The sequence below is a fragment of the Rummeliibacillus pycnus genome (assembly GCF_050459865.1).
In the GTDB taxonomy this organism is placed as follows: domain Bacteria; phylum Bacillota; class Bacilli; order Bacillales_A; family Planococcaceae; genus Rummeliibacillus; species Rummeliibacillus pycnus_B.
The window spans coordinates 1-54,828 of the sequence record NZ_JBCMNM010000059.1 but is presented as its reverse complement, the minus strand read 5'-3'; the positions used below and the strand labels follow the sequence as shown (position 1 = coordinate 54,828).

The 54,828-nt window shown below is 34.6% G+C and carries 56 protein-coding genes, 1 tRNA gene, 1 pseudogene and 2 riboswitches; of the genes and pseudogenes, 50 read left to right on the top strand and 8 right to left on the bottom strand.

Annotated elements, in window-relative coordinates; translation table 11 throughout:
* Positions 1-174 precede the first annotated feature (174 nt).
* The 5 genes from ABE048_RS13205 (at position 175) to ABE048_RS13185 (ending at position 4,593) form a co-directional block, all read left to right on the top strand.
* A complete protein-coding gene (locus tag ABE048_RS13205; RefSeq protein ID WP_430311719.1) occupies positions 175-399 on the top strand; it encodes a hypothetical protein in 225 nt (74 codons plus the stop codon).
* A gap of 535 nt (positions 400-934) precedes the next feature.
* Positions 935-2,038, top strand: a complete 1,104-nt coding sequence (locus ABE048_RS13200; protein WP_430311722.1) for a PRK06851 family protein — start codon at positions 935-937, stop codon at positions 2,036-2,038.
* A gap of 675 nt (positions 2,039-2,713) precedes the next feature.
* A complete protein-coding gene (locus ABE048_RS13195; RefSeq protein WP_430311718.1) occupies positions 2,714-3,304 on the top strand; it encodes an N-acetylmuramoyl-L-alanine amidase family protein in 591 nt (196 codons plus the stop codon).
* 101 nt (positions 3,305-3,405) lie between these two features.
* Positions 3,406-4,128 (top strand): GDSL-type esterase/lipase family protein, encoded by a 723-nt coding sequence (locus tag ABE048_RS13190; protein ID WP_430311717.1) that lies wholly within the window; start codon positions 3,406-3,408, stop codon positions 4,126-4,128.
* A gap of 222 nt (positions 4,129-4,350) precedes the next feature.
* Positions 4,351-4,593: a hypothetical protein gene (locus ABE048_RS13185; RefSeq protein ID WP_430311716.1), complete on the top strand. Its 243-nt coding sequence runs from the start codon at positions 4,351-4,353 to the stop codon at positions 4,591-4,593.
* A gap of 9 nt (positions 4,594-4,602) precedes the next feature.
* Here the strand turns inward: ABE048_RS13185 and ABE048_RS13180 are convergent, their stop codons facing one another.
* Both ABE048_RS13180 and ABE048_RS13175 read right to left on the bottom strand, forming a co-directional pair.
* Complete coding sequence (locus tag ABE048_RS13180) at positions 4,603-5,007, bottom strand: hypothetical protein (RefSeq protein WP_430311715.1); 405 nt, start codon at positions 5,005-5,007, stop codon at positions 4,603-4,605.
* Between the two features lie 186 nt (positions 5,008-5,193).
* Positions 5,194-5,481 (bottom strand): hypothetical protein, encoded by a 288-nt coding sequence (locus ABE048_RS13175; RefSeq protein ID WP_430311714.1) that lies wholly within the window; start codon positions 5,479-5,481, stop codon positions 5,194-5,196.
* Between the two features lie 330 nt (positions 5,482-5,811).
* Between ABE048_RS13175 and ABE048_RS13170 the strand changes: the two genes are divergently transcribed.
* The gene (locus ABE048_RS13170) at positions 5,812-6,063 is read left to right on the top strand and encodes a phage holin (RefSeq protein WP_430311713.1); all 252 of its coding nucleotides are present in this window, start codon (positions 5,812-5,814) and stop codon (positions 6,061-6,063) included.
* 319 nt (positions 6,064-6,382) lie between these two features.
* Entirely contained in the window at positions 6,383-6,580 is a 198-nt protein-coding gene (locus tag ABE048_RS13165) for a transcriptional regulator (RefSeq protein WP_430311712.1), read from the top strand.
* 106 nt (positions 6,581-6,686) lie between these two features.
* On the opposite strand, the gene ABE048_RS13160 is transcribed toward ABE048_RS13165, so the two are convergent.
* On the bottom strand, positions 6,687-6,959 hold the full coding sequence (locus ABE048_RS13160; RefSeq protein ID WP_430311711.1) for a translation initiation factor 2: 273 nt from the start codon (positions 6,957-6,959) through the stop codon (positions 6,687-6,689).
* A gap of 182 nt (positions 6,960-7,141) precedes the next feature.
* Positions 7,142-7,226: riboswitch (cyclic di-GMP riboswitch) on the top strand.
* A gap of 22 nt (positions 7,227-7,248) precedes the next feature.
* Between ABE048_RS13160 and ABE048_RS13155 the strand changes: the two genes are divergently transcribed.
* The 8 genes and pseudogenes from ABE048_RS13155 (at position 7,249) to ABE048_RS13120 (ending at position 14,931) form a co-directional block, all read left to right on the top strand.
* Complete coding sequence (locus tag ABE048_RS13155) at positions 7,249-8,028, top strand: hypothetical protein (RefSeq protein WP_430311710.1); 780 nt, start codon at positions 7,249-7,251, stop codon at positions 8,026-8,028.
* 584 nt (positions 8,029-8,612) lie between these two features.
* Positions 8,613-9,521, top strand: a complete 909-nt coding sequence (locus tag ABE048_RS13150) for a M15 family metallopeptidase (protein WP_430311709.1) — start codon at positions 8,613-8,615, stop codon at positions 9,519-9,521.
* Positions 9,522-9,719: 198 nt separating this feature from the next.
* Positions 9,720-10,160, top strand: a complete 441-nt coding sequence (locus ABE048_RS13145; protein ID WP_430311708.1) for a BrxA/BrxB family bacilliredoxin — start codon at positions 9,720-9,722, stop codon at positions 10,158-10,160.
* Positions 10,148-10,942 carry a class I SAM-dependent methyltransferase gene (locus tag ABE048_RS13140; protein ID WP_430311707.1) on the top strand — a complete coding sequence of 265 codons (795 nt, stop codon included), beginning with the start codon at positions 10,148-10,150 and terminating at the stop codon, positions 10,940-10,942. Before ABE048_RS13145 ends, ABE048_RS13140 begins: the two co-directional genes overlap by 13 nt.
* Positions 10,943-11,333: 391 nt before the next feature.
* A pseudogene (locus ABE048_RS13135) lies at positions 11,334-11,525 on the top strand (hypothetical protein); the annotation flags it as partial.
* A gap of 203 nt (positions 11,526-11,728) precedes the next feature.
* Positions 11,729-12,346 carry an NAD(P)-dependent oxidoreductase gene (locus tag ABE048_RS13130; protein ID WP_430311706.1) on the top strand — a complete coding sequence of 206 codons (618 nt, stop codon included), beginning with the start codon at positions 11,729-11,731 and terminating at the stop codon, positions 12,344-12,346.
* 281 nt (positions 12,347-12,627) lie between these two features.
* Positions 12,628-13,224 carry a YpjP family protein gene (locus tag ABE048_RS13125; protein ID WP_430311705.1) on the top strand — a complete coding sequence of 199 codons (597 nt, stop codon included), beginning with the start codon at positions 12,628-12,630 and terminating at the stop codon, positions 13,222-13,224.
* A gap of 261 nt (positions 13,225-13,485) precedes the next feature.
* A complete protein-coding gene (locus ABE048_RS13120) occupies positions 13,486-14,931 on the top strand; it encodes a GMC oxidoreductase (protein WP_430311721.1) in 1,446 nt (481 codons plus the stop codon).
* Between the two features lie 255 nt (positions 14,932-15,186).
* On the opposite strand, the gene ABE048_RS13115 is transcribed toward ABE048_RS13120, so the two are convergent.
* A complete protein-coding gene (locus tag ABE048_RS13115; RefSeq protein WP_430311704.1) occupies positions 15,187-15,747 on the bottom strand; it encodes a hypothetical protein in 561 nt (186 codons plus the stop codon).
* Positions 15,748-16,146: 399 nt separating this feature from the next.
* On the opposite strand from ABE048_RS13115, the gene ABE048_RS13110 reads away from it, so the two are divergent.
* The 8 genes from ABE048_RS13110 to msrB all read left to right on the top strand — a co-directional run bounded on the left by ABE048_RS13110 (position 16,147) and on the right by msrB (position 22,355).
* Positions 16,147-16,755, top strand: coding sequence for a hypothetical protein (locus tag ABE048_RS13110; protein WP_430311703.1), 609 nt, complete (start codon positions 16,147-16,149; stop codon positions 16,753-16,755).
* Between the two features lie 479 nt (positions 16,756-17,234).
* Complete coding sequence (locus ABE048_RS13105) at positions 17,235-18,179, top strand: thymidylate synthase (RefSeq protein ID WP_430311702.1); 945 nt, start codon at positions 17,235-17,237, stop codon at positions 18,177-18,179.
* A gap of 15 nt (positions 18,180-18,194) precedes the next feature.
* Positions 18,195-18,671, top strand: coding sequence for a dihydrofolate reductase (locus ABE048_RS13100; protein WP_430311701.1), 477 nt, complete (start codon positions 18,195-18,197; stop codon positions 18,669-18,671).
* 406 nt (positions 18,672-19,077) lie between these two features.
* On the top strand, positions 19,078-19,917 hold the full coding sequence (locus tag ABE048_RS13095) for a DegV family protein (RefSeq protein ID WP_430311700.1): 840 nt from the start codon (positions 19,078-19,080) through the stop codon (positions 19,915-19,917).
* 82 nt (positions 19,918-19,999) lie between these two features.
* Complete coding sequence (locus ABE048_RS13090; protein WP_430311699.1) at positions 20,000-20,812, top strand: GDSL-type esterase/lipase family protein; 813 nt, start codon at positions 20,000-20,002, stop codon at positions 20,810-20,812.
* Positions 20,805-21,386 carry a YpmS family protein gene (locus tag ABE048_RS13085; protein WP_430311698.1) on the top strand — a complete coding sequence of 194 codons (582 nt, stop codon included), beginning with the start codon at positions 20,805-20,807 and terminating at the stop codon, positions 21,384-21,386. Before ABE048_RS13090 ends, ABE048_RS13085 begins: the two co-directional genes overlap by 8 nt.
* An 11-nt stretch (positions 21,387-21,397) precedes the next feature.
* Positions 21,398-21,931: a peptide-methionine (S)-S-oxide reductase MsrA gene (msrA, locus tag ABE048_RS13080; protein ID WP_430311697.1), complete on the top strand. Its 534-nt coding sequence runs from the start codon at positions 21,398-21,400 to the stop codon at positions 21,929-21,931.
* Complete coding sequence (gene msrB, locus ABE048_RS13075; protein ID WP_430311696.1) at positions 21,924-22,355, top strand: peptide-methionine (R)-S-oxide reductase MsrB; 432 nt, start codon at positions 21,924-21,926, stop codon at positions 22,353-22,355. Before msrA ends, msrB begins: the two co-directional genes overlap by 8 nt.
* Positions 22,356-22,456: 101 nt before the next feature.
* On the opposite strand, the gene ABE048_RS13070 is transcribed toward msrB, so the two are convergent.
* The 3 genes from ABE048_RS13070 to ABE048_RS13060 all read right to left on the bottom strand — a co-directional run bounded on the left by ABE048_RS13070 (position 22,457) and on the right by ABE048_RS13060 (position 25,982).
* Positions 22,457-23,641 carry an aminotransferase class I/II-fold pyridoxal phosphate-dependent enzyme gene (locus tag ABE048_RS13070; RefSeq protein ID WP_430311695.1) on the bottom strand — a complete coding sequence of 395 codons (1,185 nt, stop codon included), beginning with the start codon at positions 23,639-23,641 and terminating at the stop codon, positions 22,457-22,459.
* On the bottom strand, positions 23,628-24,758 hold the full coding sequence (locus ABE048_RS13065) for a methionine biosynthesis PLP-dependent protein (RefSeq protein WP_430311694.1): 1,131 nt from the start codon (positions 24,756-24,758) through the stop codon (positions 23,628-23,630). Before ABE048_RS13065 ends, ABE048_RS13070 begins: the two co-directional genes overlap by 14 nt.
* A gap of 71 nt (positions 24,759-24,829) precedes the next feature.
* Positions 24,830-24,932, bottom strand: a riboswitch (SAM riboswitch).
* A 249-nt stretch (positions 24,933-25,181) separates the two neighbouring features.
* Positions 25,182-25,982 carry an SH3 domain-containing protein gene (locus tag ABE048_RS13060; RefSeq protein ID WP_430311693.1) on the bottom strand — a complete coding sequence of 267 codons (801 nt, stop codon included), beginning with the start codon at positions 25,980-25,982 and terminating at the stop codon, positions 25,182-25,184.
* Between the two features lie 346 nt (positions 25,983-26,328).
* Between ABE048_RS13060 and ABE048_RS13055 the strand changes: the two genes are divergently transcribed.
* The 12 genes from ABE048_RS13055 (at position 26,329) to ABE048_RS13000 (ending at position 36,816) form a co-directional block, all read left to right on the top strand.
* Entirely contained in the window at positions 26,329-26,547 is a 219-nt protein-coding gene (locus ABE048_RS13055; protein WP_430311692.1) for a YozE family protein, read from the top strand.
* A 104-nt stretch (positions 26,548-26,651) separates the two neighbouring features.
* Positions 26,652-27,356 carry a purine-nucleoside phosphorylase gene (gene deoD / locus ABE048_RS13050; protein ID WP_430311691.1) on the top strand — a complete coding sequence of 235 codons (705 nt, stop codon included), beginning with the start codon at positions 26,652-26,654 and terminating at the stop codon, positions 27,354-27,356.
* Between the two features lie 170 nt (positions 27,357-27,526).
* A complete protein-coding gene (locus ABE048_RS13045) occupies positions 27,527-27,769 on the top strand; it encodes a hypothetical protein (RefSeq protein WP_430311690.1) in 243 nt (80 codons plus the stop codon).
* A 396-nt stretch (positions 27,770-28,165) separates the two neighbouring features.
* Positions 28,166-28,423, top strand: coding sequence for a hypothetical protein (locus ABE048_RS13040; protein WP_430311689.1), 258 nt, complete (start codon positions 28,166-28,168; stop codon positions 28,421-28,423).
* A 379-nt stretch (positions 28,424-28,802) separates the two neighbouring features.
* Complete coding sequence (locus ABE048_RS13035) at positions 28,803-30,404, top strand: ATP-binding protein (RefSeq protein ID WP_430311688.1); 1,602 nt, start codon at positions 28,803-28,805, stop codon at positions 30,402-30,404.
* Entirely contained in the window at positions 30,394-31,077 is a 684-nt protein-coding gene (locus tag ABE048_RS13030) for a response regulator (RefSeq protein ID WP_430311687.1), read from the top strand. Before ABE048_RS13035 ends, ABE048_RS13030 begins: the two co-directional genes overlap by 11 nt.
* A 218-nt stretch (positions 31,078-31,295) precedes the next feature.
* Positions 31,296-32,591 carry a CitMHS family transporter gene (locus ABE048_RS13025; protein ID WP_430311686.1) on the top strand — a complete coding sequence of 432 codons (1,296 nt, stop codon included), beginning with the start codon at positions 31,296-31,298 and terminating at the stop codon, positions 32,589-32,591.
* A 166-nt stretch (positions 32,592-32,757) separates the two neighbouring features.
* On the top strand, positions 32,758-34,269 hold the full coding sequence (locus tag ABE048_RS13020; protein ID WP_430311685.1) for a S41 family peptidase: 1,512 nt from the start codon (positions 32,758-32,760) through the stop codon (positions 34,267-34,269).
* Between the two features lie 747 nt (positions 34,270-35,016).
* Positions 35,017-35,316 carry a sporulation protein YabP gene (gene yabP / locus ABE048_RS13015; protein ID WP_102693370.1) on the top strand — a complete coding sequence of 100 codons (300 nt, stop codon included), beginning with the start codon at positions 35,017-35,019 and terminating at the stop codon, positions 35,314-35,316.
* On the top strand, positions 35,313-35,771 hold the full coding sequence (yabQ, locus tag ABE048_RS13010) for a spore cortex biosynthesis protein YabQ (protein ID WP_430311684.1): 459 nt from the start codon (positions 35,313-35,315) through the stop codon (positions 35,769-35,771). Before yabP ends, yabQ begins: the two co-directional genes overlap by 4 nt.
* A gap of 76 nt (positions 35,772-35,847) precedes the next feature.
* Positions 35,848-36,264 (top strand): FtsB family cell division protein, encoded by a 417-nt coding sequence (locus ABE048_RS13005; protein ID WP_430311683.1) that lies wholly within the window; start codon positions 35,848-35,850, stop codon positions 36,262-36,264.
* A 123-nt stretch (positions 36,265-36,387) separates the two neighbouring features.
* Positions 36,388-36,816 carry a S1 domain-containing RNA-binding protein gene (locus ABE048_RS13000; RefSeq protein WP_430311682.1) on the top strand — a complete coding sequence of 143 codons (429 nt, stop codon included), beginning with the start codon at positions 36,388-36,390 and terminating at the stop codon, positions 36,814-36,816.
* 220 nt (positions 36,817-37,036) lie between these two features.
* Here the strand turns inward: ABE048_RS13000 and ABE048_RS12995 are convergent.
* Positions 37,037-37,110, bottom strand: a tRNA-Met gene (locus ABE048_RS12995).
* Positions 37,111-37,293: 183 nt separating this feature from the next.
* On the opposite strand from ABE048_RS12995, the gene ABE048_RS12990 reads away from it, so the two are divergent.
* The 15 genes from ABE048_RS12990 (at position 37,294) to lysS (ending at position 54,412) form a co-directional block, all read left to right on the top strand.
* Entirely contained in the window at positions 37,294-39,699 is a 2,406-nt protein-coding gene (locus tag ABE048_RS12990; protein ID WP_430311681.1) for a SpoIIE family protein phosphatase, read from the top strand.
* Between the two features lie 15 nt (positions 39,700-39,714).
* A complete protein-coding gene (gene tilS / locus ABE048_RS12985) occupies positions 39,715-41,127 on the top strand; it encodes a tRNA lysidine(34) synthetase TilS (protein WP_430311680.1) in 1,413 nt (470 codons plus the stop codon).
* A 30-nt stretch (positions 41,128-41,157) separates the two neighbouring features.
* On the top strand, positions 41,158-41,700 hold the full coding sequence (hpt, locus tag ABE048_RS12980) for a hypoxanthine phosphoribosyltransferase (protein ID WP_430311679.1): 543 nt from the start codon (positions 41,158-41,160) through the stop codon (positions 41,698-41,700).
* A 129-nt stretch (positions 41,701-41,829) separates the two neighbouring features.
* Positions 41,830-43,848: an ATP-dependent zinc metalloprotease FtsH gene (ftsH, locus tag ABE048_RS12975; protein ID WP_430311678.1), complete on the top strand. Its 2,019-nt coding sequence runs from the start codon at positions 41,830-41,832 to the stop codon at positions 43,846-43,848.
* Positions 43,849-43,959: 111 nt separating this feature from the next.
* Positions 43,960-44,724, top strand: coding sequence for a type III pantothenate kinase (locus tag ABE048_RS12970; RefSeq protein ID WP_430311677.1), 765 nt, complete (start codon positions 43,960-43,962; stop codon positions 44,722-44,724).
* 16 nt (positions 44,725-44,740) lie between these two features.
* Positions 44,741-45,631, top strand: a complete 891-nt coding sequence (hslO, locus tag ABE048_RS12965) for an Hsp33 family molecular chaperone HslO (RefSeq protein ID WP_430311676.1) — start codon at positions 44,741-44,743, stop codon at positions 45,629-45,631.
* Between the two features lie 201 nt (positions 45,632-45,832).
* Positions 45,833-46,762, top strand: a complete 930-nt coding sequence (cysK, locus tag ABE048_RS12960; protein ID WP_430311675.1) for a cysteine synthase A — start codon at positions 45,833-45,835, stop codon at positions 46,760-46,762.
* Positions 46,763-46,918: 156 nt separating this feature from the next.
* Complete coding sequence (locus ABE048_RS12955) at positions 46,919-48,310, top strand: anthranilate synthase component I family protein (RefSeq protein ID WP_430311720.1); 1,392 nt, start codon at positions 46,919-46,921, stop codon at positions 48,308-48,310.
* A complete protein-coding gene (gene pabA, locus ABE048_RS12950) occupies positions 48,307-48,891 on the top strand; it encodes an aminodeoxychorismate/anthranilate synthase component II (protein ID WP_430311674.1) in 585 nt (194 codons plus the stop codon). Before ABE048_RS12955 ends, pabA begins: the two co-directional genes overlap by 4 nt.
* Positions 48,888-49,727 (top strand): aminodeoxychorismate lyase, encoded by an 840-nt coding sequence (gene pabC, locus ABE048_RS12945; RefSeq protein ID WP_430311673.1) that lies wholly within the window; start codon positions 48,888-48,890, stop codon positions 49,725-49,727. Before pabA ends, pabC begins: the two co-directional genes overlap by 4 nt.
* Before the next feature lie 4 nt (positions 49,728-49,731).
* Positions 49,732-50,559: a dihydropteroate synthase gene (gene folP, locus ABE048_RS12940; RefSeq protein ID WP_430311672.1), complete on the top strand. Its 828-nt coding sequence runs from the start codon at positions 49,732-49,734 to the stop codon at positions 50,557-50,559.
* A gap of 84 nt (positions 50,560-50,643) precedes the next feature.
* Entirely contained in the window at positions 50,644-51,012 is a 369-nt protein-coding gene (gene folB, locus ABE048_RS12935) for a dihydroneopterin aldolase (RefSeq protein ID WP_430311671.1), read from the top strand.
* Complete coding sequence (gene folK / locus ABE048_RS12930; protein ID WP_430311670.1) at positions 51,009-51,530, top strand: 2-amino-4-hydroxy-6-hydroxymethyldihydropteridine diphosphokinase; 522 nt, start codon at positions 51,009-51,011, stop codon at positions 51,528-51,530. The genes folB and folK overlap by 4 nt, the downstream gene beginning before the upstream one ends.
* A 183-nt stretch (positions 51,531-51,713) precedes the next feature.
* On the top strand, positions 51,714-52,742 hold the full coding sequence (gene dusB / locus ABE048_RS12925; RefSeq protein ID WP_430311669.1) for a tRNA dihydrouridine synthase DusB: 1,029 nt from the start codon (positions 51,714-51,716) through the stop codon (positions 52,740-52,742).
* A 179-nt stretch (positions 52,743-52,921) separates the two neighbouring features.
* Positions 52,922-54,412 (top strand): lysine--tRNA ligase, encoded by a 1,491-nt coding sequence (gene lysS / locus ABE048_RS12920; RefSeq protein ID WP_430311668.1) that lies wholly within the window; start codon positions 52,922-52,924, stop codon positions 54,410-54,412.
* Positions 54,413-54,828: the final 416 nt, after the last annotated feature.

The window sequence follows — 54,828 nt, the reverse complement described above, 5'->3', positions numbered from 1 at the left end:
CTTTTTGGGGTCACTTCAAAAAAGGATAAGCGCTCATTTTTCATTTAAGGGCCAGATTGTTAAATAACATGTTAATATGATGAATACGGAAAATGGATTGGTAAAAGATAAAAAAGAGGGTTATTCCCTTCTAAAGATTTGTAACAACAAAAATTATTTTAAAGGAGAACTGTTATGTTTACTATTGGTGAAAGAGTAATGGTATCAAGGGATAATGATAATGAAAATTATGATTCATTCCGTAACAAAGTATTGGTAGTAACTCATATTGCTACTAATAAACAGGAACATAAGGGCTATGATGGAAATTTAGAAGCGCCTTTATACGATCTTGAATTGGAAAATGGTGAAGCTATTAATTGCTCGTTATATGAATATGAATTGGAATATGCAGATTAAAAATGATTAAAAATGGAGGGGTTTTCCCTCCTAAATAACAAACAGGGCTGAACTTTTTACATAAAAGCAAGGAGAAGTCCTCTGTATTTAGTGAGTTAAGGGACCTCTTAGAAAATACATTTAAAACTTGTACACCTAAAATATAATCCTTATTCGTATGTGGCGTAGCCAATTCGCAATAGTTCAAGTTGTTAACCTCCTTTTAGGTTGGGGGCAAAATCCGAAGATGAAGGCGGAATATGGTTTGATTTCGAGAATGCGAAGATCGAGGAAGACTTTGAGAAAGCTGCTTTAAACGTTGTAAATTTACTAAATGTTTCAGACCGTTTATGGATTTCTAAGTTATTCAATTAAAGGGCGCGATTGTTGAAGAAGTCTCTCTTTTCTTATTCAACTAAAGGGCTACTAAAAAGATTGATTTTATGTTATTCCTTTATTTTCTATTATCATGTAAAGTAGGCAATCACCTATGTCTTTCCCTTCGCATACCTTAATCCTATAGAACACATCTCGTTTGAGAGGAGAATTGTTGAACGTGAAAGGGAGAGAATTACATTACTTTGCTGGAGGAAATACGGCAAAAGGATTCTACAGCCTATTTGAATCCAATTTTTCAGTGTTAGAAAAGGTGTTTTTATTAAAAGGTGGACCTGGAAATGGAAAATCAACTTTGATGAAAAATATAGCGGTTGAATTTCTTGAAAAAGGTTTTGATGTGGAGTACATTCATTGTTCTTCAGACTCTGACTCAATTGATGGGATTATTTTTCCTGGGTTAAAAATTGGTCTTGTCGATGGAACGGCACCGCATATTATTGAACCAAAGGTACCTGGTGCAGTCGAAGAGTATATAAATTTAGGGGTAGCGTGGGATTCGCAGCAACTACATGCTAAAAAAGATGAAATAATTCATTTAATCAGTGAAAAAGAAGAAGGGTACAAAGCAGCTTATCAAGCATTTGCAGATGCGCTAGCTATTCATGATGAATGGGAAACCATTTATATATCCAATATGGATTATGAAAAATTAAATGGTTTAACGGAAGATCTGAAATTATTATTCTTTAGAGAAATCGAATTAAATAAGGAATCAAATGTAAGACATCGATTTTTAGGAGCAGCTACACCAAAAGGTGCGGTCGACTTTGTTCCCAATTTAACTGGAGATATTCGAAAACGATACTTTTTAAAAGGTAGACCAGGATCTGGAAAATCAACTCTACTGAAAAAATTAGCTGCAACAGCTGAAAGCAAAGGCTTTGATGTAGAAATATATCATTGTGGTTTTGATCCGAATAGCTTAGATATGTTAATTTTCCGTGAATTAAGTATAGCGATTTTCGATAGTACATCACCACATGAATACTTTCCAAATCGTGAAGGTGATGAAATCATTGATTTATACAACGTAGCTATTTTCCCTGAAACGGATGAAATGTACGAGGAGCAAATTAGCAAAATTTCAGAACGGTATAGAGAAAAGATGAATGAGGGCATTGCATACTTAGCCGAAGCAAAAACATTACATGATGAATTGGAGACTATTTATAAAAAAGCCACTGATTTCAAGGTTATTGAGGATATTCAGAGAAAGATTAAAGATACCATACATTTGTTTGAAAAAGAGTTGGCTGAGTAATTAACTTCAAATAAGTAGAGGTTTTACCCAACTGTTTAAGCAAAAACTAAGTTGAAACACAAACACTTTGGAAGCAAGGAATCAATTTCTTTGGATAATGTTAAGAAATTGTAATGATTAATGAGAACATTTCCTATATCAAAGAAATAGTTCATATAATGACAACTAGAATGAACAATTCCTCCCCTTCAGGTTTGAATAAGTTAAACAAAATCATAATTACGAATAAAATAACCAAGCAAAAAGCATAGTAAAGATTGAAATTCATTTATTAAACTAATAACAATAATTAAACTCCATTTCATTCGAAGAAATAAATTTAACCAATTAGTACTAAAACGAAGGCTGCTCTAATTTTAGGGCGGTCTTTTTTTTATTGTATATTACTATAATCAAAAAGTTATAAGAAAAATTTATCATTATACTTAATTGTTATAAAATTATATTACAAACTTAGTTTTGTTTCAAAACGACATATAAGCATTAGATAAATGTTCAAAAACCAAAATGGTAATACGATTTTGCACAAAAAATAATAATCAATTTGACATGTCATAGGATTGATTATTGTGTATTTTATGAAAAATCCTGTAGAAGACGCTGTGTCTTCTACAGGATTTTTTTTGTCTCATTTTCAACCATTCCCTCTATTTAATCTAAAAAGGGGGAAGTTTAATGAAGAAAAAATGGCTTATTGCAATCGACGCAGGACATGGGAAATTTACACGTGGAAAACAATCACCAGATGGAGAAAGGGAGTGGAATTTTAATAATAAAGTGGTGCAATCTATAGTGAGTGAATTAAATAAACAGCCATTGGTTCAATATGTTCGAGTAGATGATCAGACAGGGAAAACAGATCGTAGCTTAGCTGATCGAGTACAAATCGCTAATCGTAAGAAAGCGGATCTTTATATTTCTGTCCATCATAATGCAAATAATGGTAAATGGGGAAACTGGAGTGGTGTAGAAACATTTGTTATGACGCCAAAAGAAAATAATCTAAAGTCTACGCAATTAGCTGAACTAATCCATCCCAAAGTAGTTACCGCTATGTCACTAAAAGATAGAGGCATAAAAGAATCAAATTTCTATGTATTAAGGGAAACAGAAATGCCTGCTATTTTAATCGAAGGAGGCTTTATGGATTCTCTAATAGATATCAAAAGGTTGAGAGATAATCAACGCTTATCTAAACAAGGTATTGCGATTGCACAAGGAATAATACAATATATTTCATTTGTAAATTCTTTATTAAAAAAGTAAAGTTTTTGTTAGCTAACTGGAACGTAAACAGATAAAATAAAGTTATAAATGTAATAAACTTTACAAAAAAGTACTGGAATTATTGTCTGAAGGAGATGGATATGAAAAAAAGATTAAAAATATCATTTATCATTAATGTTGTATTATTAACAGCGTTGATTACAGTGCTCGTACAAACAAATAGTTTTGCAGTTATGAAAACCAAAATAGGCGAAAGAACTACAGCTACACAATCTGATGTATTGCGACCTGCACACTATGAACAGAGACAAACCTTGTTTGAACGACTTGACGTTACAAAAGAATCAACTGTCATGTTAGGTGATAGCATGATTTTATACAACGAATGGGCAGAAGAATTTACAGAAGGACCTATATTAAACCGTGGTATAGGTGGCGATACAACATTTGGTTTATTAAAAAGATTAGATACAATCACGAACGGACAGCCAAAACGTATCATTATAATGATTGGCATTAATGATATTGCAAAAGGTTATAGTGAAAATCAAATATTAAAAAATTACGATGAAATTTTATCTACAATCGAAGAAAAAAGTCCAAATACAAAAATAATTATCACTTCGGTTTTACCTGTAAATAATGAGCTATACGGTTATAGAATTCATAATCCCCAAGTTATTCATTTAAATAATGACCTCCAAAAATTAGCAAGCAAACATCAAATACCAATGGTCAATATTCATGATCAGTTTCTAAAAGGTGATCAATTGGATTTAAAATATACTAGCGATGGGTTACATTTAAATGGAGCTGGCTATGCTATTTGGGTTAATGCTTTAAAACCTTATATCGAAAAATAGTATTTCTAACAATTAAAAAAGAAAACCGACATAAATAATTGTGTCGGTTTTCTTTTTCTTAATTTCTATTGCTTATTGAAGTATGTTCATTTGTACTATTTATGGTACATTATGAAATTTTGGTGAATTTAGGAACTTGTCTATTATTCAATGCTAAGATAGTAAATAAGTAGGGAAATAAGCGGAAATGTAGAATGTTACATATAAGGAGTGGTTTATCTAATGAGTGAACAATTAGATTTATTTGAATATGTGGATAAGCAAGCGCATTTAAAGTCCATCATTGATCAAATGAAAAGCTTATTACCTGGGCAAGAAATCATCTTTACGAACATTTCGATAAGAAGAACGGATCGTTTTTTCGAGACATTACAAGCGGATGTTTTTCATGAATGTTTTCGTGGACAAGAAGAATGTGTGCAATTTCTCAAAGAATATCTGGATTCTGGACATTTTTTGAAGTGAAGGATATCGTTATTTAGCGTATTTTATTCTTTTTATATCTTTTGTACTGAAAAAGGATTTGTGTGTCATAATGGAGTAAATTAATACGATTGCTGACCAAATAAAATTTCCAATGAATAGTTGTTTATTATAAGAGAGTAGAATTACATAGCTAACAATTCCAAAACTAATAGAATATAAAACCATTAACCAAAATCCCCAAGCTTTTAAATTCATATAGCCATAAATTACGATTAAAGTCACAATTGCTAAAAGAACTCTAAAAAGCTCTTCTGGAAAGTCTGGTATACCCAATCGGTCTACAAGCCCAATCTTATTGGCAACTTGTTGGAAGAAAAACGTGGTGAATATTAATGCGGTGATTCCAAAAATATAAAAATAGCTAATAAGGGTTACACCGATTGGTTTTTTCATTCATTTCCTCCATTCATTACGAATATTGTATAGGAGCGAGCGAGCCCTCATTTCATTACATAACTCAATATATGCTTATATTATCTAATATAACCAAAACAAACGCTGAACTAAAAATTTGTTAGTTTAGCGTTTGTTTTTTGCTAATAAAATGAATGTCTATAAGTAAGTGCTTTAACTTTTGCATTACCGTGTCCGCCGTTCAATTATCGCCATTTGCCTTGTCAAATGATCAAGTTGCTGTTGCATTAGATTCAATTGACGTAGATGTTCTTGTTGAAATTGATTAATTTGTACATTTTGGCTTGGGTTTTCTTGCTTTTCCTCAATCGCAGCAAGAGTTGATAAAACCCCAACAGCATATCCCAATGTAGTAATCACACCGGAGAGTAAATCCAGCTTATCAGAATTTTTGACGGGCGTTTCAATCGTCTTATTAAACTGATTATTAAATTGCTTATTTTTTTCCTTCACACACATACCTCATTTTAGTTAAATTATTATTTAAAATTTCAATGAAGTAACGTCACTAATCGTTAAAAAACAAATTTTTATATTGGAATCCTAATAGATTTTGCTTTACGGTTCGAGCATGTTGATGACAAATATATTGGTAATTCATTGTATTTCATTATCAGATTTTTCTTTAGCATATGACGAATTTTGAACGGTTAGAACGAATAGTATCTAATGAAGGAGGTTACAAAAAAGTTCCGAAAAAAGACAAAAAATAGGCGTAGACATGCTAAAGCAAATAGATGAAGCATTAAATAACAGTAGTAAGTAGAGAAGGGGGGGAGTAATTTGACAGCAGATAAATTTAAGCAATGTATTGCATTATTTGGGGGAATGCTTTCAGCGATCCTTTTATTTCTACAATCAATAGGCGTTACTTCGAATTGGTTTAATAAAGAATCCGTTGATGCCTTTAACCAGATGTTGATATCTGCAGTACCATTCATCCTGGTGGTTTATGGCGTATGGAAAAATAGCTATATTGTCACAAAGAAAGCCAAAAAACAAGAACAGCTATTAAAGGAAAAAGGCTTAAAATAAGTGATCCAATAATCTTTTCACGTATCAATGTGAAAGTTAAAATGGAGAGCGTGTAAAAGACATATCACCTAGCCCTGTTATCAAGAGTGGTGATGGGGCTATCTCTGTGTTTGAATAGTTTTATATATGAGGAAAAAGAACAAACATATGAATAAAAATAATAAAAATAGATGTAATTGAATACTTTCTTCAGCCTAATTTCTTAATAAAAATAACAGATTTGGTATTTGTATCAATCATTCCCCTTCAAATTAATACATATATTCTATGAAGTATAAAAGAGGGGGGAGCATTTCTGAAAGAACAGCTACTAAAGGCAATGAACCGAAATCAATTAGTAACGATGATGTATATGTCCAAAACCGGAGAAATCACGAAAAGACAAGTGAAAATCTTAGATATTAAGGATGAGTCATTTAAAGCGTATTGTTACGTAAAACGTGCACAGCGCACTTTTAAAATTGAACAAGTTCTAGCCATTGTTCCTGTTATACGAAGAGAAAATGAGATCATCTAATTGTATATTGGAAAAAAGCGAAACCATGAAACTTTATGAAGAAAGTTTTATGGTTTCTTCGTTTTCAATGTTAAGTTTCAAGAGAACACAATCATGTAATTTATTTTTACAACCAATTTCCTCTTTGCACTTGTCTCATTAATTGATCCACTTGTTTTTGTAATCGTTCTATTTGTTTTGATTGATCAGATTGATGTGAATTATTTTGAGAGTTTTGTTTAGATGGATTTACTAATTCCTGTAGTGTAATCCCAGCAGCAATGGCTTGTAGACCATCACCTATTGTAGATAGTGTTGATCCAAGCAATGTTAATTTAGCAGCGATAATCTCTGGTGATTCGACGTTTTGGTTATTTTTATAATCATTTTTATTCGCCATTTACAAACCTCCCTCAGTTATTTTATGTTTATTAAATAAAATATGAAAGTTGTCTGCAAATAGTGTGTACATATTAGTAGCTGTTAAGTGTACACAAAAAAAATGGTAAAGGAAACATAAAATAAATGAGCAAATATTCCCCTTTATTTTGATAAAAACAATCCGATAAATTGAACGAAATACAAAATAAAGGGTACAGTCAGGGAAATCTGATGTCACAAAGCTATCAGGGGCTAAGGATTAAATCTATGCCAGCCAGCTGCCGTTACCCATTCAGGAGGAAAAGGTAATGAAAACAAAAGGATTTACTAAGGTTTTATCAAGTGCAGTCGCAATGAGTTTAGTTTTTAGTGCAGCATCATATGCAAGTGCGAAAGGGTCAGATCACGAAAAATCTGAGCATCATCAAAAAGGACAAGCTCAAAAAGAAACTGAAAATTCTACTAAAAATGAAAAAGAAGTAAAAGATCATAGTAAAAAAGAATCAAAGAAAAAAGAATCAAAGAAAAAAGTATCTTCAAAATCTGGTAAAGCAATTGAAAAAAGATTAAATCAAGCTGAGACAAATATCAACAAACTGACTAAATCCATTAACTCATTTTTTGGTGTAAATGAAGATGGTACAGTAGATAAAGATTTAAGTAAAAAAGAAGCATCCAAAAAATATAATAGTTATAAAGGAAAATTGAACGCGGAGATCAATAAGCTTCGTGCAACTGACAAACAATTATTATCTGACAAAAGAAAGAATCGATTAAGTGCTGAAGAATACGAAGCATTATCAACAAAATCAAAAGAATTAAATCAGTTAGCACAAGAGGAAATCAAACGAGTAAAAACTCTAGCTACAGAAGCTTCTACACCAAAAACAGATGATCAAGATCAACAAAATGGTACAAATGATCAAACTGAATCTGATGAACAAACAGAAAAATCTGATTCAGAGAATGAACAAGCTGATTCAAATGTTGAAGATAAAGATGAACAAGGTGATTCACAAGATAAAGTGGAATCAAATGATGAAACTAAATCTGATGAAGCTCCAACTCAATCTAATATAAAAGCATAAGAATAATAGAATAGTATAAAAAAGTCAGCATTATTGTGAATGCTGGCTTTTTTTATGAATAAAGTTGGAAATGGATTCTTTATTTATTAAAAATGTTTAGCAGTGGTTAAAACTGTCGCACTGTAACATAAGATAGTATATCTCAAAAAAAATCATTTTTTTGATTAATAGTATTTATCAGGTTTCTGCATGAAGTGGAATTAGCTCCGCTTTCCGTGGGCGAACTGACGAGCCTCCTCGCTTGTGCTCCTGCATCGCTTCGCTAGCTTCGTCGCAGAGAAAATCTCGCTCCGGGGTCTCGTCCAGCTCGTTTTCCCACAGGAGTCTCCGCTAATTCCACTTCAACTAAGATGGTTAACAAGATTCTTATCATAAAAATCAAGTTCCTTCACTACGTTCCTGAGGGGGGGCAACTCAAGCTTTTTATATAAGACTTTAAATAAACCTCACTAAATGGGAAAACTAATTGTTTCAGCATAAAAAATCTTGAATTCTAAAATTGCTTGAATTTAGGTTTGTACATTTATTTTTTTCGAGAAAATGCATTTACTATCATTGAAGTATATTTGAAAGGTGGCAAAATAATGGATACATCTGTTCAAGGGTTAATAGCTAACTCTATTAAACGTGTTGGTGCTATTAATGCAAATGTACGGAGACGCATGGAAATAATAATCAAACTTTGTCACAAACGTGGTATATGTGTCATTTTTACGCAAGGCATGCGTTCAATGGAAAATCAAGCTAAATTGTACGGCCAGGGGCGATCGAATTACCATTATAATGGAGTAGATTATAGTCAACCAAGTAATCCAATTGTAACGAACGCAAATCCAGGAAAGAGTGTTCATAATTATGGGCTAGCCATAGATTTTGCTATTGTTAATGAAAGCAAGGAGATAATTTGGGATACTAAGGCCGATTTTAATCAAAATGGTATACCAGATTGGATAGAAGTGGTCACGGAAGCAAAAAAGCTTGGTTTTAACTGGGGTGGAGACTGGAAAACATTTCAAGATTTTTCTCACCTTGAATGGATAGGGAACCTAACATACAATCAAATTTTTAATGGGGAAAAGCCGAAATTTCCTTCCCTTATTAAAAAAGAAAGTACAAACGATTACTATCAATCAGAGAAAGGAAAATATAAAACATTAAAAACTTGTTATGTATTCAGTGGTTTAGTATTTAGTAGATCCCAAAAGTTAAAAATCCTTAAAAAGGGACTAACAATTAATGCAGTTGATGTAATTAAAAGTAGTAAATCGTATCGTTTAAAAATAATAGTCGATGGTAACGTAGGCTATGTTTCATCTAAAAAAACAATTGTTGAAAAAATACCTGATTCTAAATATCACACAGTCGTAAGTGGAGAAACCTTAACTGGCATAGCAGCTAAATATAAAACAACGATTGATCAAATAGTAAAATTAAATAAGGATATAAAAAATATCGATTTGATATATGTAGGACAGAAGATTCGAGTATTATAAATAGATTTTAATCTATTTAGTTATTACTAAAAATATCAATTATATCCGCTCAATTTTACTCGAATTATTAAAAGAAAAAATTACATGAAAAATTCTATCAAGAGTAAAAAAGATGAAATAATATAAAAGTACATATACAATAAAAGAGTGAAAACCTTTAAATCAAGGTAATATAAGATTTCGAAAGAGGATGAAACCATGAGTAACGCATACGAAGAATATATGCAAGGCATTGTAAAACCAATGCGTGAAGAGTTAGTGAATGTTGGCTTCACAGAGTTAAAAACATCTGATGAAGTCGCTGACCACATGCAAGAATCAAAAGGAACATCACTTATTGTGATTAATTCAATTTGTGGTTGCGCAGCAGGTCTTGCACGTCCTGCAGTAGCCGCAGCAATTGAAAAAGCAGAACATAAACCAAATCATTTAGTTACTGTTTTTGCAGGCCAAGATCGTGAAGCAACTGCACAAATGCGTAGTTTCTTTGAAGAAGTACCACCAAGTTCACCATCTGTTGCAATTTGGAAAGATGGAAACTTAGCTTACTTTATTCCACGTGAACAAATAGAAGGTTTTTCAATGGAACAAGTTCGCGATCATTTAACAGGCGTACTTGATCAAGTATGTACGAAGTAAAAACAATCGTTACGACTGCAGGGCGCCCAGATGATGAGTCACTTCAATTAGCTGAAATAGCTTGTCACTCACTTCAGGTCCCTTTTGTAGAAAGAAGAAAAAGATCTATTAAGAAAATTGCAGAACTTGCACATGCAAATGTGATTGTAGCAGGAAAACATCGTTTTGAATATTACCCTCTAGGTACAAAAGAGGCGTTTTTCTTCCATCCAAGTTCTGCAGCATTTCGTTTAAAACGTGTAGCGCGTGGTGAACATGATCCCCTTTTGGATGCGGTCCAATTGAAAGATGGAGATTCATTTATCGATTGCACTTTAGGAATCGGCTCTGACAGTATGCTAGCAGCTTTTGCTGTTGGCCAATCTGGGAAAGTAGTTGGATGTGAAGGTAATCAGAATGTGGCGTTTATCGTCAAAGAGGGGATGAAACGTTACGATATTTCGCAGCTACCTTTGCTAAAATGTATGGAAAGAATAACTGTTATTCCAAGTTTAGCCATCGATTTTTTAAAGCAGCAACCAGATCATTCATTTGATGTTGTTTATATGGATCCCATGTTTGAAGAAACGATCGAGGAGTCAATAAACTTTGCCCCTTTACGGAATGCTGGATTACATGATTCATTAAATGATGAGTGGATTAATGAGGCAAAACGTGTGGCAAGGAAACGTGTTGTTCTAAAAGCACATTACCGATCTCCATTATTTGAGCAATTTCATTTCAAACGAGATATCCGTCAAGCTGCTAAATTCCATTATGGGATCATTGAAATAGAAGAATAATACGCTAAAGAACCTGCGATTTAGTTGATCGCAGGTTCTTTTAATATTCTACTATCTTGAGCTAACCCCACGCAGAAACTTAGTGGTGGCCCCTGAAACAGTAAAAATAGATGGAAATTAATAATAAAAAACTTGTAAAGCTATCCTTAGTGATGTGGAATTAGCGAAGAGTCCTCGAAAATGCATTCGCATTTTCTTCGTGCGATGTAAATTCAGTGAAGTTTATTCAATGTCCTGCGGGAATGCGAGACAGTTGAGATCCCGCAGGCAGCGAAAATTCTTTTTGCAATGCAAAAAGAATTTTCTGCGACGAGTAATCGTAGGAGCAAATGTTTTAGCTGCCGAGGAGGCTCAACGCTCGCCCGCGGAAAGCGAAGCTAATTCCACATCATGCAGCAAGCAGATTAATAATTTAATATTTGTATCTGAAATTTCATCATTTGGGTGGGGTGTAGGCTTTCAATTTTTGTTGGTAGCGAAACCATATTTAGGAAATGGAGCAGTATTAATGACAAATTCTGATTTAGGTGTTCATCAAATGGAAGATATTATTGGAGAAATATATCATTCCATTACATATTAAATGTTTCTTCTGCAATTAAAGCGAGCATAGTTATCATTTCGCGGTTCCCAAAATTTCATGTGATAAAAAGTTTTAATTCATTAGGTTAATTTTATGCTTTCTAGTTATTTTGATTTTGCGAATTGATAAATAATTAGGACAATCATCCTTCTTTATTTCAGAGCTAACAATTCGTTATAATAATTTTATAAGGAGTTGTTTGTATGAAGATCGTTGTTTTCGGGGCTTCTGGTAGAGTAGGGCAACATGTTGTTAGATTAGCACTTGATAAAGGGATTGAAGTGACAGCATTTGTACGTACACCTTCTAAGTTACAAATTTCACATCCATATTTACATATCTATCACGGCAATGCTTTACATGCAGATGATGTTTCGGCTGCAATCGAGGGTCATGACGCAATTGTATCCTGTCTTGCATCGAGTAAAGGATTAAAAGAATCGACTGAACTTGGCAAAATGGTTAAAAATATCGTTTTAGGTATGGAGACACATTTTGTGAAAAGAATAGTTTACTTAGCATCTGCAGGAATTGATGGAGAAATACCAGGAATTTCGGGAAAGATGATTATGAAAACATTAAAGTATCCATTAAGCGATCATCGAAATGCCGTTGACACAATTATCAACTATAATTTGGATTATACAATCGTTAGACCGATGGGGTTAACAAATGATGATGCATCTGGAAAATATCGAGAAGCAGTAGAGGGAATTCCTGAAAAAGGAAAAAGTATTGCACGCGCAGACGTTGCGAATTTTATCATAAAGGCATTGGATAATCCGAAATATATTAACCAATCTGTAAGTATTGCGAACTAATTAAAAAGAACTATGAGTATAAACCTCCCATAGTTCGATTTGAAGTAATATGGAATGCATTAGTCTGTAATACAAAGAGACATTAAATAGAATAATAGCGCTAAAAATCCAATTCCGATTGCAATTGACATTAAAATTTGCCCTCCTTCTGTACAAAAACGAACATATTATTTCTAACTAATTGTACAATGATTTACAAAAAGATGAAACCTTTACTTACAAAATTCGTATATAGTATAAATGAGATGTTTTAAAAATGTTCAAAAGTAGGTGAAATAGATATGAAAAACTGGATTCAAAAATTATTAGTTTCAACAGTTGCAGTTTTAACACTCGGCGTTATCACACCTAGCCACTCAATATGGGAAAACATATTAGAACATAGCGGAAACAATAAAACCCAACTATCTAAGCAATCTATTGATACCCAAAATTACATAGATACAGTTTATCAAGATGATACACTAAATGATAAAACTGCATTTTCTGAAAATGTTTTAGAACAAGCAAAAGAACAAGCATACATGAAATTCGGGAGTAAAATCGGTCCGAAAATTAGCAATGAGTTTGACCATATTATTTTCCCTAAAATCGAAGAAGCTATTCATATGACTTTTGAAAATGTCGATCAAAATGACATGAAAAACTTAGCAATTAGTGAAAAGCCAAGCGGTAATTACTCAGAAAAAATGTTCCACATTTATAACGAAGCATCAGGCGAAGACGTTATCCGTTTCCATGTAAGAACAGAAAATCGCCCATTCGACGGTTATTACTATAATTTTCATTATCACACATCCACAGACAATTTTGTTTCACACTATAACTTAGGTGAAATCTACTGGTCTAAGGATACGCCACCTAAGTGGTTATCATAAAAAAACACCCCTAAATGTTAGAAACCAACTAACATTTACGGGGTTTTTTATTGCAACAAGAATAGAAAAGCGACCTAGTAGTACATGTATTTTTCTGATAAAAGTAAATTATCGAAGGTATATTCCGAAATATCTTTACTATTCAAGAAATCCCATAGAATGACAAGTTTTAATTTATTTTTAGAAATTTTGGCATGTTGTACAAATTATCTTGCATACGCTAAAAGGATGTTAAAAAGAAGGGAAGTGAGATTTAATTTGGTGAAATATAAAAACAATTGGATTCCAATAAAAACAGTGGAAGAAATGGTAAATACCGATTACGATGTTCTCATTGTGGGATCCGGCCCTGGTGGGGCTGCAACATTATCACGCTTATGCGAATTATGGAAAAACCAAGGTGCAAAAAAAATTGGAATACTTGAGCAGGGTGATAAATTATTTCATTCACACTCACTGAACTTACCAACACAAAACGTAAATAATGCGAGGGATGTTCTTCTTGCTGATAATTCGACTACTTTTGAGAAACATTTACCTCAATTTTCTGGAGCCAGAATGGTTTATGCACTTGGTGGACGGTCATTATTTTGGAATGCTGCAACTCCTAGACCTATTGAAAGTGAGACAAACAAATGGCCAATTCCTAGAAGAGAATTAAATGTGTATTTTGGAATGGCAGAAAAATTATTGCATACGACCATGCATTATGCAGAGGGGTCTTCTATACAAAATGTGATGTTAAAGCGGCTTCATGCAAATGGTATTGATGAAGCAATCGATCTGCCATTGGCATTTGATATGATGGGATCTTATCAAGGGCAAGTTCGCTCTAACCCTTGGTATAGTTCCATCAATGCACTTGCTGCTGCAATGTTTGATCGTCCATATGACCTCGCATTAAACGCCAATGTATCACGAGTTTTCGAAAACAACGGCAGAATTGCTGGTGTAGAAGTTTATACAGCTGATAAAATGGCACATACCATCTATGCAAAAAATGTTGTGTTATCAGCAAGTACATTAGAAACACCACGTATATTATTGAATTCTGGTATTAAAGGCCGCGCTATTGGTCATTATTTAACTGGTCACGTGTCGATAATTGCAACAGGAACAATCGACAGAGGCTTTTTCTCTGATCATAGCGGAAATGTTGCAATCTTGAAAGCTGAAACAGATGAAGCACCCTATCAAATTCAAATTCTTGGACCGGATCAATATTTTTCTTATCAGCAGGTTGAAGATAAGAAATTAAAAAATACGTTAGGTATTGTTTACACATCATTTGGCCGAGTTGAACCTCGCTTCGAAAATCACGTTTACTTAGATCCTTATGAGAAAGATGAGTTTGGAATGCCATTATTCCAAGTTGAGTATTCTTTATCAAACAAAGATAATCAAGTAGCTGAACAAGTAAAGCAAGGAATTATAGATTCTGCCAATGCAATGGGTGTAACTTTAGATCCTTCTACTCCTTTAGAGTTACGCTCACCTGGAAGTGATATGCATGAATCTTCTACATGTCGAATGGGTGATGACCCAGATACATCTGTGACAAACCCTCATAGTCAAGTTCACAATGTGGAAGGCTTATATGTGGCTGATAATAGTGTACTCCCAAGACTAACTGCTGCAGGTCCAGTCCTAACAAATACTGCCTTAGCTATTAGATTAGCTGATTATATAGTTCGTCAATCAAGTTAAACATTTGTGAGTCGAGAATTCATTAACGTAGTTATTATAATAAGTCTAATTAATATCAGTAAAAAGTGTGTATTCCATCAATTAATACAAAAATGAAGCTTGATGCATTTCGTATCTAGCTATTAAGGCTACTGTATTTCTAATTTCAAGAATAATAGTCGTGGAAATGCAAAAAGTCGGATGTGAATGAAAACATCCGACTTTAATTTTCCAAAGCGAAAAATTAGCTTCAATTCTTTATTCTAGATAATTCTTTTAATTATTTTTTGGGGTCATAACATCTCCTAAATATTCTCCATTCTTCGGATTATAAAAGATTTCGGCATTTTGATTATTTATTTTGCCGTCAACACCGAGAAAAATATATTTTTCATCTCGTACTAATCTAAAGTGATAACCATGAGAAAATGAATCATCTCTCGGAAGTAATTTAAACTTTTCAATAGCTGAATTAACTATATTAGTACTATCTATCTTTATTTCCGAATCTGGAATAGTAAATTCCTCTGAGCTGTCAATTATTCTATATCTTTTAAGTTTTCCTTTTTCAATAATTACTACCATATTATGATTAACAGTGGGTAAAGAAAAGGCACCTTGCCAATTCATTTTTTTCCCATTTCGTCCGCTTATTATCCCGTCATCAACACTATTAAAAAATAAAAGAATTGCTTTCTTATCAAACTTTTTACCTTGACTTAACCCCAAATTATAGGCTTCTATAAGAGATATTTCTTTTTCTGGTAACGAATTAAATGATTTTACGTCATATAATCCGTTTTCTACTTTTTCAGAAGTGTAACTTACACTTGTCATTTCTTGAGTTTTATTTAAATAAATAAGAAATGTGATGCTAGTCCCAACTAAAAGAACTAATAAGATGAGTTTTCTATAAAATATATTCCACCAGCCCCTTTAATAAAATACGTAATATGGAATTTTGTGTTATATTTCTATATATGAAGTGAAAAAAGAATTCATTAGCAAAAAGTACAATTAAGCGAAATATTGTAATTTGCTGGCAACGACCGTACAGACTAAAAGTGGTTTTTGGCTGGTTTTGTTTATTTTTTAAGGGAATCACTCTGTGGTAACGTTAACCGTATTGCTAAAATGGATACTCAAAATCGCTTAGCAGAATTTTTGGAAATGTATATAAAATTGACAGTAAAATAAAAAAATAAAAACGTATGTGAGAAAATTTGGAGGAAAAAAGTGCCTAATATCGATAAAGTAATTGAAGTATTTGAAGGTATACAGCAAGCCTATAATACATTAATTACGATTCCTGCTGTATTATTATGGATAGTGATTGGAATTTATTCTCTAGTAGATATTCTAAAAAATAAAAAAACATTCTCTTTTATTGGCTTCATTGGGAGAGGGACTTTCTTCTTTGTTTCATTGTCTATTGTGTTTTTTTTATGTATTAATATTATGAAAGCTGATTTCTCGTTGAATGAAAAGCAATGGAAAGATAATTATCTAGATCCTTATATAAATTCATTGTCTGAAAATAAAGTGGATGTAAAAGATTTTTCGCAAATACTTGAAATGAATTCGAATGAAAATAAAAAAATTAAATCAATATATTTAAATGATAAAGTTAAACCTATATGGATGGAATTAAATTTAATAGATAAAAATAACTCTTCAAAAAAAATATCAGTTCAGACTATTATTCGAAAAGAACCTATTGAAAATCCATATTTAACCTATAAATTAATAAATAAAAATATATCAGATAAATATAGAAAAGATATTTTTTATGAAACAATTTTACACATCCCCGAGGAATATAAAGTTTTAGACCCTTCTAATTAAAAAAGTAGCATCCCTAACGGATCCGCTAGATAATTACCTTATTTCGTAAATAAAAACCGACAGTGATTCAAACTGTCGGTTTTTATATTAATCATAAATAGCACTTCAATATTAGTCTTTGACCATGCTTTTAGATAGAATTCAGCTTTATTCGACCAAATCCCTTTCATCCCAAACTAGGCATTGACCAGTTCTAATGTTTTACCTGGCATTGGCGAAGATAGATAGTAGATGTGGTTTCTTTTCATGTTAATCAAAAGATAATGGGTAAGAAAAGGATATCCAACACAAATAATAATGACAAGCGACAAAAATGGTAACAAAGGTTAACTAAAAACAATAAATGAACTACCCAAATTAATACACCAAACCTAGACCTACAAATACCAACTAGAGTAAATCAATATTCATAATTTATTTACGACAATTATCGTCAATGTTATCATTAAAAATAGTATGTAAATTGGAGGCTATAATTGATGAAACAATACTTAGACCTTTGCCGCCATATTTTAGAAAATGGTAATGATAAGGGAGACCGTACTGGAACGGGAACATGGAGTGTTTTTGGTTATCAAATGAGATTTAACTTGCAAGATGGTTTTCCATTGATGACTACGAAAAAAACAGCGTTTCGATTAATTGCCACAGAATTATTGTGGTTTTTAAAAGGAGATACGAATGTTCGTACATTAATCGCGCAAAATAATCATATATGGGACGAATGGGCTTTTGAAAAATGGGTTCAAAGTAAAGAATATAATGGACCGGATATGACAGACTTTGGTCATCGTGTGTTGCAAGACGAAATGTTCAAACAACAATATGAAGAACAAATGCAGATTTTCCAAAAGAATATATTAGAAGAAGAAGCTTTTGCCGAAAAATTTGGAGATCTTGGCCCAGTTTATGGGAAGCAATGGCGTTCATGGCCAGATGCAAAAGGTGGAACTATTGATCAAATTCACAATGTTATTGAATCCATTAAAAAGAATCCAAATTCAAGACGTCATATTGTAACAGCATGGAATCCAGCAGAGGTTGATAATATGGCATTACCACCATGTCATTCGCTTTTCCAATTCTATGTTGCAGATGGTAAACTCTCCTGCCAATTATATCAACGAAGCGCAGATGTTTTTCTAGGAGTACCTTTTAATATTGCTTCATATGCATTATTAACGCACCTAATCGCCAAAGAATGTGGACTAGAGGTTGGAGATTTTGTACATACTTTGGGAGATGCACATATTTACAAAAATCACTTAAAACAGGTGAATGAACAACTTTCTCGTACACCGAGAACTTTACCAAAATTAGTGATCAAAACGGACAAGGATTCAATCTTTGATTATGAAATGGCGGATTTAGTCATTGAAGGTTACGATCCTTATCCGCGAATTGCTGCACCTATTTCAGTGTAAGGGAGGTTCAAATAGATGATTTCATTTATTGTTGCCTATGATGAAAATCGCGTGATGGGCTATAATAATTCGATGCCTTGGCATTTACCAGGAGACTTGGCATATTTCAAAAAAACAACAATGGGTAAACCAATGATCATGGGACGTAAAACGTTCGAATCGATTGGAAAAGCTTTGCCTGGAAGAACGAATATTGTTATTACTAGAGATCTGAATTACAACGCTGAGGGAATTATAGTTGTTCATTCTTTTGAAGAAGCTTTAGAAGTGGCAGAGAAGGAAGAGAAAGAAATAATGGTAATCGGAGGAGAGCAAATTTTCCGTTTAGCTCTTCCAATTGCTGATGTCTTGTATGTAACGAAAATTCAGCATGCGTTTCAAGGTGATACATTTTTCCCGGAATTTAGTGATGAATGGAAGAAAGTGTCCGAATCTGAAGAGTTTTCAACAAAAGATGGTATAAAGTTTTCATATATAATCTATAAAAAGTAGAGCTTTTGAATGTTTTATAGAATGAATAGAGTGACTATATTAGTATAGTCACTCTATTTTATTAGGAAGCGCTTGCCTTATTGAAGTTTTCGAAAATTGATGTTAGTTGCTTTAAAAGCTTATAACAATGAAAAAGATATACATCTAATTATTCTCATTAAACGTATTTAAAAGAGGGTGCTACCTTGATATGGTAGCGCTTTTTGTCTACCTTAATATATATAATAACTTTGCTATGATTAAAAATGAAAATCAATTAATAGATTTCGACAAATTTAGAATAAGATTGACAAATGTCACATGTCCTTTATTTCAAAAGCTAGTACTATAAATGATAGGGCTTTTAGTTTACTAAGTACGCAAAATCATTTTATAATGAAATGAATCAAATAAAGGATGTGTCATCGTGGGGCGAATTCATATTGTAACGGACTCGACCGGGGAGTTAACAAAAGAAGAAATTGATAAGTATCATATTCACGTGGTGCCATTAACCATTCAAATTGATCAAAAATCATATGTTGATGGAGTAGATATAAGTACCATCGAATTTTTAGAAAAAATGGCAAATGCACCAGAACTACCTAAAAGTTCTCAACCAGCTGTAGGTGTTTTTAAAGAATTATTTGATGAACTAGGTAGTAATGGAGATGAAGTATTAGTCATTACAATGACAGGCGGTATGAGCGGTACAGTAAAATCTGCCGAAGCAGCTGCAACGATGTCAGATACAAATGTTGTAGTAGTAGATTCTCGCTTTATTTCCTTTGGTCTTGGTTTCCAAGTAATAGAAGCAGCAAAAATGGCTGAAGAAGGCAAGACAATGGAAGAAATTTTAAAAAGACTAGATCATGTACGTTCAAATACAAATTTGTTAGTAGTAGTAGATACATTGGATAATTTAATTAAAGGTGGTCGTATTGGTAAAGGAACTGGTTTGATTGGTTCATTATTGAATATTAAACCGATTGCTTCACTTGAAGGCGGGGCATACAATCCTGTCGCGAAAGTACGCAGCCATAAACAAGCTGTCAAATATTTGTTTAACCAGTTCCAAGAAGACACCAATGGAAAAATAATTAAAGGTGTGGGGATTGCCCATGCAAATGGACTCAATATAGGTGAACCATTAAAAACAATGATTGAAGAGTCAGGCTATCATGATGTAAAATTTGGCTATACGTCGCCAATCATCTGTACACATACCGGGCCAGGAGCAATTGGCTTTTCATACTATACAGACTAATTATAGGCGGCAGGGAATCTTCATCATTCCCTGCTTTCTTTCATTTGAGCGACAAGGTCGAAATGAGAGGAAGAAATAGAAAGTGAAAAAATGGGTTATACTAATGTTATCTGTGTTTATCTTAGCTGCATGCGAAGTGCCAGGTATCATGAGTAATTCAAAAAAAGAAGATAAAATAACTGTAACGAACATGATACAACTTAAAGACATACAATATGTTGCTCTAGGTGACTCCTTAACGGAAGGCGTTGGGGATGAATTAGATCAACATGGATATGTTGGGCGTTTGTCGAAAGAGATGGAAACGTGGCGAGGTGTAAAATCAGTAACGGTTACAAATACAGCTAAAAGAGGTCGCAGAAGTGATCAGTTGATCGATCAGATTCAATCGGGCAAAATTGATGACGAACTTGAACGTGCTGATATCATATCATTGACTATTGGTGGAAATGACTTGATGAAAATTGTACGTTCAAATATAACGGACCTAACAAAAGAAGTTTTTGACGATAAAAGACCCGCATTTCAACAACGATATGAAACGATTATGCAACTTATTCGAGAACGCAACCCGAACGCTCCAATTATTCTTATAGGAATTTATAATCCTTTATCTATCTTTACAAAAGAAAAATCAGATATGAATACTATTATGAGAGAATGGAATTCAGATATTAGAGGATTTGCAAATCAAGATGATCATGCAGTATTTATAAATGTAGAAGATCTATTTAATTCGAATGATAATATGGTCTATCATACGGACTTTTTCCATCCGAATGCGAAAGGTTATGACCAAATGACAGCACGAATTATCAAAACATTACATGAGGTTGATCTGAAGAAACTATCACATGGTCAATTTGATTTTAAGGAGGATTCCACAAATGAATAAATGGAAAGTGGCATTTTTACTACTTTTCACACTTGTGATAGTTGCAATAGCTTCCGCTACATATCTTATTACAAGACCAATAGCTGAAACACCGACTCCGACTGCAAGTAAACTTCCAGATGGTAGTCATCTGGAAGTGCAAACTACGTCAAAAGACTTTGAGAATATGGCCAATCGATTAATCGAAAGTTCAATGAAAACATCTAAAATTCCAGTAAAAATGTTTGTGGGTGAAGATGTGTCATTGCGTAGTACGTTGACAGTATTTGAAATGGAATTACCCATAACTATGACATTTGAGCCAACAATAGAAGATGGCAATCTATTATTGAAACAAAAATCAGTTGAAGTGGGTATGTTGGATATTCCCCCTAATACAGCACTAAAATTGTTGAAGGATTCCGTTGACTTACCTAAATGGATGGTGATTCAACCAAAAGAGGAACAAATCTATTTTAATTTGACTGAAATGGACTTGCCTCTAGGTGAAAAGTTAAAAGGGCGTGTCCAAGCAAAAGAATTCAATTTAAAAGAAAATCGCATTATACTTGAAGTAATTATTCCGGCAGAATAGGAGGTTTAAGTATGACTTTAGAGAAAGCAACATTTGCAGGTGGCTGTTTCTGGTGTATGGTAAAACCATTTGATCAACAACCTGGCATTGAATCTGTCATTTCTGGTTATACAGGAGGATATGTAGAAAATCCGAGTTATCAACAAGTTTGTTCCGAATTAACAGGACATTTTGAAGCGGTACAAATCACGTATGACCCAGAAGTGTATCCTTATGAAAAACTGGTCGAAACGTTTTGGGCATTAATTGATCCAACCGATGAAGGTGGACAATTCCACGATCGTGGAAGATCCTATATGACAGCTATTTTTTATCATGATGAGAAACAAAAGAAAATTGCAGAAGACTCTAAAAAGGCACTTGAGCAATCAGGAAAATTTAATCTCCCTATCGCCACTAAAATAATAGAAGCAAAATCATTTTATAAAGCAGAAGAATATCACCAATATTATTATAAGAAAAACCCAACACATTATGAACTCTATTCTGTTGGCTCAGGACGAGTTGCATTTCAACAACAACATTGGGGGAAACATGATGAATAAAGAAAATAGACTAAACGAGTTAACGTCTTTGCAATACCACGTAACACAAGAAAAAGGCACAGAGCCACCTTTCCAAAATGAGTTTGACGAACATTTTGAGGAAGGTTTATATGTAGATATCGTTTCAGGTGAACCATTATTTTCTTCAAAAGATAAATTTAACTCAGGATGTGGCTGGCCAGCATTTACGAAACCAGTAAATACTTCTCGAATCACAGAACATTTTGATACAAGTTTTGGTATGAGAAGAACAGAGGTGCGTAGTAAAGAAGCTGATTCACACTTAGGACATGTATTCCCTGATGGTCCAAGAGAAGAAGGTGGTCTTCGCTATTGTATCAACTCGGCAGCATTACGCTTTATCCCAAAAGACCAGCTTGTACAAGAAGGATATGCAGATTACGTAAAGCTATTTGAAGAATAAGAATGAAAGAAAAGCTGATGAACCCCTTGTTAGAGGTCATCAGCTTTTTGTGATTTCTGTTCTATATATTAAATGTCATTTGGTACTAATAATAATCGCTGTTATTTTGAAATGGATGTAAGTTTTTTCGCAGCTTTGAAGGCTTGTTCAAAATCAACAATTAAATCATCTACATTTTCTAAGCCAACAGAGAAGCGTAGAAGTCCTTCTGTAATTCCTCGTTTATCACGTTCCTCTTTTGGAATAGCTGCATGACTCATGGTAACGGGGTAAGAAAGAATCGATTCAACACCACCAAGGCTTACTGCGAAAATTGGAATTTGTACATGGTCAACAAATGCCTTCGTTAGTTCACGATTTGGTAAAGTAAAGGATAATACGGCACCAGGATTAGTAGCTTGGCTCGCATGTATATCGAATCCAGGATGATCTATTAAACCAGGATAATATACATTTTCAACAAGTTCATGCTGGTCTAGGTATGAAGCAATTTTCAATGCAGACTGTGTTGATAGTGTTAAACGTGCATTCAGTGTTTTAATTCCTTGGATCAATGAGAAAGAATCTTGTGCACCTAAAATGGCCCCCATTGAATTTTGCATAAAGTAAATTTGATTACCTACTTCTTCATCCTTTGTTACTGCTAAACCTGCGATAATATCGCTATGTCCACCTAAAAATTTCGTAGCGCTATGGAGGACTACATCTACACCTAAATCCAATGGACGTTGATAAAGTGGTGTCATAAAAGTATTATCTACAAAAGTGAATAATCCATGTTTTTTGGCTATGGAAACAATTCCACGGATATCCGTGATCCCTAGTAGAGGATTTGCTGGTGTTTCTGCATATAAAACCTTTGTATTCGGTTGAATTGCAGCTTCCACTTCTTGTAGATTAGAAAAGTCAGCAAATGTATGTGTTATTCCATATTTTATTAATACTTGTGTAACAAATCGATAAGTTCCGCCATAAACTTCACTTGTTACAACTATATGATCACCTGCATTCAAAGTTAGAAGGGCAGATGCGATAGCTGCAATTCCTGAAGAAAAGGCAAATCCTCTTGAGCCCCCTTCAAGTTCAGCAATTGTTTTTTCTAATGCATCTCTTGTAGGATTACCAGAGCGACTATAATCATAAGGACCAAACGAATCAAAATGTTCTTGATCAAATGTAGATGAAAGATAGATAGGAACATTAACTGCGCCTGTTTTTTGTTCATAATCGCCTCTTGTAGAAGCTGTAATCAAGCTTGTTTCGATGGATTGTTTATTTTGCGTCATAAGTAGTCACCTCTTCAGTTATGGTAGCAAAAACTTGTTTAAGATCGGCAATTATATCTTCTGCCTCTTCAATTCCTACAGAAAAACGTAACAATGTATTGTCAACGCCGCGTGCAATTCGTTCTTCTTCAGGGATATCAGCATGTGTTTGAGTTGCAGGATAGGTGATAAAGCTTTCAACTCCGCCTAAACTTTCAGCGTAAGCAATTAATTGTAAATTTTCAAGGAAAGGTGCAACCCACTCTTCTCGTTGTAATCGGAAGGAAACCATCCCACCTAATCCAGCGTAAAGAACATCATTTACTAATGGTTCTTGCTCTAAATACTTAACGATTGTTTTTGCGTTTTCTGTATGTTGTTTCATACGAACATGGAGTGTTTTTAATCCTCTAAGTAATAGCCAGCAATCGATTGGACCTAGTGTTGCGCCAGATGCATTGTGGTTATAAAGTAATTTTTCTGAAAGTATTTCTCCTTTTGATACGACAAGGCCTGCAAGTACATCATTATGTCCACCAATATATTTTGTCGCACTATGAATGACAATATCTGCACCATGTTCAATTGGTTGTTGATAATATGGAGTTAAAAATGTGTTATCAACAATCAATAATAGATTATATTTTTTAGCTAGATCTGCAAATTGAGCGATTTCAATTGTCAGCATTAGTGGGTTAGTAGGTGACTCGATAAAAAGAGCCTTCGTATTTCCGTTAATAATCGCTTCCACATCAGCAACGGATTGGAATGAAGTGAAATGAGCTTTGATTCCGTATTGTTGTTCATATTGACCAGCTAGTCTATATGTACCTCCATAAATATCATCGGCATAAATGATTTCATCTCCTGATTTAAATAGGGAAAGCACTAATTGAATAGCTGCCATCCCGCTACTACAGGCAAAACCAGCATCTCCACCTTCTAAATTGGCAATACCTTCTTCCAAAACAAAACGAGTTGGATTTTTTGTACGAGTATAATCATAGCCAGTAGACTTACCAAGCCCTGCATGGCGATACGCAGTTGAAAGATAAATAGGTGTATTTATAGATCCTGTACTAGGGTCCGTATGAGCCCCAATTTGTGCTAAACGAGTTGAAATGTGTTTTTCTGTCATATTCATCATCCTTTTTTATATAAAAATAAAAGGCCCTCAAAGAAGAGGACCTAAAAACACGATAGTCGATCTTCTTATCTGTTAGACATACGTCTACTGGAATTAGCACCTTACCAATTATGGTGGTTGCTGAGATTTCACAGGGCCAAGTCCCTCCATCTCTCTGGATAAGAATTCAAATTTAATTGTAAGAAAAATTTTAATTAATGAAATATTAACACTTTAAATAATGCTATGCAATAGGATTATTTAATATTCAGAGAATAATATTTCGAAAGTCTATCTAAAGTGCTCACTAGAAAAGTGGATATGTATTCCTGACGCTTCTGCAAAAAATTAGCTCCTATTCCTTAACGGACTCTATTCATTTAGAAAGGCCACCTGAAAAGTGTTTTTCACCTTTTAGGTAGCCCTAGATTATAACTATTTAGTTGTTATTTTTGTTAATTCATAAGTTGCTTTATTATTTTTAACAGTTTTAATTGCACCAGTGTTTGGAGCATAGTAAGTGATAGAACCATCAGCAGCTTTGACACCTACAACTGTTTTAAATGTACCAGCTTTTACTGTCATTTTATTTTGGATGGAAACAATTTTACTATTTTGTGTACCTGATTTAAATACTTGACCTTTTGTAAAAGGGTATACGATTTGGCGAACAGTACCAGTTTTAGCGAATTTGTAATCTAAACCTTTTGCAGATTCTCGCACTAAAATAGTTTGTTTCTTGTCTAGTCCAGTTTTTTTGTACCAGTAAGTCCAACCAGTTGAATTACGTTTGTTAGTTGAATACATTTTGCCTTTTTTACCGTTTTCAACATAATAGTAAGTATTTGTTGTTACAGGGCGATAAGTTGTTTTTTCACTAGTTGAAGTACTAGTAGATTTTGTCGTTGTTTTATTAGTAGTATTTTGTTTTTGATCTTCTGCGTTTTTTACAGAATTTTTGTTAAAAGTTAAATAAGATGAGTACACATAAGCTGTTTTTTCGTTGAACTTGATTTTTGCCCAGCCAGTTTTTGATTTGCTATATACAATAACGTTGTCACCTTTCCAAAGTGTTCCGACTTTTTTTCCATTTACAGAAGGTTGTGCTCTTACGTATACGCTACTTGCTACTTTTGCACTCATTGTTTTGGTTGTTGCTGCGTTACTGTTTACTGTGAAAGTAAATATTGTTGCAAACATAACGATGAAAGATAGTAAACTTTTAACTATTTTCATATGAATCATCTCCCCATTGAAAAACTACCGAAAAAGATAGTGATGCGATGTTTCATGTATTTAATTGTATTTTTTCGCATCCGTGGTATAGAACGAAGCGTCAATAAGAAGGTTTCCAATTTAATGAAAAAACAAGGAATTTTGATATGGAATTATTAACACTTTCAAATAGTTTATTTTCATTTAACTTTATTTTGAATATTGAAGTGTGAATCATGAGTAATGAGAATATCTGTCGTGTTATAATCATAATAATTTGGAAGAGCTTTGGAAGAAAATTGAACAATACTCGATACTTCTTATTTTTCTTAGACAATAAATTAATGAACAAAAGGTAGGAAACGAAATGAAACCATCATTTTATCATTTTGTATTAACATTTAGAGGTGGAAAAGATTCAAAGGGAGAATTTGCGGAAGCGGCTTTTCATGATCATAGTTTTCCAAAACAAACGGAGGATTTTCAAACGCTTTCAAGATATATTGAAGAAAAGGCAGATCATGAGTTAAGTGCGGTTGTTTTTGATGAACTTTGGCAATCATATGAAGAGAAATATTTAGAATAATATTTGTCAGATGTCAGACATTCTTGATACAATAAGAAAAGTATTATGAAAAAATGACATGAATACAAATTAATCACTAAAATGAATTGAAAAGGGGACTAAATATGAGTATCCACATTAACGCTAAACAAGGCGAAATCGCAGAAATCGTACTATTACCAGGAGATCCATTACGCGCGAAATATATTGCAGAAACTTTTTTAGAAGATGTTACTCAATATAACGAAGTACGTAATATGTTCGGTTACACTGGTACATATAAAGGAAAACGTATATCTGTACAAGGAACAGGTATGGGCGTTCCTTCTATTTCCATTTATACAACTGAACTTATGCAAGAATATGGTTGCCAAAAATTAATCCGTGTTGGTACTTGTGGCGCACTTAAACGTGATGTAAAAGTCCGTGACGTCATTCTTGCACAATCAGCTACTACTGACTCAAAAATGAATGAAATCATTTTCAAAGGAATCGACTATGCACCAACAGCTAATTTCGATTTATTACTTAAAGCACACAAAGCAGGGGAAGCAGCTGGTCTTAACTTGCGTGTAGGTAATATCTACACTGCTGACTTATTCTATGGTGAAGATAACCAAAACGAAAAATTAGCAGACTACGGAGTTCTTGCAGTTGAAATGGAAGCAGCAGCATTATATACTTTAGCAGCTAAATTTAACCGTCAAGCTCTAGCTGTTTTAACAGTATCTGACCACTTACTAACTGGTGAAGCAACAACTTCTGAAGAACGCCAAACTACTTTCAATGATATGATTGTTGTTGCGCTTGAAGCAGCTATTCAAGACTAGTCGTAGCAAGGGTTTGTGAACTGGTAAAATTTCACGAGTGACCATTGGTGACCATTTTTAAAAAAGTGGTTATTATTGGTCACTTTTTTATTGGTTTAATTTATTAAATAATTGCGTAGCTTTTTCTTTTTGACGTATAAGGATACTAATACATTAAAGAGGTGAAATTAGTGAACGAGAAAGAGTGGAAAGAATTTAAAGAAGGAATATTAGATGAAGAACAAGAACTAAGCTTTTCATATAAATCAGAAGAATGGTGGATAAGTCGTCTATATGGTGAAGAAAAAAGCTATTTATTAACACGTTCAAAAGATTCATATACGCAAGAATTCTGTACAGCTGAAGAATTATTTGAGAATGGGATTATTGATGGGAAAACATTTATTGAAAGAGTACCTGATATAGAATGGTAATTAATATAATACTAGAAGTTATCATATTAATGTAATAAGTACGTCAGATAACAATTAGAGAGTTAAATAACTCTCAACACTGCCTTGTTGCGGAGGTAGGAGGATGGACAATATATTAGATTATTGTCCATCTTTTATTTTATTTATAGTGAGGAGGAGATAAATTCAGAGAAGAAACGATAAAGCTGAACAAAACGTGTTTAATTTGATGATATCAAAAGCAAAAAATGATAGAGAAAAAAGGCTTTGAGAAGATGATAATAATGATGTTATAACTTTCAATCACTCCATATAAGCTATGGAGTTAGTTTCACATTAAGTAGTACCAGTCAAGGCTGGACAATTTATTCATAGGGCGATACTCCATTTTAAATGTAGATGAAAGAAGGTTTAATTATGAAATGGTTATCAATTTCAATAAGCGTAATGGGATTATGTATTCTCTTATCTGCTTGGATACTATCCAATGCAATTCATGATACTAGAACTGTATTTCCTGGTTCAATAAACGTTAACGAAGGTGTTCATGAAGAATATGAATTACTTATTAATAACCACACACTTTATCTTATTGAGAAAAGTACTGGTCAAATCTTCAAAAAATTAGATGAACCTAATGCAAAATGGGAATTAGTAAAAAGCCATCTACAATAAAAATGATGTTAATATATAATTTAAACCTTTATTCAAATTAAATATATTTAAAAGTCGTCGTTATTTTTAATAATGGCGATTTTTTATAACTAGATAACTCAATACTACAAGTTACGGGTTCGAGTCCTGTACTCCTCGCGTTTGTAAGATAATGAAAAACAAAAAAAAGAGAGCATGTGACCGAAATGTGACCTAAAATGTCATTTAAAAGGTCGCTTGCTCTTTTTTTATAAGGCAAATGACCAATAACAGTCTCGTTTTCAGAAAAAGATAAGATATTTTTCGGCATTATTAACTCGTCTCCTATTTTATTGTTCTAGTAAATTTACTTTAAAATGATAAAATATTTTTATAATTAAAATATAAAGGAAGACGATGAATGAGGAAATTTTCACTGCAAACAAAGATTCTAGGTTTAACTTTTTCACTAAGCTTCATTCTGATTATCCTATTAACAACTTACTATACATATATGGAAGGAAAACAAATAATTGAAGATAGAGGACGTTTAGCTTTAGAACTTTCGAAAACGATTTCTGTCATGCCATCAATCATAAATGCATTTGATTCGGAGCAACCGGCTAAAATCATTCAACCGATAACAGAGCAAATTCGAAAAAAGACAGGTGCAGAATTTATTGTTGTTGGAAATAAAGAGGGTATCCGATATTCTCACCCTGATCCAGATAAAATAGGGAAACGAATGGTCGGTGGAGATAACGAGAGGGCAATTCAAAAAGGGCAATCTTATATTTCTGAAGCTAGAGGTTCCCTTGGTCTTTCCATGAGAGGTAAATCGCCTATATTGAATAAGAATGGAGAAATCATTGGCGTTGTTTCTGTTGGGTATATGGTACAGGATATTGAAAAACAAATATTTAATGATATTTCTAAAGAGCTTTTTATCTCACTTTTAGCCTTGCTTATTTCAATTATAGGAAGCTATTTGCTTGCTAGAAGTATTCGAAAAGAAATGTTAGGGTTAGAGCCACATGAGATTGCTCATTTATATAAAGAAAAAAATGCTGTTTTACATTCTGTCCAAGAAGGTATTTTGTCCATAGACCAAAATGGTAAAATTACTTCGATGAATCAACGTGCAAAAAAATTATTAGGTGTAAAAGGTAGTGTTCGGAATCTAATGATTGATGGATTTTTTCCTTCAAGTCAGTTGTATAGTGTGTTGAAATCAGGAGAATCCAAAATAGATATCGAGCTGTCTTGGAAACAGAAAATCATGATTGTCAGTTGTACACCTATACTTGATAAAGATAGTGTAAGCGGTGTTGTTGCATCATTCCGCGAAAAAACTGAGATTGAGCAAATGATGAACACATTATCTGAAATGAAAACTTATTCAGAAGAGTTAAGAGCTCAAACCCATGAATTTACAAATAAATTATATGTACTTTCAGGTTTATTGCAGTTAGGTGAATATGATGATGCAATTGAAATGATTCAAAATGAAACCTCTGAACTACAATTTCAAAATCAAATCGTATTTGAACAAATAAAAGATACGAAAATTCAAGTGATTCTATTAGGAAAAATTGGAGTAGCCTCAGAGAAAAAGATTATGTTAGAAATTGATTCACAAAGTTACTTAGAGAAACTTCCGGATCATATTTTATTATCACAGTTAACGCTTATACTCGGCAATATTATTGATAATGCATTTGATGCAGTTGTTAACGTAAAAAATCCTACCATCAAGTTCTTTGCAACTGACATAGGGGAGGATATTATTTTTGAGGTAAGTGATAATGGAAAAGGAATTTCAGATGAAGATGTATCTTCCATATTCCAAATGGGCTTTTCATCAAAAGAAGGGGAGTCTCCTAGGGGGTTCGGGCTTTCCAATGCCGACAAGGCAGTTAAAGAATTGGGGGGCATTATCGAAGTACAAAATGGGATAGAAAACACCGTCTTTACAGTGTATCTTCCAAAAGATTTACTGGGGGTAGGATCAGATGAAAATTAAAACAGTAATCGCTGAAGATGACTTTCGTGTAGCGGAAATTCATAAAAAGTTTTTAGAAAGCTTTAAAGAAATTGATGTGATTGGTAAAGCATTAAATGGAAAAGAAGTAATTCAACTTCTTGAACAACAACAAGCAGATTTACTTCTTTTAGATGTGTATATGCCTGACCAACTTGGAACAGATTTACTGCCAATCATCAGACAACAATTTCCTCAAACCGATATTATTATGGTTACAGCTGCGACTGATAAAGAATTGTTTGAAAAGGCACTTCATTATGGAGTAGAGAATTTTCTCATTAAACCTGTAAAATTAGATCGTTTCAACCAAACCATTGAGGAATATGTTAACAAACATCAGCTTATGCAAACAAGAGATGAAGTAAATCAAGATTTTGTAGATTTAATTTACAAAAAATCACCAGCCTCAACTGATGAAAATAAAGAATCATCCTTACCTAAAGGGATTGATGAAATTACATTAGTCAAGGTAAGGAATGTGATAGAGAATAGCACTTCAAGTCTATCTGCAGAAGATGTTGGTGTTGTGATTGGTGCCTCCAGAACAACAGCAAGACGTTATCTTGAATATTTGGCCTCCACTAAATCGTGTAAAGCAGAAGTCGTATATGGAGCAGTAGGTAGACCGGAACGTAGATATTGTAAAATTTAATAATTGAAATTGATAAGGACGAAATTGTTATAATGCAATTTCGTCTTTTTGAGTTGCAGGAAAGTCACCAAAAATTCTTATCTCAACATTGAAAATTGTCGTGAACAATATGAACAAAATATTCTTTATTTTTTAAAAAGACAATATTTTGTAATCGCTTACAAATCAATCCTCTTGTTTTACAATGTAACTAAATTAATAGTTAAGGGGTGTTTGAAATGTTGGCGTTATTAGGTTTCTTAATGATTTTAGTATTTATGTTTTTAATTATGTCTGGGCGACTTTCAGCTATGCTTGCATTAATTATTGTGCCTTCTATTTTTGCTATATTAGGTGGCTTTGGTAACGGTATGGGGGATATGGCATTAGAGGGGATTAAAAGTGTTGCTCCTACGGGGATTATGATCTTATTTGCCATTTTGTTTTTTGGAGTTTTAATTGACGCAGGTGTATTTGATCCAATTATTAATACAATTCTTAGAGTTGTAAAAGGGGACCCAGTGAAAATCACGATTGGAACTGCTATATTAGCACTTCTTATTTCGTTAGATGGTGATGGAACTACAACTTATATGATTACTATTTCTGCGATGCTTCCTCTTTATAAAAGGCTTGGAATGAGACCAATCACATTAGCAGGTATTGCTGTATCGGCTTCTGGTGTAATGAACCTATTGCCTTGGGGAGGGCCTACAGCTCGTGTAATGACTGCTTTACATTTAGAAATGTCTGATGTATTTACACCAGTAATTCCTACAATGATTGGTGGAGTCCTTTTTGTTCTATTCATGGCTTATGTTATGGGGAAAAAGGAGAGAAAAAGAGTTGGTATTGTTGAAATCAATTTCCAAACCGTACCTCAGCATGCGGCAACAACAGTAGAAAATGAAGAACAAAAAAGACCAAAATTAATTATCTTTAACTATTTGCTAACAATTGCTTTACTAGTAGCTTTAATTACAGAATTACTACCTGCCGTTGTCTTATTTATGGTTGGGTTTGCAATTGCTCTAATAGTTAATTATCCAAAAGTTAGCGATCAAAAAGAACGAGTAGCTAATTATGCTGATAATGCACTATCTGTTGTATCTATGGTATTTGCAGCAGGTATTTTTACAGGGATTTTATCAGGTACTCATATGGTTGATGCCATGGCGAATTCTATGATTAAATACATTCCAGATTCAATGGGCTCACATTTTGCAGTAATTACAGCAATAATCAGTGCACCACTTACATTCTTTATGTCTAATGATGCATTCTACTATGGTGTTCTTCCATTATTAGCTAAGGCTGGAGCAGCTTATGGTATTGATCCTTCCTTAATAGGTAGAGCTTCTCTTTTAGGGTTACCTGTCCATCTACTAAGTCCACTAGTCCCTTCTACTTATCTATTAGTAGGGATGGTTGGCGAAGATTTCGGTGCATTACATCGTAACTTCTTAAAATGGGCTTGTGGGACAACCATTGTTATGATTTTAGTAGCCGTTCTTTTAGGGATTATTCCAGTGTAAGTAATCGTTTTTAGTAGATATATAGAACACCTGTATATAAGGTAAAATATAATTTTTTTAAAGACTGTCAAGAATTTGGCAGTCTTTTTCTTTTCGTAGAGCATAATTCCTGATATTATGGTATAAGTAGTGTTTGAACACTGTTAGATTGAAAGTGGTGAACAAGATGGATGATAAAACAAAAGTGGATCCAGAACAAAACAATGAACCACAAAAAGAGCAACAAGGAGAACCCGTGCAAGAAATAAAACCTGCGGGTAAATACATACGTATGAAACCTTTCGCTTTTATCATGATGATTATTGTTTTAATTCTCGCAACTTCAGGTGTCACAATCTTTGCTTTAACTTTTGGAGAAGAAAAAGTAGTAGAAGTTCGCACACCTACTCATAGCGAATTCCAAAAAGTATTTAATGCTTATGATGAGATATCAAAAGGCTATTACAAAGAAATTGATACAGATGCATTAGTCAACGGTGCAGTAGATGGCATGATTAGTGCATTAGGTGATCCATATTCAGATTACATGAATAAAAAAGAAGCAACTCAATTTAATGAAAGTATCTCTTCTAGTTTCCAAGGAATTGGGGCGGAGATTCAAGAAAAAGACGGTCACATTGTTGTTGTGTCACCGATTAAAAACTCACCTGCAGAAAAAGCGGGTATCAAAACAAATGATATTATTAAAAAAGTAGATGGCAAAAGCATTGATGGCATGACAGCATCAGAAGCAGTTATGTTAATTCGCGGTAAAAAGGGTTCCGATGTAACATTAGACATCCAACGTGGTGGTGCAGGTAAACTAATCACTATGAAACTTACACGTGATGATATTCCAGTGGAAACTGTCTATGCAACAATGGAAAAGGATAAAATTGCCCATATTCAAATTACTAGCTTCTCAGATAATACCTATAAAGAATTATTAAGTGCTTTAGATGAAATGGAAGCTAAAGGTATGAAAGGTCTTGTTTTAGATGTACGCCAAAATCCAGGTGGATTAGTTGAATCTGTTGAAGATATAGCAAGTTTATTCGTTAAAACAGGTGAACCAGTTGTACAATTCGAAGACCGAAATGGTAAAAAACAAGTCTTCAATGCAAAAAGCGGACGAAAAGTAAAAGTACCCGTTACTGTGTTAATAGATGGAGGTAGTGCTTCAGCTTCAGAAATCTTAGCAGGTGCATTAAGTGAATCAGCAAATGTAAAACTAGTTGGTGAAAAATCTTTCGGTAAAGGTACAATGCAAACAGCTGAAAATCTTCCAGATGGATCAAACCTTAAATTTACAATTGCTAAATGGTTAACACCGGACGGTAACTGGATTCATGAAAAAGGAATTCAACCTGATTACAAAGTAAATTACCCAAGTTATGCTTCACTGCCATATATAAGTCCAGAAAAGACACTAAAAGAAGGATCTCTTTCTGACCAAGTAAAAGCTGCTGAAAAAATGCTTAAAGCAGTTGGATATAACCCAGGTAAAATAGATGGTTTATACGATGCTTCAACAGTAGTAGCTGTTGAAAAATTTGAAAAAGACCATAAGTTAAAAGTAACTGGAGTACTAAAAGGTGATACAACTTATGCATTGATGGAAGAACTTCGCTTGAAAATTAAAAAAGACGACCCGCAATTGAAAAAAGCGATGGAAATAGTCAAAACAGAAATCAAATAAGTATCAGTAGTTATAGAGAAGAGCTGGCTTAAAAAGGTCAGCTCTTTCTTGTTAAAGAAATTAGGAAAGCTAATGAAAAAGTCAAAATAGATGGTTGTTTCAGACAAAAGCATTTTAATATATGAATCAATTTCATAATACAAAATTCATTTAAAATCCCGAACATTTAATGTTATATAATTTTGTATGGAGCGGAAGACGGCGACTCCTACGGGAAAAGCTTGAGCTGAAAGCCCAACAGGAACTTAGTGTAGGGAACTGAAAAAGTAAAAAAAGATGAAACTTTATAATAGAAATCTTGTATAGCTATCTTTGTTGATGTGGAATTAGCGAAGACTCCTGCGGGAAAGCGAGACAGGTGAGACCCCGCAGGGAACGAAGTGAGCGAGGAGGCTCAACGCTCGCCCGCGGAAAGCGTAGCTAATTCCACATCATGCAGAAAACAGTTTAATACTATAAATATTTACGTTACTACACTTTTTCAGTACCCAAAACGTAGTGATGAATAGATTGAAGCCAAGCCTGTGGAAAGCTTAGCTGATTCCACTTAGGACTTTAAAATTATTATGCCTACTTCAGAAGCGAAAATCTAATAAATGTTCTATTAGTTTATGTTAAAGAATATATCTATTAATAATGCCACTATCAAAATAATTGATAGTGGTTTATTTTTATTTTTACTTTATCTTCATATATTAGAATGTCCAAGCATATAGTTAATAGACAGGACAAGGAGGGGAATAGAAGATGACATTTCAACAGGATAATGCGACTTATACAATTCCAACAGGAGATCATTTACTTACGGTACGAAATCGTAAAAGAATGGATGTTACATCTGTAAAATCAATTGAACGCTTTGATCAAGAGGAGTTTTTTGTACTCACCTCTCAAGGGCATTTACAAATTCGTGGAGAAGATTTAAGAATTGTACATCTAGATGTAGATAAAGGGTTGCTCACGTTAGAAGGAACAGTGAAAAACCTTCAGTATGATGAAGAGGAAAGTGGACTATCCCGTGGTATCTTGCATAAATTATTTGGATGACAGTTTCTGAGCAATTCCTTAGTATAACAGCACTCATTATCAGTGGTGTTATAGGAGCAGCTTGTATTGATTTGGTACGAACATTAAGTCATTACGCGCCACCGAAATCTTTACGGCGAAAAGGCTACATCATATTTGAGTTATCTACATGGATTCTATTAGGAATTGGCACATTTCTATTATTAATGATTGCAAGAGATGGAGAATGGCATTTCGTTGACTTTCTCTCCCAATTGTTAGGTTTTTGCCTTTACCAGTTATTTTTCCAAAGGTTTTTCCGGTTTGTTGGACGACTTGTAGATACTTTGGTGATCCGGCCTATATGGTTTATTTTCCATTTAATTGCGAGTCTCTTCCGACAAATCATTCGACTGTTTTTTACTATTTTCAGAATTATTACGTATCCATTTCGATTTGTAGCAAAAAAAGTCAAAAAGTTGACTCTTAAAAAATAGGAAAAAGTTAGGTATAATAGGATTGTTATGTAAATATTAATAATCGCACTTAATACACTCAAGGGAGGGTACCAGCATGCCACTAGCAACCAAACAACAATATAAAAAAACAACTCCAATACCAACAGATTACACAAAAACTGAAACTCACAAAAACAAGGTAAGCCGTAATCGTAAAATTGGCTTATATCGCCGCCTAACAATGATGGCGTTAATCTTTACACTCATTGCAGGTTCCCTTGTCTTTATGTTGGTTAAACAAAAGCATGCATTAGCAGAGAAGGAACACCAAAGAATCGAACTTCAACATGATTTAGCAAAACAAAAAGAGAAAAAAGAAGACTTGAAAATCCAAATTGCTAAATTAAATGATGACGACTATATCGCAAAGCTTGCACGTAAGGATTTATTCTTATCTGAGGATGGGGAAATTATTTTCTCAATTCCAAAAACCTCCGAAAAAGATAAGAAAAAAACAGATTCAAAAGAGTAGTCTTATTGACACTCTTTTTTTGTTGGCTATAATTAAAGGTATGAATCAAAGAATCATTCAAGTTTTACAAATTGATTATAAGACTTATAAGTCGCTTAAAATTTAAGGAGGAGCATTTTTTTTATGTCAATTGAAGTAGGCAGCAAGGTACAAGGTAAAGTAACAGGTATCACAAATTTTGGAGCATTCGTGGAGCTGCCAAATGGCTCAACAGGTCTTGTTCATATTAGCGAAGTCGCTGACAACTATGTAAAAGATATTAATGAACATTTAAAGGTTGGAGACATGGTTGAAGTAAAAGTTATGAACGTCGAAGCTGACGGTAAAATTGGTTTATCAATCCGTAAAGCAAAACCTCAAGCAGAACGACCAGAACGTCCTCAACGTTCGCGCAACAACCATCGTTCAAATGATCGTGGCGATAATCGTCAACCAAAAGAAAACTTTGAACAAAAAATGGCGCGCTTCCTAAAAGATAGTGAAGATCGCCTTACAACATTAAAGCGCGCGCAAGATTCTAAACGTGGTGGCCGTGGCGCAAGAAGAGGATAACTTGCTGGCTATTTTAATCGTAGAAAAAGTGTTTTATTGATATTTGAGAGGCTATTTTATTAAGTGTAGAAAATCACTTATAAAATGGCCTCTTTTTAGGTTCTATCTTATTACAAAAATATCGACAAATAAAAAGAAGCTCCCCTATTAGGAGAGCTTCTTTTTAATAATCATTTTATGAGTGTCCAAATATTGGATTACTTCATAACAATAAAAAATATGGCGGCCGAGGGGATCGAACCCCCGACCTTACGGGTATGAACCGTACGCTCTAGCCAGCTGAGCTAGGCCGCCTCTGTGAACAACATAATAAATAATACAAGAGGGTGATATAAAGTGTCAAGCGATTTTTGTTAAAAAATTATGGTCTATGCTATTTATCGTCGAACGATTTTTGTTATGCCCCTTCACAAACAGACAAAATTTACACAACTTTCCAGGTATACTAGCAGAAATGTTTAATGGAGGTTTTGTCATATGAGAAAAGCATTCATACAACCAAATAAACTATCAGTCCCAAAAGTAGCTGTGAATTTGAGACAACAATATCCTATAATTTTTGCTGTGGCATTATGTTTCGCTGCTTTTTTCTTATCAAAAGCCGTACTTTTCGAAGCGATTGTTCCATTCTTTTTACCAATGATGGCCGTTATCTTGATCAATCATCGAGATCATTTTGTATGGGCCCTTATTGGAGGAGTTGTTGGAAGTGTCACTTTAGGAATTGGTGAATTGGCCATTCATTTAATTGAATTACTTCTTTTAAGTCTATTTATGAAAACGTTTATTCGTAAATGGCCAATGGCTATTCTCGTAGGAGCGTCCGTTTTTCTAACGCAAATTGGATGGCAAATGATTTCTTACCACGGAGAACCTCCGATGATGATTCTATTATATGTTGGTTATGAAAGTATATTATCCATTTTTATGACTTTATTTATAATGCAGCTCTTTTTACCGATGCCAGCTTTATGGACAGCTTCATGGTCTCTAGAAAGAATGGGCGCAAGTTTAATTATATTAGCGACCATGTTAACTGCAACAAATAACGTGGTTTGGAATGTATTGTCACCTACTTATATTGCGTTACAGTTCATTATATTAGGATCAGCATATGTAGGAGGGGTTACGTTATCTACTGCGATTGCTGTTTTAATGGGGACAATCATTAGCTTATCTCATCTATCTTTTAGCGGAATGATAGCTGTTTATGCTTTAACTGGATTATGCGCTGGAGTTTGTAAAAAATTAGGGCGCTTTGGAATTGTGTTAGGTAGTTGTATTGCAACGGCATTTTTTGTGCTTTATGACGCTACATTGCCAATTGATCAAACCTATTTTATAGCATTGGGAGTTGCAACCCTTCTATTTCTTACGATGCCTAAAAGCTGGCTATTGTATTGGCAACGTCAATTATATCCAAATCAAGAAGAAGTGCTGTTGGAAAGACAGCGTTGGCTAACAGAAAAGGTGACGATGAAATTAACGAATTTTAATGATTTCGTTATCTTTATGAAGGAACTGGTCAATGATCGTTTTGGAGTGTCCGAACAACCACCAACAGATCATATAGAAGCAAAGCCGCTCTCACCATGTGAAAGTTGTTATCAATTTGAAAGATGTTGGGGAGCTGATAAAAAAGAAATGGAACCATTAGCGCAACAATGGTTAATGGCAGAAACAGTTGGACATAATGCTTCTAAGTTACAATATGATGATAAAATCCGCTATAAATGTGTTCGTTCTTCATTGTTTTTAAATGCCTTGGCTGAATTTGTTTCAAAGCAGCAACTAAGTGGTCAGTTCCAACATGGTAAGAAGATGATTGCGTTACAGTTAAAAGATATGTCTTCTCATATTGATAGTGTTATGAATGATATGACGAATGATACAGTGTCTTTTCAACAACAGGAAGACCAGTTAACAAATCGCTTTAAAGAAATTGGTATTGATTTTTTCCAAATTGATATTTTGAAGAATGAACCAGGTAATAGGAAAGTAGTATGCTGCATTCCTTATAAAAAAGCACAATGGGAAACGGATCAAATGGTTGCTGAAAGATTGATACTGCCTGCTCTACAAGATGTTTTCAACGAGCCATTTGAAATTCACCAAACCATAAAGAAAACCAAACCATATGCACACTTGCAAATCACATTTCAATCAGCTATTCGATATTCTATGCAATATGATGTATTATCAATGTCCAAAAATAATACGATGTATTCTGGGGATTCACATGCTGTATTTTCTCTTAATCCGGGATTAACTGCAATCATGTTATCAGATGGAATGGGACATAATAAACGAGCGCATAAAGAAAGTAGGAAACTCATTCGTCTTATGCGGGAATGTTTGAATCATCAAATGTCTCCTGAAACGGCGATGCATACGTTACATTATGTGATGTCGCTAAAGCAAGAAGAAATGTATGCAACAATGGATTTTGCTTTAATTGATTTGCAACATGGTAAACTATGGTCTTGGAAGGCAGGAAGTATGGCAACTTATTTAGTAAGAGGTAGGGAAGTAACTCGAGTAGAGAGTGCAAGTGAACCGTTCGGATTATTCACATCATTTTCAGTTGAGGCTGAACAAAGAAGTTTAAAGGCAGGCGATATTATTTTCATGTGTACAGATGGTTTGTTTTTTGAGGATATGCCTTGGGAACAACAAGAGAAGTTACTACGTAATTGTTTACTACAGAATAGAAGTCTTCCTATACAAGAGATTTGTCCACAAATCTTAAATTCTTTCCGTAATGATGATCGGCCAATTGATGATTGTACGATTGTATGTGTCGAAATTCAGCATAAAAAAGTAGATTGGTCATTATTTAAACCTACTTTACGAGAAATTTCCCGGGAAAGAATGGTAAAATAATGATGAGGTGAGAAAATGACAAAACTCGAAAGAAAAGTGTATGAATATATACAGCAATATGAGTTGTGTCATGCGGGAGATCGTCTACTTGTAGCTTGTTCTGCTGGAGCTGATTCAATGGCTTTACTGCATTATTTGCATCAGGTGCAAAATCAATTAGGAGTTTCTGTCGCAGCTGTGCATGTAAATCACATGTTACGAGGGAAAGATGCCGATGGAGATCGACACTTTGTGGAGACATTCTGTAATGAGCGTAACATTCCGGTGTATGCAACCGATATTCCGATACCCGCTATTTTAGAAGCGGAACATGGTAATATGCAGGCTGTTTGTCGAAGAGAACGTTATGCCTATTTTGAACAAGTCATGTTAGAAACTAGTAGTACAAAATTAGTCGTTGCACATCATGCTGATGATCAAATTGAAAGCATTTTAATGGCTTTAATTCGTGGTTCACATGATATTGGAATGCAAGGCATTAAACGCCGCCGCCCGATAGCCAATGGCGAATTAATTCGACCATTTCTTTCCATTACAAGAGCGGAAATTCAAGAATATTTGCAAACCTATAAACAAGACTACAGAGAGGATTCTAGCAATAAAAAGGATTCCTACACTCGTAACCGTATGAGACATCATGTTGTTCCACTTTTGAAAGATGAAAATCCCAAAGTAGCAGAAGCAGTTATGCATTATACTGAAAAGGTGCAAGCTGATGAGGAATTATTACAATCATTAGCTGAGCAAGCTCTTCAGGATGTATTAGTTGAAAAACAACGTGATTTATGGAAAATTAATATTAATGCATTGCAAAATAAACCACTAGCTTTACAAAGAAGAATCATTCTACTACTATTAAAATATCTTTATAAAGATACATTCATTGTACAAAGTTACACCCTTTGGAATTCTATTCTAAAGCTCACACAAACAACAGCTGGTAATGCAACAATTGATTTACCAAAAGGAGCTAAGGCGATTCGTCAATATGATGAATTAATCCTTATAAAGACAGAAGTGAATTCTTCAAATCTAATGTCTGCAACATTGCAATTTGAACATTGGACGAATTTACCGAATAATTTACGTGTTTATATAGGAAGAGTAGATGGGGATATTCCAAAAGATACGACATCTCAAGCTAAAAGCTATTTTGTAAATGCAACAAGTTTTGCTCAACCACTACATATTCGTGGCAGAATGGATGGAGATAGAATACAATTGCTTGGTGCAAATGTACAAAAGCGAATTTCTCGTCTTTTTATCGACGACAAAGTTCCATTGGCGCTTAGAGAAGACTGGCCAATTATTGTTACAAATGATAATGAGGTTATTGCCGTCCCAGGGCTCCGTGTAAGTAGCTATTTTTCTAATAGCAAACGATTGACTGATGATACGATATTTATCGTGGATCAACAAACTTTGTAGTGTTTATATACGACCAAGGAGGAACTAAAGATGCTTCAGAAAGACATCGAAAAAGTATTAATTTCAGAGGAAGAGTTACAAAACAAAATTAATGAGCTTGGGGAATCTCTAACTGCAGAATACCAAGATAAGTTTCCATTATTAATAGGTGTACTTAAAGGTGCAATGCCATTTATGGCTGATTTGATGAAACGTATTGATTCATACGTTGAAATCGATTTTATGGATGTAACTAGTTATGGTAATGCAACTGTTTCATCAGGAGAAGTGAAAATTGTAAAAGACTTAAACACAAGCGTAGAAGGTCGCGATATTATTATCATTGAAGATATTATTGATAGCGGTTTAACTTTAAGCTACCTTGTAGATCTATTTAAATATCGTAAAGCGAAGTCTATTAAAATTGTTACACTATTAGACAAACCGTCTGGTCGTAAAGTAGACCTACAAGCTGATTATGTAGGTTTTGAAGTTCCAGATGCATTTGTAGTAGGATATGGATTAGATTACGCAGAAAAATACCGTAACTTACCATATATCGGTGTCTTAAAGCCAGCAGTTTACTCATTCTAAGGTTGAATTTAGAATTTAGACATTTTTAAAAGGAAACATCTTGAATAAGAGGCTTTTCATTGTACGACCAAAAGTTCATATGTTAAGATTTACTATAGTTTTTCTGTTTATCTTGTGAGGAGGCTGGGGATGAATCGAATATTTCGATACACCATATTTTATTTATTAATTTTCCTCGTGATTATAGGAATCTTTGGGACGTTCAATAATGCGAACCAACCTACGAAAGAGATACAATATCACGAGTTCATTACAGCATTAGAGAATGGCAAAATAACTGAGGCGGAGATTCAACCAGATCAGTTAGTTTATGTCGTAAAAGGTAAGATGGAGGGGTATAAAAAGGGCGAATCATTCGTTACGAATATACCTCGCGATGATCAAGAGTTGATGAATAAGATTACTGCAGCAGCTAAAGGTAATTCAAAAATCAACTTCTTAAAAGCTCCAGAAACGAGTGGATGGATTCAATTCTTTACGGGGATTATTCCATTCATCGTCATCTTCATCCTGTTCTTCTTCTTGTTGAATCAGGCTCAAGGCGGCGGTAATCGTATGATGAGCTTTGGTAAAAGTAAAGCGAAACTGTATGATGATCAAAAGAAAAAAGTTCGTTTTACAGATGTAGCTGGTGCCGATGAAGAAAAGCAAGAACTTGTAGAGGTTGTAGACTTCTTAAAAGACCATACAAAATTTGCTGAAATCGGTGCTCGAATTCCAAAAGGGATCCTACTAGTAGGACCTCCTGGTACAGGTAAAACTTTATTGGCCCGTGCAGTAGCTGGTGAAGCTGGCGTACCATTCTTCTCAATCAGTGGTTCTGATTTCGTTGAAATGTTCGTCGGTGTTGGTGCTTCTCGTGTACGTGACTTATTCGAAAACGCTAAGAAAAATGCTCCATGTATCATCTTCATCGATGAAATCGATGCAGTTGGTCGTCAACGTGGTGCAGGTTTAGGCGGCGGTCATGATGAACGCGAACAAACATTGAATCAATTACTTGTAGAAATGGATGGTTTCGGTGCAAACGAAGGTATTATTATCATCGCTGCTACTAACCGCCCGGATATATTAGACCCTGCATTATTACGTCCAGGTCGTTTTGACAGACAAATTACTGTAGGTCGTCCAGATGTAAAAGGCCGTGAAGCCGTACTTAAAGTACATGCTCGTAAAAAACCATTAGATGAAACAGTAGATTTAAAGGCAATAGCTCAACGTACTCCAGGATTCTCTGGTGCAGATTTAGAAAACTTATTAAACGAAGCAGCGCTAGTTGCAGCTCGTGAAAATAAGAAGAAAATTGATATGGGCGATATTGATGAAGCAACAGACCGCGTTATTGCAGGTGTTGCGAAAACAAGCCGTGTCATTTCTGAAAAAGAACGTAATATCGTTGCATTCCATGAAGCTGGTCACGTAGTGGTTGGTTTAACACTAGATGAAGCTGAAAAAGTGCATAAAGTAACAATTGTTCCTCGTGGTCAAGCTGGCGGTTACGCAGTTATGCTTCCAAAAGAAGATCGTTACTTCATGACAAAACCTGAACTTCTTGATAAAGTATCAGGTTTGCTTGGTGGACGTGTAGCTGAAGATATCGTCTTTGGTGAAGTTTCAACAGGTGCTCATAATGACTTCCAACGTGTTACAAGTATTGTTCGCTCAATGGTAACTGAATACGGTATGAGTGATAAACTTGGACAATTACAATTTGGCTCTAGCCAAGGTGGCAATGTATTCTTAGGTCGTGATTTGAACTCTGAACAAAATTACTCAGATCGAATCGCTTATGAAATTGACCAAGAAATGCAACACATGGTTAAAGAACAATACGAACGCACAAGAAAAATTTTGACAGAACGTCGCGATCTTCTAAATCTAATTGCTACAACTTTGCTTGAAGTTGAAACTTTAGATGCCGAACAAATCGAACACTTAGAGAAATACGGTAAACTTCCAGAACGTGCTTATGAAAAAAAGAATCATAAAGCAGAAAATGATGTTGAAGTGACTGAATCTACTGACGCAACAATTGTTCAAGAAACAAAAGTAGATGTATTGGGTACTACGGATCCAACAGTTGGCGATTTACCTAAAAACTCTGACGGTGAACAACGCAACGGCGGTATTCAAGAAGAACGTAAATAATCGCAAAACAAAAGCTGACCCCTCGCATTGTGTAAGGTGGTCAGCTTTTTTAAATCCATGCATATATGTTATGATTCATGGAGAAATTGCATATAAGTGAGGATAATTTTCATGATTTTAGTGATGGATGTAGGAAATACGAATATTTCAATAGGGGTATATAAAGCTGATCAGCTTGAGCATCATTGGCGGCTAAAAACGGACCCTTTAAAAACAGAAGACGAGTATGCTATGCAGCTTAAAATGCTGTTTATGCATGTAACTTTATCTTTCGAGGATGTACGTGGTATTATTATTTCTTCAGTGGTACCACCAATCCTGTTTTCACTAGAAAATATGTGTCGTAAATACTTTTCAATTGATCCAGTAGTAGTTGGACCAGGAGTTAAAACAGGACTAAATATAAAATGTGAAAACCCAAGAGAAGTTGGAGCAGATCGTATTGTAAACGCGGTTGCGGCTATCCATGAATATGGATCACCATTGATAGTTGTAGATTTTGGTACGGCAACAACGTATTGCTATATCGATGAAAATAGCAATTATATGGGTGGAGCAATTGCTCCAGGTATTTCAATCTCTATGGAAGCACTTTTCACTAAGACATCTAAACTCCCAAGAGTTGAAATTACGAGACCTCAAAGTGTTATTGGGAAAAACACAGTGTCTTCAATGCAATCGGGTATCGTTTATGGATATGTCGGGCAGGTAGAAGGAATTGTACAGCGTATGCGTGAACAAAGTAAAGAAGATCCGCTAGTTGTTGCAACGGGCGGTTTAGCAAATATGATTTCGAAAGAGTCAAAAATAATTGATATTGTTGATCCGTTTTTAACATTAAAAGGATTATATTTAATTTATAAAAGAAATTTTTAAGAAAAGAGGACTAATAATGGCTGATTATTTAGTAAGAGGACTTGGATTTAATGGTAGCGTTCGTGCATTTGCTGTTTGTACAACTGATACTGTAGGAGAAGCACAACGTCGCCATAATACATGGCCTACAGCTTCTGCAGCACTTGGGCGTACCATGACAGCTTCTGTTATGATGGGAGCCATGCTAAAAGGTGATGATTCAATAACTGTTAAAGTGGATGGAAACGGTCCGATCGGTCCTATGCTTGTAGGTGCAAACGCAAAAGGTGAGGTACGTGGTTATGCAACACATCCACAAGTACACTTTGATTTAAATGCACAAGGAAAATTAGATGTTCGACGTGCGGTTGGAACTGAAGGATCATTGACAGTTGTGAAAGACCTTGGTATGCGTGATCACTTTACAGGACAAGTACCTATTGTATCTGGAGAAATCGCAGAAGACTTCACTTATTACTTTGCGAAATCTGAACAAGTACCATCATCTGTTGGGTTAGGTGTATTAGTCAACACAGATAACACGATTCTTGCAGCAGGTGGATTTGTTATTCAAGTATTACCGGGTGTAGATGATGAAACAATTACTGAAATTGAAGAGCATTTAGCAACTATTGAACCCGTCTCTAAAATGATTCAAAAAGGGTATACACCAGAAGAAATTTTAGAAGCTGTACTTGGTAAAGGGAATGTTCAAATTTTAGATACAATGCCTGTTAAATTCCAATGCACATGTTCTAAAGAACGCTTTGGTGCAGCAATCCTTAGCCTTGGTGAAAAAGAAATCCGAGATATGATTGATGAAGAGGGTATGGCAGAAGCTCATTGTCACTTCTGCGAAGAGAAATATATTTACTCTAAAGAAGAGTTAGAAGGCATTATTGAAGAAATTCGTGCACAGAAGAACTAATTTAACCAAAATTATTCATACCTACTAAAAAGAGTTGCATCTAGTACTCAATTATTTATGAGGACTTTGATACAATTAGGTAAAACAGCTTACACAAATTTAAAATGTAAGCTGTTTTTTATTGACAAACTATTTCTAAAAGTTGTAAAATCAAATTAATAAAACCTATTAAAATACTAGGGATTGGGAGTGTAAAAGACCATGAGTAAATTAGTTAATTCAGTAGTGGATTTAATCGGTAAAACACCAATCGTGAAATTGAATAATATAACTGGTCCTAATGATGCGAATGTTTATGTGAAACTTGAATACTTTAATCCAGGTAGTAGTGTAAAAGACCGTATCGCAGCAGCGATGATTGAAGCGGCTGAAAAAGAAGGGAAATTAAAACAAGGTAGCACAATTATTGAACCTACAAGTGGTAACACTGGTATTGGTCTTGCTATGGTAGCAGCTGCAAAAGGGTATAAAACAGTGATCGTAATGCCTGATACAATGAGTGTTGAACGTCGTAATTTATTACGTGCTTATGGTGCAGAACTAGTTTTAACTCCAGGTGCAGACGGCATGAAAGGTGCTATTGCTAAAGCAGAAGAACTAGCACAAGAAAATGGCTGGTTTGTACCACAACAATTCGAAAACCCTGCAAATGCTGAAGTACACCGTTTAACTACTGGCCCAGAAATTATCGAAGCGTTTGAAGGATTAAACTTAGACGCTTTCATCTCAGGTGTTGGTACTGGTGGTACAGTTACAGGTACTGGTGAAGTATTAAAAGAAAAATACCCTGAAATTGAAATTATCGCTGTAGAGCCAAAAGATTCTCCTGTACTTTCAGGTGGAAAACCAGGTCCACATAAAATTCAAGGTATTGGTGCTGGATTTGTACCAAAAGTATTAAATACAGAAGCTTACACTTCTGTTTTCCCAGTTGAAAGCGAAGATGCATTTGAAACTGCTCGTAAAGTAGCAAGAGAGGAAGGTGTATTAGCTGGTATTTCTGCTGGTGCGGCAATGTATGCAGCAATTGAAACAGCAAAACGTCTTGGAAAAGGTAAAAACGTATTAGCACTTCTTCCTGATACTGGCGAACGTTATTTCAGTACACCTTTATATCGCTACGACGATTAATTGATATAACTTACTTCAAAAAGAGCGCCCAAAGCTTTGGGTGCTCTTTTTTCATTAGGTGATGGAGAAAATTATTATTTTGTTAAATGCATAGGTGTTGTTATACTGAAAGCAGATTTAGAAAGACATAGATAACACGGAGGTTTTCAATTGAAAATTCAACTTATTAAATCTAAGCCTTTTTCAATACAGAAAGATAATTTTTTTGATAGTTATAAACAGAAAATAGAGAACGAAACACATAATGTTTTTTTAGAAAGTGGGAGGGGTGGAACTAAAACAATTGCTGCATGGAATCCACTTGCAGTTGTACAATCTACGGAAAATGGTTTGCAAATTAATTGGCGAGATGGGAAGAAGGAACAACATATTGGAGAGCCCCTCCAATTAGTGGAACAATTACTTTTACAATATAAAATAGATGCTCCAAGTGATTCATTTTATGGAGGAGCGATTGGTTTTATCACATACGATTATGTAAGACGAATTGAAGACTTACCTGATATTGCTAAAGATGATCTTTATGTACCGGATATTTATTTTTATATAGTGGATTGTTGGACAGTGTTAGATGTTGAAAATGAAATAGCGACAGTTATGAAATTATCAACGAGTGATGTGGATGTTGAGGAATTAGCAAAGAGTTGGCAAATAGAGCGTTCGAAAAGTTATTTTGATGATACAACCGCTCAAGCAGTAGAAAACGATGACTCTCGCATCGTTTCCATGACAAGTGAAGAGTTTAAAGGTGCTGTTGAGCAAATTCAACATTATATTGCACAAGGTGATGTATTCCAAGTGAACTTATCTGTACGTCAGGCTAAAAAACTTGATGTAGAACCATTAATGATGTACGAAGCACTTCGCAAATTTAACCCTTCTCCTTATATGGCGTATATCGCTTCACCAGATTTTTCTGTTGTTTCAGGGTCGCCAGAGTTATTAATTCAGAAATACGGCGAAGATTTATCAACTCGTCCAATTGCAGGAACGCGACCACGTGGTAAAAATGATGCTGAAGATTTAGCACTTGCTAACGAATTGATAAATCATGAAAAAGAGCGTGCAGAACATGTCATGCTTGTAGATCTTGAGCGTAATGACTTAGGGCGTGTCTCTGAATATGGTACAGTCCATGTTGATGAATTTATGGTTATTGAAAAGTACTCACATGTTATGCATATCGTGTCCAATGTACGTGGTAAAGTGGCTAAGGGGCAAAGTAATACCGATATAATTCGTGCTGTTTTCCCTGGAGGAACTATTACGGGGGCTCCGAAAATCCGCACAATGGAAATAATTGAGGAATTAGAGCCCGTTCGCCGTGGACTGTATACAGGTTCGATTGGTTGGATTGGATTTAATGGAGATATCGAGCTTAATATTGTTATTCGTACTGCCTTTATCAAGAATGGAGTAGCTTATATTCAAGCTGGGGCAGGAGTTGTAATTGATTCTGTACCTGAACGTGAGTACATGGAATCGCTCAATAAAGCAAAAGCATTATGGCAGGCTAAAACAATGGCAGAAGGAGTAAAAGGACTATGATTTTAATGATCGATAATTATGATTCCTTTACGTATAACTTAGTTCAATATTTTGGGGAGCTAGGGGAGCAATTACTTGTAAAACGTAATGATGCAATTACCATTGAAGAAATAGAAAATCTGAAACCTGAAATAATTGTCGTGTCACCTGGTCCTTGTAGCCCGAATGAAGCGGGAATCAGCCTTGAGGTCATTGAGTATTTTGCAGGCAAAATTCCTATCTTGGGCGTGTGTTTAGGTCATCAAGCCATTGCGCAAGTGTTTGGAGGAAAGGTTATTCGCGCTAAAAGTTTAATGCATGGTAAAACATCGCCAATACACCACGACAATAAAGGAGTTAATATAGGATTATCTAATCCATATGTTGCAACAAGATATCATTCATTAATCGTTAAGAAAGATACACTTCCAGATTGTCTTGAGATTACCTCTTGGACAGAAGAAGGGGAAATCATGGGGATCCGTCATAAAGAATTAGCGGTTGAAGGTGTACAATTTCACCCTGAATCCATCATGACTCAAGATGGTAAAAAGCTGTTAAAAAACTTTATTAATACGTATTGTAAGGAGAGAGTGCAATGATTTGTTGGATGAATGGGAAGTTTGTTGAGAGTACAGAACTTTCTGTTTCTCCAACTGACCATGGTTACTTATATGGATTAGGTTTTTTTGAGACGTTTCGTACATATCTTAATCAGCCTTTTCTATGGGACGAGCATTGTGCTCGAATCCAAAAAGCTTTAGAGGAATATCGAATTACGATGTCCTACACTTTCGAAGAATTACGGAATGTTATAATAGAATTAAATAATAGAAATGGGCATACTGATGGCTATTTTCGCTTAAATATTTCTGCGGGTGAAGGCGGTATTGGATTGGCAAATACACATTATCCAAACCCCAATGTCATTATTTTTCGTAAAGAATTGCAGCCAATTTCAAGAGGACAAGAAAAGAATGCAGTTTGGCTTAATACAGTACGTAATTCGCCAGAGCAAGAAATTCGCTATAAGTCCCATCATTATGCAAATAATGTACGAGCTCGTTTTGAATTACCTTCCTTGAAAAATTTAGAGGGATTCTTTGTCAATGCAGAAGGATGTGTGGCTGAGGGTATTACCTCGAATATTTTCTGGGTAATAGAAAATGAATTATATACACCTTCTCTATCGACAGGTATTTTACCAGGTATTACACGCCAACATGTAATGAATCTGGCGAATGAAGCAGGTTTTAATATTTACGAAGGACAATATACACCTCAAGATTTAGAGAGTGCAGATGAATGCTTCTTAACAACATCTATTCAAGAGTTAATTCCTATTCGAGGGTTGGGAGAAAAATGTTTCTTAGGAAACAAAGGGGCAATCTATCGAAATTTACACAAAATGTATATTGCGTCAATCGAAGAGGGGTAGAAGAATGAATCTTGATAAATATAAAGTGCTAACAATTGATGGTCATAAATTAGATTTTGCGAATGAAACATTTGTTATGGGAATTTTAAATGTTACACCAGACTCTTTTTCGGATGGTGGTAAGTATAGCTCTGTTGAAAATGCGGTGAATCACGCAAAAGAAATGGTTGCTGATGGTGCGAAAATTATTGATATCGGCGGTGAGTCTACTCGACCAGGCCATACACCTGTTTCTGCAGATGAAGAGCTTTCTCGTATTATTCCTGCAATAAAAGCTATACGCTCAGAGGTGGATGTATTAATCTCAGTTGATACATTTAAATCAGAGGTGGCACGTGCTGCTATTGAAGCAGGTGCGCATATTATTAACGATATTTGGGGAGCGCAATATGACCCTGAAATTGCAAAAGTAGCAGCAGAACTTAATGTGCCTATCATTTTAATGCATAATCGTAAAAATGAAGACTATGGTGAAGATTTCTGGGCAGATGCAAAAACAGATTTAGAAAAGAGTATCGATATTGCACATAAAGCCGGTGTGAAAGACGAATACATTTGGTTAGATCCTGGTATCGGATTTGCAAAATCACATGAGCAAAATATTGAAATGATGAAGGCTTTACCTCAGCTTGTAGATATGGGATATACTGTATTACTAGCGACATCTCGTAAACGTATGATCGGAACAATACTCGATCTCCCTGTAAATGAACGTATGGAAGGTACTGGAGCAACTTGTTGTTACGGAGTTGACAAAGGGTGCCATATGGTTCGTGTACATGATGTAAAATCTATTACTAGAATGATGAAAATGATGGATGCATTGAAATAAAAGTTAACGTGTTTGTTCGTTTCTTTTTATGAAATTGAATCATTAATCATCTTATACTATTAAGCCTATCGCTAGGAGGACATGATGGATTACATTCACATTAAAGATATGGAATTCTACGGTTATCACGGAGTATTACCAGAGGAAACAAAACTTGGCCAACGCTTTCGTGTCACATTAGCGATTGCGACGGACTTACAGCATGCTGGTGAAACAGATGAATTAGACAATACAGTTAGCTATGCTGAAGTATATGATCTTTGCAAAGAAGTTGTAGAAGGGGAACCTTATAAATTAATCGAAGCAGTTGCAGAAAAAATTGCCAAGGTAATACGAAAGGCATATCCAGATGCTGTGAAAGGAATTCGCGTCGAAGTTATTAAACCAGATCCACCAATTAAAGGTCATTACAAAGAAGTATCTGTTGAAATCACCAGAGGGGGGTTTGCATGAATGAAGTCTACATCTCGTTAGGATCTAATATGGGAGATAAAGAAGAGATCTTACGCCATGCTGTACAATTGTTGCAACAACATAAGGGAATTAAAGTGGTTAAGCTTTCTTCTATCTATGAAACAGATCCAGTTGGATTTTTAGATCAAGAAGTTTTTTTGAACATGGTTATTCTGGTGCATACTTCATTATCAGCTCAAGAAATACTTGAAGTATGCCAAGAAGTAGAGAGTGAATTAAAAAGGGTACGTATCATTCGGTGGGGTCCACGAACGATAGACCTTGACATTTTACTCTATAATCACGACAATATTGAAACAGAGGCATTAATCGTACCTCATGCTCGTATGCATGAACGTGCATTTGTTCTCGTACCTTTAGTAGAAATTGCTCCAGAGCTTAAGTTCCCTCTAACTGAAGAGGCGTTGCAAACAATGCTTGAACAGGTTGGAGGAGAAGGTGTTAGACTTTGGAAAGTAGTCGCTGGGGTTTCAGAATTCGTGCATTCAGAAAGTTAAAAAGAATTAAGATGCCGATTTCGCTTAAGAACAGATATACCACTATCGATTTTTTGGAAATCGAATGGGAAAAGCGCCAGGTTAACTGACGCAAAGCTACAAATAATAGCAACAATTCTTAATATAAATAAAGATGTATTAAAAGGTGAAGCTTAAAATTCACCAGTTAAAGGAGGCAAATCAGTGACTGCAACACAAGAAAAACCGTTTAAAATTGGCGATATCGTCATGGATAACCGCGTAGTACTTGCGCCAATGGCTGGAGTTTGTAACTCAGCATTCCGTCTAACTGTAAAAGAATTCGGAGCTGGTTTAGTATATGCAGAGATGATCTCTGATAAAGGCATTGTTCATCGTAATAGCAAAACAATGAATATGCTTTATATTGATGAACGTGAAAACCCACTTTCACTTCAAATCTTCGGTGGTGACAAAGAAACATTAGTCGAAGCAGCCCAATATGTAGACAAATATACAACAGCAGATATTATCGATATAAATATGGGCTGCCCTGTCAATAAAATTATTAAATGTGAAGCAGGCGCAAAATGGCTTTTAGATCCTAACAAAATCTATGAAATCGTTTCTGCAGTAGTAGACGCTGTAGATAAACCAGTTAGCTGTAAAATGCGTATTGGTTGGGATGATGAGCATGTCTATGCCGTTAAAAATGCACAAGCTGCAGAACGTGCAGGTGCATCTGCTATTGCGATGCACGGCCGAACTCGTCTTCAAATGTACGAAGGAAAAGCAAATTGGGATATTCTAAAAGAAGTAAAAGAGAATATTAACATTCCGTTTATCGGAAATGGTGACGTTGAAACACCAGAAGATGCAAAACGTTTACTTGACTATACAGGTGCTGATGGCGTTATGATTGGGCGGGCTGCATTAGGCGATCCTTGGATGATTTATCGTACAGTTGAATACTTAAAATCAGGTAAGTTGATGCCAGAACCACCAATCCGAGAAAAAATTGATGTTTGCTTACTACACTTTGATCGTTTAATGAAGCTTAAAGGAGAAAACATTGCCGTACGTGAAATGCGCAAACATGCTTCTTGGTACTTAAAAGGTGTTCGTGGCAATGGTAAGGCTCGTAACAGTATTAACCAAGCTGAAACAGCATTAGAATTACGTACTATTTTAAATGAACTTGTCAATGAAATAGAAGAATGTGACTCAAGCTCTCAATCTATTCAAATTGGCTAAAAGAGCTTTCTGGAAACCAAAAGTCGCCCTAAAACAGTGGCGACTTTTTCCCTCTTTGTCACATATAATGTTAGACTTAAAGGGGAAAATGAGTAGAAAGACGTGAATCGTTACTGAAAATTGTGTACAATAAATACATTATGGACTGCTTAGCGGAACAATTATAAGGAGTGAAAATCGTGGCAGAAGAATTAAATGACCAACTTTTGGTGAGACGCCAAAAAATGGATTCTATAAAAGAAAAAGGTTTAGACCCATTCGGTCAACGCTTTGAACGCACACATTTATCAAACGAATTAAAAGATCAATATGCGGATGTATCAAAAGAAGAATTAGATGAAAATGAAAACCTAGAACAAGTGGTTATTGCAGGCCGTATTATGACAAAACGTAGTAAAGGTAAAGTTGGATTTGCTAACATTCTAGACCTTGGTGGTCAAATTCAAATTTATGTACGTAAAGATGCAATCGGTGAAGAGGCTTATGATATTTTCAAACACGCTGATCTTGGTGATATCGTAGGTATTAAAGGTACAATCTTCAAAACTCATGTTGGTGAATTAACTGTTAAAGCTTTAGAATTCACTTTCCTATCTAAGTCATTACGTCCACTACCTGAAAAGTTCCATGGTTTACAAGACGTTGAACAACGTTATCGTCAACGCTATCTTGACTTGATTACAAATGATGATAGTAAACAAACTTTCATCATACGTAGCCAAATCATCCGTTCAATTCGTACTTTCTTGGATAGCAAAGGCTTCTTAGAAGTTGAAACACCGATGCTAAATTCAATTGCTGGTGGTGCAGCAGCTCGTCCATTCGTTACACATCATAATGCATTAGATGCAACTATGTATATGCGTATTGCAATTGAACTATACTTAAAACGTCTAATCGTCGGCGGACTGGAAAAAGTATACGAAATCGGCCGTGTATTCCGTAATGAAGGAGTATCTACACGTCATAACCCTGAATTTACATTACTTGAACTATACGAAGCATACGCTGACTTCCATGACATCATGGATCTTACTGAAGATTTATTTGTTCATGTGGCTCAAGAAGTACTTGGTAAAACTCAAGTTCAGTATGGTGAAGACGCAATCGATCTTTCAAAAGGATGGAAACGTCTACACATGGTAGATGCAGTTAAAGAAGCAACTGGTGTAGACTTCTGGAAAGAAATGACGAAAGAAGAAGCACAAGCATTAGCTCGTGAACACCATATTGAAATTAAGGATACAATGGAAGTAGGACACATTATCAATGAATTCTTCGAACAAAAAGTAGAAGAAACATTAGTACAACCTACATTCGTTTATGGTCATCCAGTGGAAATATCTCCACTTGCAAAGAAAAATCCAGAAGATCCACGTTTCACAGACCGCTTTGAATTATTCATCGTACGTCGTGAACATGCAAATGCGTTTACAGAACTAAATGATCCGATTGACCAACGTGAACGTTTTGAAGCACAAATGATTGAAAAAGAACAAGGTAATGATGAAGCACAGGAAATGGATGAAGATTTCATAGAAGCATTAGAATATGGTATGGCCCCTACAGGTGGTTTAGGTATTGGTATTGACCGTATGATCATGCTTTTAACAAACTCTCAATCTATTCGCGATGTGTTATTATTCCCATTAATGCGTACACGTGGCTAAATTATAGACAGGCTAATACGACGTTCTCAGAACTCTGAGAACGTCGTTTCTTGTTGTTTAATTATTTTGTTTGTAAAATAATGCAGAATTATATACAATAGTAGACAAGCTGTAAAAAATGAATCACAAGTGATTTACTATTAATTTTAATTTTTTAACAAAAAACACTTGTGTAAATAATGATATGGTGATATAGTAATTGAGTTGCTAATTTATTTAGCACATCAGCTTTAAAAACAATTGAAAAGTTGTTGACATTTAAAAATGAAGCTGATACAATATTTAAGTCGCTAATAAGCGGTGATAACTTAATTATAAGAGTTTGAAAGTTTTTAAAAAAACTCTTGACAGAAATAAGTCAATGTGATATAATAAGTGAGTCGCTAACGAGCGAATATATGAACCTTGAAAACTGA

Coding starts and splice junctions, on each gene's coding strand:
- ABE048_RS13205 (WP_430311719.1), top strand. CDS start 175: ATGTTTACTATTGGTGAAAGAGTAATGGTATCAAGGGATAATGATAAT.
- ABE048_RS13195 (WP_430311718.1), top strand. CDS start 2,714: ATGAAGAAAAAATGGCTTATTGCAATCGACGCAGGACATGGGAAATTT.
- ABE048_RS13190 (WP_430311717.1), top strand. CDS start 3,406: ATGAAAAAAAGATTAAAAATATCATTTATCATTAATGTTGTATTATTA.
- ABE048_RS13185 (WP_430311716.1), top strand. CDS start 4,351: ATGAGTGAACAATTAGATTTATTTGAATATGTGGATAAGCAAGCGCAT.
- ABE048_RS13180 (WP_430311715.1), bottom strand. CDS start 5,007: ATGAAAAAACCAATCGGTGTAACCCTTATTAGCTATTTTTATATTTTT.
- ABE048_RS13165 (WP_430311712.1), top strand. CDS start 6,383: ATGAACCGAAATCAATTAGTAACGATGATGTATATGTCCAAAACCGGA.
- ABE048_RS13160 (WP_430311711.1), bottom strand. CDS start 6,959: ATGGCGAATAAAAATGATTATAAAAATAACCAAAACGTCGAATCACCA.
- ABE048_RS13155 (WP_430311710.1), top strand. CDS start 7,249: ATGAAAACAAAAGGATTTACTAAGGTTTTATCAAGTGCAGTCGCAATG.
- ABE048_RS13150 (WP_430311709.1), top strand. CDS start 8,613: ATGGATACATCTGTTCAAGGGTTAATAGCTAACTCTATTAAACGTGTT.
- ABE048_RS13145 (WP_430311708.1), top strand. CDS start 9,720: ATGAGTAACGCATACGAAGAATATATGCAAGGCATTGTAAAACCAATG.
- ABE048_RS13140 (WP_430311707.1), top strand. CDS start 10,148: ATGTACGAAGTAAAAACAATCGTTACGACTGCAGGGCGCCCAGATGAT.
- ABE048_RS13130 (WP_430311706.1), top strand. CDS start 11,729: ATGAAGATCGTTGTTTTCGGGGCTTCTGGTAGAGTAGGGCAACATGTT.
- ABE048_RS13125 (WP_430311705.1), top strand. CDS start 12,628: ATGAAAAACTGGATTCAAAAATTATTAGTTTCAACAGTTGCAGTTTTA.
- ABE048_RS13115 (WP_430311704.1), bottom strand. CDS start 15,747: ATGACAAGTGTAAGTTACACTTCTGAAAAAGTAGAAAACGGATTATAT.
- ABE048_RS13105 (WP_430311702.1), top strand. CDS start 17,235: ATGAAACAATACTTAGACCTTTGCCGCCATATTTTAGAAAATGGTAAT.
- ABE048_RS13100 (WP_430311701.1), top strand. CDS start 18,195: ATGATTTCATTTATTGTTGCCTATGATGAAAATCGCGTGATGGGCTAT.
- ABE048_RS13085 (WP_430311698.1), top strand. CDS start 20,805: ATGAATAAATGGAAAGTGGCATTTTTACTACTTTTCACACTTGTGATA.
- msrA (WP_430311697.1), top strand. CDS start 21,398: ATGACTTTAGAGAAAGCAACATTTGCAGGTGGCTGTTTCTGGTGTATG.
- msrB (WP_430311696.1), top strand. CDS start 21,924: ATGAATAAAGAAAATAGACTAAACGAGTTAACGTCTTTGCAATACCAC.
- ABE048_RS13070 (WP_430311695.1), bottom strand. CDS start 23,641: ATGACGCAAAATAAACAATCCATCGAAACAAGCTTGATTACAGCTTCT.
- ABE048_RS13065 (WP_430311694.1), bottom strand. CDS start 24,758: ATGACAGAAAAACACATTTCAACTCGTTTAGCACAAATTGGGGCTCAT.
- ABE048_RS13060 (WP_430311693.1), bottom strand. CDS start 25,982: ATGAAAATAGTTAAAAGTTTACTATCTTTCATCGTTATGTTTGCAACA.
- ABE048_RS13055 (WP_430311692.1), top strand. CDS start 26,329: ATGAAACCATCATTTTATCATTTTGTATTAACATTTAGAGGTGGAAAA.
- deoD (WP_430311691.1), top strand. CDS start 26,652: ATGAGTATCCACATTAACGCTAAACAAGGCGAAATCGCAGAAATCGTA.
- ABE048_RS13040 (WP_430311689.1), top strand. CDS start 28,166: ATGAAATGGTTATCAATTTCAATAAGCGTAATGGGATTATGTATTCTC.
- ABE048_RS13035 (WP_430311688.1), top strand. CDS start 28,803: ATGAGGAAATTTTCACTGCAAACAAAGATTCTAGGTTTAACTTTTTCA.
- ABE048_RS13030 (WP_430311687.1), top strand. CDS start 30,394: ATGAAAATTAAAACAGTAATCGCTGAAGATGACTTTCGTGTAGCGGAA.
- ABE048_RS13025 (WP_430311686.1), top strand. CDS start 31,296: ATGTTGGCGTTATTAGGTTTCTTAATGATTTTAGTATTTATGTTTTTA.
- ABE048_RS13020 (WP_430311685.1), top strand. CDS start 32,758: ATGGATGATAAAACAAAAGTGGATCCAGAACAAAACAATGAACCACAA.
- yabP (WP_102693370.1), top strand. CDS start 35,017: ATGACATTTCAACAGGATAATGCGACTTATACAATTCCAACAGGAGAT.
- yabQ (WP_430311684.1), top strand. CDS start 35,313: ATGACAGTTTCTGAGCAATTCCTTAGTATAACAGCACTCATTATCAGT.
- ABE048_RS13005 (WP_430311683.1), top strand. CDS start 35,848: ATGCCACTAGCAACCAAACAACAATATAAAAAAACAACTCCAATACCA.
- ABE048_RS13000 (WP_430311682.1), top strand. CDS start 36,388: ATGTCAATTGAAGTAGGCAGCAAGGTACAAGGTAAAGTAACAGGTATC.
- ABE048_RS12990 (WP_430311681.1), top strand. CDS start 37,294: ATGAGAAAAGCATTCATACAACCAAATAAACTATCAGTCCCAAAAGTA.
- tilS (WP_430311680.1), top strand. CDS start 39,715: ATGACAAAACTCGAAAGAAAAGTGTATGAATATATACAGCAATATGAG.
- hpt (WP_430311679.1), top strand. CDS start 41,158: ATGCTTCAGAAAGACATCGAAAAAGTATTAATTTCAGAGGAAGAGTTA.
- ftsH (WP_430311678.1), top strand. CDS start 41,830: ATGAATCGAATATTTCGATACACCATATTTTATTTATTAATTTTCCTC.
- ABE048_RS12970 (WP_430311677.1), top strand. CDS start 43,960: ATGATTTTAGTGATGGATGTAGGAAATACGAATATTTCAATAGGGGTA.
- hslO (WP_430311676.1), top strand. CDS start 44,741: ATGGCTGATTATTTAGTAAGAGGACTTGGATTTAATGGTAGCGTTCGT.
- cysK (WP_430311675.1), top strand. CDS start 45,833: ATGAGTAAATTAGTTAATTCAGTAGTGGATTTAATCGGTAAAACACCA.
- pabA (WP_430311674.1), top strand. CDS start 48,307: ATGATTTTAATGATCGATAATTATGATTCCTTTACGTATAACTTAGTT.
- pabC (WP_430311673.1), top strand. CDS start 48,888: ATGATTTGTTGGATGAATGGGAAGTTTGTTGAGAGTACAGAACTTTCT.
- folP (WP_430311672.1), top strand. CDS start 49,732: ATGAATCTTGATAAATATAAAGTGCTAACAATTGATGGTCATAAATTA.
- folB (WP_430311671.1), top strand. CDS start 50,644: ATGGATTACATTCACATTAAAGATATGGAATTCTACGGTTATCACGGA.
- folK (WP_430311670.1), top strand. CDS start 51,009: ATGAATGAAGTCTACATCTCGTTAGGATCTAATATGGGAGATAAAGAA.